At 70.5% G+C, this 47,250-nt stretch carries 47 protein-coding genes and 1 pseudogene; 37 read left to right on the top strand and 11 right to left on the bottom strand.

From position 1 onward, the window contains the following. Positions 1 to 250: 250 nt before the first annotated feature. Positions 251 to 1,105: an SGNH/GDSL hydrolase family protein gene (locus tag ACFXI3_RS36015; protein WP_378405701.1), complete on the top strand. Its 855-nt coding sequence runs from the start codon at positions 251 to 253 to the stop codon at positions 1,103 to 1,105. Here the strand turns inward: ACFXI3_RS36015 and ACFXI3_RS36010 are convergent. Beyond that, positions 1,071 to 1,826, bottom strand: coding sequence for a metallophosphoesterase family protein (locus tag ACFXI3_RS36010; protein ID WP_378405697.1), 756 nt, complete (start codon positions 1,824 to 1,826; stop codon positions 1,071 to 1,073). The genes ACFXI3_RS36015 and ACFXI3_RS36010 overlap by 35 nt on opposite strands. 78 nt (positions 1,827 to 1,904) lie before the next feature. On the opposite strand from ACFXI3_RS36010, the gene ACFXI3_RS36005 reads away from it, so the two are divergent. The 3 genes from ACFXI3_RS36005 (at position 1,905) to ACFXI3_RS35995 (ending at position 5,092) form a co-directional block, all read left to right on the top strand. Further along, positions 1,905 to 3,287, top strand: coding sequence for a replication-associated recombination protein A (locus tag ACFXI3_RS36005; RefSeq protein ID WP_344267394.1), 1,383 nt, complete (start codon positions 1,905 to 1,907; stop codon positions 3,285 to 3,287). A gap of 109 nt (positions 3,288 to 3,396) precedes the next feature. After that, complete coding sequence (locus ACFXI3_RS36000; protein ID WP_378405695.1) at positions 3,397 to 3,927, top strand: cupin; 531 nt, start codon at positions 3,397 to 3,399, stop codon at positions 3,925 to 3,927. Positions 3,928 to 4,234: 307 nt separating this feature from the next. Beyond that, a complete protein-coding gene (locus ACFXI3_RS35995) occupies positions 4,235 to 5,092 on the top strand; it encodes an NAD(P)-dependent oxidoreductase (protein WP_378405693.1) in 858 nt (285 codons plus the stop codon). Here ACFXI3_RS35995 and ACFXI3_RS35990 read toward each other — a convergent pair. Then, positions 5,076 to 5,981, bottom strand: a complete 906-nt coding sequence (locus tag ACFXI3_RS35990) for a hypothetical protein (RefSeq protein WP_378405691.1) — start codon at positions 5,979 to 5,981, stop codon at positions 5,076 to 5,078. The two genes, ACFXI3_RS35995 and ACFXI3_RS35990, sit on opposite strands and share 17 nt — an antisense overlap. A 238-nt stretch (positions 5,982 to 6,219) precedes the next feature. Between ACFXI3_RS35990 and ACFXI3_RS35985 the strand changes: the two genes are divergently transcribed. From ACFXI3_RS35985 to ACFXI3_RS35950, 8 genes and pseudogenes are all read left to right on the top strand, one after another. Continuing rightward, the gene (locus ACFXI3_RS35985; protein ID WP_344267386.1) at positions 6,220 to 6,615 is read left to right on the top strand and encodes a DUF948 domain-containing protein; all 396 of its coding nucleotides are present in this window, start codon (positions 6,220 to 6,222) and stop codon (positions 6,613 to 6,615) included. Next, on the top strand, positions 6,612 to 6,914 hold the full coding sequence (locus tag ACFXI3_RS35980) for a hypothetical protein (RefSeq protein WP_037362888.1): 303 nt from the start codon (positions 6,612 to 6,614) through the stop codon (positions 6,912 to 6,914). Before ACFXI3_RS35985 ends, ACFXI3_RS35980 begins: the two co-directional genes overlap by 4 nt. Before the next feature lie 79 nt (positions 6,915 to 6,993). Then, positions 6,994 to 9,657, top strand: coding sequence for an alanine--tRNA ligase (gene alaS / locus ACFXI3_RS35975; RefSeq protein WP_378405689.1), 2,664 nt, complete (start codon positions 6,994 to 6,996; stop codon positions 9,655 to 9,657). Further along, the gene (gene ruvX, locus ACFXI3_RS35970; protein WP_378405687.1) at positions 9,647 to 10,147 is read left to right on the top strand and encodes a Holliday junction resolvase RuvX; all 501 of its coding nucleotides are present in this window, start codon (positions 9,647 to 9,649) and stop codon (positions 10,145 to 10,147) included. Before alaS ends, ruvX begins: the two co-directional genes overlap by 11 nt. Further along, positions 10,144 to 12,543 (top strand): endolytic transglycosylase MltG, encoded by a 2,400-nt coding sequence (gene mltG, locus ACFXI3_RS35965; RefSeq protein ID WP_378405685.1) that lies wholly within the window; start codon positions 10,144 to 10,146, stop codon positions 12,541 to 12,543. Before ruvX ends, mltG begins: the two co-directional genes overlap by 4 nt. Beyond that, complete coding sequence (locus ACFXI3_RS35960; protein ID WP_378405683.1) at positions 12,527 to 13,393, top strand: shikimate dehydrogenase; 867 nt, start codon at positions 12,527 to 12,529, stop codon at positions 13,391 to 13,393. Before mltG ends, ACFXI3_RS35960 begins: the two co-directional genes overlap by 17 nt. A 41-nt stretch (positions 13,394 to 13,434) precedes the next feature. Next, a pseudogene (locus ACFXI3_RS35955) lies at positions 13,435 to 13,998 on the top strand (GrpB family protein); the annotation flags it as partial. Positions 13,999 to 14,023: 25 nt separating this feature from the next. Further along, on the top strand, positions 14,024 to 14,968 hold the full coding sequence (locus tag ACFXI3_RS35950) for a D-2-hydroxyacid dehydrogenase family protein (RefSeq protein ID WP_378405681.1): 945 nt from the start codon (positions 14,024 to 14,026) through the stop codon (positions 14,966 to 14,968). Here ACFXI3_RS35950 and ACFXI3_RS35945 read toward each other — a convergent pair. The 5 genes from ACFXI3_RS35945 to ACFXI3_RS35925 form a co-directional block, all read right to left on the bottom strand. Beyond that, complete coding sequence (locus ACFXI3_RS35945) at positions 14,965 to 16,461, bottom strand: alpha/beta hydrolase (RefSeq protein WP_378405679.1); 1,497 nt, start codon at positions 16,459 to 16,461, stop codon at positions 14,965 to 14,967. The two genes, ACFXI3_RS35950 and ACFXI3_RS35945, sit on opposite strands and share 4 nt — an antisense overlap. Next, complete coding sequence (locus ACFXI3_RS35940; RefSeq protein WP_344267371.1) at positions 16,458 to 17,273, bottom strand: serine hydrolase domain-containing protein; 816 nt, start codon at positions 17,271 to 17,273, stop codon at positions 16,458 to 16,460. Before ACFXI3_RS35940 ends, ACFXI3_RS35945 begins: the two co-directional genes overlap by 4 nt. A 124-nt stretch (positions 17,274 to 17,397) precedes the next feature. Beyond that, positions 17,398 to 17,667, bottom strand: a complete 270-nt coding sequence (locus tag ACFXI3_RS35935) for an HPr family phosphocarrier protein (RefSeq protein ID WP_033291653.1) — start codon at positions 17,665 to 17,667, stop codon at positions 17,398 to 17,400. Between the two features lie 28 nt (positions 17,668 to 17,695). Then, complete coding sequence (locus tag ACFXI3_RS35930) at positions 17,696 to 18,934, bottom strand: PTS transporter subunit EIIC (protein ID WP_378405676.1); 1,239 nt, start codon at positions 18,932 to 18,934, stop codon at positions 17,696 to 17,698. Further along, on the bottom strand, positions 18,931 to 19,728 hold the full coding sequence (locus tag ACFXI3_RS35925; protein ID WP_378405674.1) for a GntR family transcriptional regulator: 798 nt from the start codon (positions 19,726 to 19,728) through the stop codon (positions 18,931 to 18,933). Before ACFXI3_RS35925 ends, ACFXI3_RS35930 begins: the two co-directional genes overlap by 4 nt. 243 nt (positions 19,729 to 19,971) lie before the next feature. Here ACFXI3_RS35925 and ACFXI3_RS35920 point away from each other — a divergent pair, with 243 nt between their 5' ends. Continuing rightward, positions 19,972 to 20,208 carry a PTS glucose/sucrose transporter subunit IIB gene (locus ACFXI3_RS35920; RefSeq protein WP_344267364.1) on the top strand — a complete coding sequence of 79 codons (237 nt, stop codon included), beginning with the start codon at positions 19,972 to 19,974 and terminating at the stop codon, positions 20,206 to 20,208. Continuing rightward, the gene (locus ACFXI3_RS35915) at positions 20,205 to 20,660 is read left to right on the top strand and encodes a PTS glucose transporter subunit IIA (protein WP_378405672.1); all 456 of its coding nucleotides are present in this window, start codon (positions 20,205 to 20,207) and stop codon (positions 20,658 to 20,660) included. Before ACFXI3_RS35920 ends, ACFXI3_RS35915 begins: the two co-directional genes overlap by 4 nt. A 49-nt stretch (positions 20,661 to 20,709) precedes the next feature. On the opposite strand, the gene ACFXI3_RS35910 is transcribed toward ACFXI3_RS35915, so the two are convergent. Next, on the bottom strand, positions 20,710 to 21,135 hold the full coding sequence (locus ACFXI3_RS35910; protein WP_344267360.1) for a Rieske (2Fe-2S) protein: 426 nt from the start codon (positions 21,133 to 21,135) through the stop codon (positions 20,710 to 20,712). A 100-nt stretch (positions 21,136 to 21,235) separates the two neighbouring features. Here ACFXI3_RS35910 and ACFXI3_RS35905 point away from each other — a divergent pair, with 100 nt between their 5' ends. Then, on the top strand, positions 21,236 to 21,622 hold the full coding sequence (locus tag ACFXI3_RS35905) for a hypothetical protein (protein ID WP_344267358.1): 387 nt from the start codon (positions 21,236 to 21,238) through the stop codon (positions 21,620 to 21,622). Here the strand turns inward: ACFXI3_RS35905 and ACFXI3_RS35900 are convergent. Further along, positions 21,610 to 22,026: a pyridoxamine 5'-phosphate oxidase family protein gene (locus ACFXI3_RS35900; RefSeq protein ID WP_378405670.1), complete on the bottom strand. Its 417-nt coding sequence runs from the start codon at positions 22,024 to 22,026 to the stop codon at positions 21,610 to 21,612. The genes ACFXI3_RS35905 and ACFXI3_RS35900 overlap by 13 nt on opposite strands. Before the next feature lie 82 nt (positions 22,027 to 22,108). Between ACFXI3_RS35900 and ACFXI3_RS35895 the strand changes: the two genes are divergently transcribed. The 7 genes from ACFXI3_RS35895 to ACFXI3_RS35865 all read left to right on the top strand — a co-directional run bounded on the left by ACFXI3_RS35895 (position 22,109) and on the right by ACFXI3_RS35865 (position 29,813). Next, on the top strand, positions 22,109 to 23,056 hold the full coding sequence (locus ACFXI3_RS35895) for an AraC family transcriptional regulator (protein ID WP_378405668.1): 948 nt from the start codon (positions 22,109 to 22,111) through the stop codon (positions 23,054 to 23,056). Positions 23,057 to 23,211: 155 nt separating this feature from the next. Next, the gene (locus ACFXI3_RS35890) at positions 23,212 to 24,474 is read left to right on the top strand and encodes a prepilin peptidase (RefSeq protein WP_378405666.1); all 1,263 of its coding nucleotides are present in this window, start codon (positions 23,212 to 23,214) and stop codon (positions 24,472 to 24,474) included. 49 nt (positions 24,475 to 24,523) lie between these two features. Beyond that, on the top strand, positions 24,524 to 25,711 hold the full coding sequence (gene aroC / locus ACFXI3_RS35885) for a chorismate synthase (protein ID WP_344267350.1): 1,188 nt from the start codon (positions 24,524 to 24,526) through the stop codon (positions 25,709 to 25,711). Beyond that, positions 25,708 to 26,232, top strand: coding sequence for a shikimate kinase (locus ACFXI3_RS35880; RefSeq protein WP_344267347.1), 525 nt, complete (start codon positions 25,708 to 25,710; stop codon positions 26,230 to 26,232). The genes aroC and ACFXI3_RS35880 overlap by 4 nt, the downstream gene beginning before the upstream one ends. 133 nt (positions 26,233 to 26,365) lie before the next feature. Then, positions 26,366 to 27,481, top strand: a complete 1,116-nt coding sequence (gene aroB, locus ACFXI3_RS35875) for a 3-dehydroquinate synthase (RefSeq protein ID WP_344267345.1) — start codon at positions 26,366 to 26,368, stop codon at positions 27,479 to 27,481. Next, positions 27,478 to 27,909, top strand: coding sequence for a type II 3-dehydroquinate dehydratase (aroQ, locus tag ACFXI3_RS35870; protein WP_378405665.1), 432 nt, complete (start codon positions 27,478 to 27,480; stop codon positions 27,907 to 27,909). Before aroB ends, aroQ begins: the two co-directional genes overlap by 4 nt. Before the next feature lie 413 nt (positions 27,910 to 28,322). Continuing rightward, positions 28,323 to 29,813, top strand: a complete 1,491-nt coding sequence (locus ACFXI3_RS35865; protein WP_378405699.1) for a beta-xylosidase — start codon at positions 28,323 to 28,325, stop codon at positions 29,811 to 29,813. Here the strand turns inward: ACFXI3_RS35865 and ACFXI3_RS35860 are convergent. Continuing rightward, on the bottom strand, positions 29,737 to 30,339 hold the full coding sequence (locus tag ACFXI3_RS35860; RefSeq protein ID WP_378405663.1) for a B-4DMT family transporter: 603 nt from the start codon (positions 30,337 to 30,339) through the stop codon (positions 29,737 to 29,739). The genes ACFXI3_RS35865 and ACFXI3_RS35860 overlap by 77 nt on opposite strands. Before the next feature lie 95 nt (positions 30,340 to 30,434). Here ACFXI3_RS35860 and ACFXI3_RS35855 point away from each other — a divergent pair, with 95 nt between their 5' ends. The 3 genes from ACFXI3_RS35855 to nusB are packed head-to-tail and all read left to right on the top strand — an operon-like array spanning position 30,435 to position 32,597. Continuing rightward, entirely contained in the window at positions 30,435 to 31,532 is a 1,098-nt protein-coding gene (locus tag ACFXI3_RS35855) for an aminopeptidase P family protein (RefSeq protein WP_344267339.1), read from the top strand. Positions 31,533 to 31,575: 43 nt separating this feature from the next. After that, positions 31,576 to 32,139 carry an elongation factor P gene (efp, locus tag ACFXI3_RS35850; RefSeq protein ID WP_344267337.1) on the top strand — a complete coding sequence of 188 codons (564 nt, stop codon included), beginning with the start codon at positions 31,576 to 31,578 and terminating at the stop codon, positions 32,137 to 32,139. Continuing rightward, a complete protein-coding gene (gene nusB / locus ACFXI3_RS35845) occupies positions 32,139 to 32,597 on the top strand; it encodes a transcription antitermination factor NusB (RefSeq protein ID WP_344267335.1) in 459 nt (152 codons plus the stop codon). Before efp ends, nusB begins: the two co-directional genes overlap by 1 nt. 1,083 nt (positions 32,598 to 33,680) lie before the next feature. Here nusB and ACFXI3_RS35840 read toward each other — a convergent pair. Beyond that, the gene (locus tag ACFXI3_RS35840) at positions 33,681 to 34,169 is read right to left on the bottom strand and encodes a transcriptional regulator (protein WP_003096372.1); all 489 of its coding nucleotides are present in this window, start codon (positions 34,167 to 34,169) and stop codon (positions 33,681 to 33,683) included. A 260-nt stretch (positions 34,170 to 34,429) separates the two neighbouring features. Between ACFXI3_RS35840 and pyrR the strand changes: the two genes are divergently transcribed. The 12 genes from pyrR (at position 34,430) to metK (ending at position 46,898) form a co-directional block, all read left to right on the top strand. Beyond that, positions 34,430 to 35,026 (top strand): bifunctional pyr operon transcriptional regulator/uracil phosphoribosyltransferase PyrR, encoded by a 597-nt coding sequence (gene pyrR, locus ACFXI3_RS35835; protein ID WP_344267333.1) that lies wholly within the window; start codon positions 34,430 to 34,432, stop codon positions 35,024 to 35,026. Further along, positions 35,023 to 35,955 carry an aspartate carbamoyltransferase catalytic subunit gene (locus ACFXI3_RS35830; protein WP_116203801.1) on the top strand — a complete coding sequence of 311 codons (933 nt, stop codon included), beginning with the start codon at positions 35,023 to 35,025 and terminating at the stop codon, positions 35,953 to 35,955. The genes pyrR and ACFXI3_RS35830 overlap by 4 nt, the downstream gene beginning before the upstream one ends. Further along, positions 35,952 to 37,238 carry a dihydroorotase gene (locus ACFXI3_RS35825; RefSeq protein WP_378405660.1) on the top strand — a complete coding sequence of 429 codons (1,287 nt, stop codon included), beginning with the start codon at positions 35,952 to 35,954 and terminating at the stop codon, positions 37,236 to 37,238. Before ACFXI3_RS35830 ends, ACFXI3_RS35825 begins: the two co-directional genes overlap by 4 nt. Then, on the top strand, positions 37,238 to 37,741 hold the full coding sequence (locus tag ACFXI3_RS35820; protein WP_378405658.1) for a transporter: 504 nt from the start codon (positions 37,238 to 37,240) through the stop codon (positions 37,739 to 37,741). The genes ACFXI3_RS35825 and ACFXI3_RS35820 overlap by 1 nt, the downstream gene beginning before the upstream one ends. Then, positions 37,693 to 38,865 carry a glutamine-hydrolyzing carbamoyl-phosphate synthase small subunit gene (gene carA / locus ACFXI3_RS35815; protein ID WP_378405656.1) on the top strand — a complete coding sequence of 391 codons (1,173 nt, stop codon included), beginning with the start codon at positions 37,693 to 37,695 and terminating at the stop codon, positions 38,863 to 38,865. The genes ACFXI3_RS35820 and carA overlap by 49 nt, the downstream gene beginning before the upstream one ends. Continuing rightward, positions 38,865 to 42,182 (top strand): carbamoyl-phosphate synthase large subunit, encoded by a 3,318-nt coding sequence (carB, locus tag ACFXI3_RS35810; RefSeq protein ID WP_344267323.1) that lies wholly within the window; start codon positions 38,865 to 38,867, stop codon positions 42,180 to 42,182. The genes carA and carB overlap by 1 nt, the downstream gene beginning before the upstream one ends. Continuing rightward, positions 42,179 to 43,021 (top strand): orotidine-5'-phosphate decarboxylase, encoded by an 843-nt coding sequence (pyrF, locus tag ACFXI3_RS35805; RefSeq protein ID WP_378405654.1) that lies wholly within the window; start codon positions 42,179 to 42,181, stop codon positions 43,019 to 43,021. The genes carB and pyrF overlap by 4 nt, the downstream gene beginning before the upstream one ends. Positions 43,022 to 43,128: 107 nt before the next feature. Beyond that, positions 43,129 to 43,446, top strand: coding sequence for an integration host factor, actinobacterial type (mihF, locus tag ACFXI3_RS35800; protein ID WP_003096398.1), 318 nt, complete (start codon positions 43,129 to 43,131; stop codon positions 43,444 to 43,446). Next, positions 43,443 to 44,114, top strand: coding sequence for a guanylate kinase (gene gmk / locus ACFXI3_RS35795; protein ID WP_378405652.1), 672 nt, complete (start codon positions 43,443 to 43,445; stop codon positions 44,112 to 44,114). Before mihF ends, gmk begins: the two co-directional genes overlap by 4 nt. Then, positions 44,111 to 44,380, top strand: coding sequence for a DNA-directed RNA polymerase subunit omega (rpoZ, locus tag ACFXI3_RS35790; RefSeq protein ID WP_020658117.1), 270 nt, complete (start codon positions 44,111 to 44,113; stop codon positions 44,378 to 44,380). Before gmk ends, rpoZ begins: the two co-directional genes overlap by 4 nt. After that, entirely contained in the window at positions 44,373 to 45,605 is a 1,233-nt protein-coding gene (gene coaBC, locus ACFXI3_RS35785; protein ID WP_378405650.1) for a bifunctional phosphopantothenoylcysteine decarboxylase/phosphopantothenate--cysteine ligase CoaBC, read from the top strand. Before rpoZ ends, coaBC begins: the two co-directional genes overlap by 8 nt. A 90-nt stretch (positions 45,606 to 45,695) precedes the next feature. Further along, the gene (gene metK, locus ACFXI3_RS35780; RefSeq protein ID WP_037819197.1) at positions 45,696 to 46,898 is read left to right on the top strand and encodes a methionine adenosyltransferase; all 1,203 of its coding nucleotides are present in this window, start codon (positions 45,696 to 45,698) and stop codon (positions 46,896 to 46,898) included. Positions 46,899 to 47,250 lie beyond the last annotated feature (352 nt).

The following is a 47,250-nucleotide window of genomic DNA, read 5'->3' as shown; positions in this document are numbered from 1 at the left end:
TCTTGGGGGTATTTTTCCCTTTCATCCCACCCCCAGACCGCAGGGAGGCTTCGTATCGGGGTGCGGGGGAGGGGCTGGGTGCCTCGATCGTTGGGTGCACTGGTGCGGGTTGGCGGGGGGATTTTGCGGCTGCGCCGCGTTGTTTCTGAAAAGCCCCAAATCGGACCTTGGTTTTGCTGGGTACCGGAAGTTCCCGCCGCCGTCCATGTGGCGTTACCTTCCCATCACCGGTGGTGAGTCTCGGTGCCGGATGGTCTTGGGCGTGACCGTGATCAGCGTCGGAGTCACCCCAGCCGCAGTCCGAGAACCGGCCCCGGAATCAGCTCAACCTCAACCCCGCCAGGCTGAGCGCCTGGTGATCCTCGGCGACTCCACTGCCGTGGGGCTCGGCGATCCTCTTCCCGATCGCGGCGGCTGGCGCGGAGTAGGTCCGCTGGTCGCGCATGCCCTGGGCGTTGACGAAACCGGCTACCTGAACCCGTCCTTCACTGGTGCTCGGATGGCCTGTGTGCGTACTGACCAGCTTCCGCTGGCACTTGCTCACAAGCCGGACGTCGCGCTGGTCGTCGTGGGCATGAACGACACGCTTCGTCCGGACTTCGATCCGGACCAGATCGCTGCTGACCTCACTGCGATCGTTCGCGAGCTGACTGCGGTCGGAACTACCGTTCTGCCAGTGCGTTTCCATGACCACAGCAAGGTCTTTCGCCTCCCGCCTTCGCTGAAGCGCGCTCTGAGCGCCCGCGTCGCCGAGTTGAACGAGGCGATTGACCGCGTGGTGGAAACTGAAGGCATCGCCTGTCTGAACCTGGACACCCTGCCTGGTGCTTACGACCTCACCGTGTGGAGCGTCGATCGCTTGCATCCGTCCGAACTGGGGCACCGGCTGCTGGCGCAAGGGTTCGCCGACCTGGCCGCGGCAGCCGGTTACGCGATTCCGGAGCCGGTGAGCCTGACCTGCTCCGGCGGAGTGGAGCCAAGCGCGGCCGGACACTTCGGCTGGCTCGTGGCGAAGGGCGTTCCGTGGCTCTGGCGGCGCGGACGCGAGTTCCTGCCTTACGCCGCGGTCATCATGTGGCGCTCGTTCCGCGAGCGCGTGGGCTGAATACCCGCAACGCCTCCGCGTCTGACGCCGGATTCCGTACGAAATAGTCGTTCCAGTCCTGGATTCCGGGGTACTCCGACGTTTCCGTCAGCTCCTTGCACGCGGCCTCCACGTCATACGCGGTACGCCGCAGTTCGACGCCGGGACCGAGCCGCGCCCAGTGTGCGCCTGTTGTGCCGTAAGGCATTCCGACGCTGCCCGGGTTCACGATCCGGCAGCGGTCGGCCAGGCGGAGGAACGGCATGTGGGTATGGCCGCACACGACCGTTTCCGCCGTGACGCCGTCCAGGACTTCGGCCCAGCGCGACAGCGGGCTGTCCACTAGCGCGACCTCTTCGTCGTCGCGCGGGGTCGCGTGGCAGAACAGCACTTCGCCGAGTCCGTCGATTTCCAGCGTGACTGTCAACGGCAGTCCGTCGAGCAGCGCCACCTGGTCCGGCCGCAGTTGCGTCGCCGCCCAGGGGCCGATCGGGTCCGGGATCTTCGTGGAGCCGCCTGCTGCGAGGGTGACGAGTTCGCGATCGGCGTTGCCGCGCACCCACACCGCGTGATCGCCTAGCGAAACCAGCCGGTCGAGAGTCTGCCGGGGGAGCGGGCCCGCGGCCAGGTCGCCGCACAGGACCACCAGATCCGCGGCCAGCACGTCGGGTTCGGCGAGGACCGCGTCGAGCGCGGGCAGCACGCCGTGGATATCGGACAACACCGCGACCGAGGAGACCATCGCCCCAGTCTGCCCCTCCGGCGGCGCTGCGGGGCCGGGCGAGCGGGATTGTCGGGGTGGTCGGTTACCGTCGTCGGTGTGGCACAGGACGAACTCTTCACGGTGAACCCCGACGCGGGGCCGCCGCCGGAACCCACCGGAGCGAACCCGGTCGAACCGCAGGCCGACCCGGCGACGTCGCCGCTCGCGGTCCGGATGCGGCCGCGCACGCTCGACGAGGTGGTCGGCCAGCAGCACCTGCTGCGGGAAGGGGCTCCGCTGCGCCGGCTGGTCGAGGGGGCCGCCCCGGCGTCCGTGCTGCTCTACGGGCCGCCCGGCACCGGCAAGACCACGCTGGCGAACCTGGTGTCGATCGCCACCGGACGCCGGTTCGTCGCGATGTCCGCGCTGTCGGCGGGCGTCAAAGAGGTGCGCGGCGTCATCGAGGAGGCCCGGCGGCGCCGGCAGTACAACACCGAGAACACCGTCCTGTTCATCGACGAGGTGCACCGGTTCTCCAAGACCCAGCAGGACGCGCTGCTCGGCGCGGTCGAGGACCGGACTGTGCTGCTGGTGGCGGCGACCACGGAAAACCCGTCGTTCTCGGTGGTGTCGCCGCTGCTGTCGCGGTCCTTGGTGCTGCAGCTGCGGCCGCTCACGGATGACGACATCGTCGCGGTGCTGGAGCGTGCGTTGAGCGACGAGCGTGGGCTCGGCGGCGAACTCACGCTCACTGACGAAGCCCGGGCGCACCTCGTGCGGCTTGCTGGCGGGGATGCGCGTCGTGCGCTCACTGCGCTGGAGGCGGCTGCGGACGCGGCGTCCGCGACGGAGAACAAGACGATCGACCTGGCCGTGGTCGAGTCCACTGTGGACAAGGCGGCTGTTCGTTACGACCGTGACGGCGATCAGCACTACGACGTGATCAGCGCGTTCATCAAGTCGATTCGCGGGTCGGACGTCGATGCGGCGCTGCACTACCTGGCGCGGATGATCGAGGCGGGGGAGGACCCGCGGTTCCTGGCGCGGCGGTTGGTGGTGCACGCGAGCGAGGACGTCGGGCTCGCCGATCCGACCGCGTTGCAGGCGGCGGTCGCGGCGGCGCACGCGGTGCAGTTCATCGGGATGCCGGAGGGGCGGCTCGCGTTGGCGCAGGCGACGATCCATCTCGCCACCGCGCCCAAGTCGAACGCTGTGGTCACTGCGATCGATACCGCGTTGAGCGACGTTCGCAAGGGTGCGATCGGGACTGTGCCGCCGCATCTGCGGGATGGGCACTACGCGGGGGCCAAGCAGTTGGGCAATGCACAGGGGTATCGGTATCCGCACAACGTGCCGGAAGGGGTGCTGGCGCAGCAGTATCCGCCGGACGAGCTGGTGGGGCGGGATTATTACGAGCCGACGCAGCGGGGCGGGGAGCGGACGTTGGCGGAGCGGGTGCCTCGGCTGCGGCGGACTATTCGCGGGGAGCGGCAGGTCTGAACGGTCTTGCGGGCTGAGTGAAGGTCGCCACTTTCTTCGTGGTGGCGGCTTGGGCGGGAACATTCGGGTGTGTCGCCGGTTGGTCCTCTTCAAGGAGAGGGGAGCGGCGATGACGCTGTTGACCGTGTGGCCTGACGATCAGCCTGGGCATGTGCTTTTGCGGACTGAGGACACTGGGGCGATCGTCGCTGAACTGGGGCGGGTGGGGGCCGGGTTCGCCCGGTGGCCCGTCGTTGAAGGCGTCTCGGAGGGGGACGTGCTGGTTCGGTATCGGGGATTGGTCGAGTCTCGGGTCGGCGGGGCCGGGGATTTCTCGGTGGATGTTCCGGCTGGGGAGCTCCCGTTCGCGGAGCGGAGCGGGGGCGGGGCCGAGGATCGGTTTTTCGTGCGGGGGGCCGCGGTTTGGTATCTGCATGCCGGGCGTGAGGTGCATGCGGTGCTGTGCGAGGCCGGGGATGTGCTGACGGTTCCGGCCGGGGTTCGGCATTGGCATGACGGCGGGCCGGATTTCGTGACTGTTCGGGTTCGGCGTCCTGGTGGGGTTGAGGCCGGGGTGGTGCGGGGTGTGGTGCCTGGGGAGTTTCCCGGGTTTGGGGAGTTGGTCGCTGAGCGGGTGGGCGGGGCGGTGTTGAGCGGGTGACTGCTCGTCGCCTGGCGGCGACATTGCCGTTTGGGTGGGGGCCACCACCCCGAAGTTTTATTGTGCAGGGCGGCTTCGGATCGGGGTTGGGGGCGGGGTGGGTGGCTCCATGGGTGGGTGCGTTGGTGCGGTTTTAGGTCCGTGAGGGGAACCCTGAGGGACTCTGAGTCCGTCAGGGTTCCCCTCACGGACGGTGGGAGTGGGGTTGTGGGGCGGTTGGTCCGGTTCGCGGTGTGGGTACTGATCGCGGGCCAACTGGGGGAGCGCTGATCGTGCCGAGTCGCGTGGCTGGCGGCACGATGGCCGGATGACCACAGTCGCATTCCTCGGCACCGGAATCATGGGCCGTCCGATGGCCGTCAATCTTGCTCGCGCTGGGGTGAGCGTGCGGGCTTGGAACCGTACGCGCGCTAAGGCTGAGCCGCTTGCCGCGGAGGGCGTCACGGTTGTCGGGACTCCCGGCGAAGCGGTGAAGGGGGCCGATTTCCTGGTCACCATGCTCGCGGACGGGCCTGCGGTCGCTGAGGTGTTTCGCGGGCTTTCGCTGGAGCCGGGGACGATTTGGCTGCAGACCAGCACTGTCGGGGTCGAGTGGGCTGATCGGCTCGCGGAGGCGTCTGTCGCGGCGGGGGTTCCGTTCGTGGATTGTCCGGTGATGGGGACGAAGGGGCCCGCTGAGCAAGGGCAACTTCAGGTGCTCGCGGCCGGGCCGGACAACGTGCACGACGGGGCTGCGGAGGTGTTCGACGCGATCGGCTCGAAGACTCGCTGGCTTGGCACCGAACCTGGCACGGCGACGCGGCTCAAGCTGGTGATGAACGCTTGGATTCTCGCGCTCACCAACGGCACCGGCGAGAGCCTCGCCCTCGCGCGGGTGCTCGGGGTGGACCCGCAGTTGTTCTTCGACGTCATGAGCGGCACTGGGTTCGACGTTCCTTACGCGCGGGCGAAGGGGCCGATGATGCTGTCCGGGGAGTACCCGGCCAGCTTCCCGGCCTCGCTCGCGGCGAAGGACGCGCGGCTCGTGGTGGAGGCCGCGGGGCACGCGATCGACGTCGGCGGGGCGGCGGCTGCGTTGGCGCACCTCGAGTCCGCGGTCGAAGCGGGGCATGGCGAGGACGACATGGCGGCGGTGTACGAGGGGATCGTCAAGAAGGGGCAGTGAGCAGCGACGCGACCCGGTCCACGCCGATGCCGGAGACGAGCAGGCGTTCCTTCGCGTTTCCGAGCAATCGCGCGGTCCACGGCGTGAAGCCGCCGTCGCCTACTACGGCTGGTCCGGTGCCGAAGTCGGCGGTGACGGTGAAGCAGAGGCCGAAGTAGTAATCGCGGCCGATGGCGCGATCTGAGTCGTCGGAGACCTCGACGTCCGGCAGCGCGTCTTGCACCGAAGCGGCGAAATCGGCGAAGCGGTTGTCCAATGTGGTCACTTGGAAGCCTGCCGCGCGGGCGCCGGCGGCGCGTACTGCGTTGGTGAGTAATCGGGCGTGCTCCACCAGGTGTTCGCGTTCGAAGGCCAGGCTGCCGCGGTCGCGACCGGCGGTGACGGCGCCGAACAGGGAGAAGTGGGCGAAGAGTCCAGGGCCTGGAGGTTGGGCTCGGACGACGCGTTGCACAGTGGTGAGCCGTACCGGCGAGGAACCGGTGCGGCGGACTGCGGCTTCCAGCGCAAGACCGTTCGTCGGGTCCGCGGCGACCTCGGTGCCGCGGCCGGTCGGGACGACGCGGTGCTGGGCCAGTCCGGCCACTGTGGAGTGAGTGCCGAGCGGGGTCACCGGGGAGAGTGTGACCCGTTCGAATTCCGGCGGGGCAGCGGAAAGCAGGGCGTCTTCAACTCGCCTCAAGGTCTCGAACGGCAATGGCGCGGGTGTGGTGAAGCGGTCCTCGCGGTAGCGGCGCAGGACGTCCGGGCCACGCAGCTTCGCGGCGCGACGGCGGGCTACTTCCAGTTGCAGCGTGGTCAGGTCCGCGCCGGGAAGCTCGGCGAGCACGTCGGCGGCGGGGCCACCCGGTCCGGCGAGCACGCGGGGGAGCGGGCCGTTCGAAGAGTCCATCGCCCGAGCAGACCAGGCCCGACGACCTTCCGCGAACTGTTTTCCTCCCAGCCAGCCCAGCCGCTAGATCGCGTCGGCGTGTTAGCGAGCGGTGTGACCGCCCCCAGGCGGGCGCACCGCTCGCTAACACGCCGACTTCCAGGCGATCTCGCCGCGGCGGCGAAGCCGCCGCAATCAAACACAGCCGCAGGCGGTAACCTCACACCACCTAAGACCCCGCACCACCCGAGGAGGGCCCGTGTCGGCAGGGCAGATCGCCGCGCTGATCGCCGCAGGAGCTTTCGTACTGCTGGTCTTGCTGCTGGCGATCCCGCTGCTCAAGCTCGGCCGCACGCTGGACGAGGCGACGATCGCGATCCGCAAGGCGCACGAGAACAGCGACCCGATCCTGATCGGGGCCAACGAGACGATCACGCACGTCAACACCCAGCTCGAGCGCGTCGACGGGATCACCGCGAACGCGCAGGCGGTGAGCGGCAACGTGACCGCGCTGTCGTCGGTGTTCACCGCGACGCTCGGCGGCCCGCTGGTGAAGACCGCCGCGCTGTCGTACGGGATCAGCAAGGCGATCCGCGCGCGCCGGAAGAAGCAAGAGGCGAAGGCGCAGCGCCCGGCCCGCCGGGGGAAGAAGTGAAGCGGCTGTTCTGGCTCGGGGTCGGGGTCGTCGCGGGAGTCGCGCTGAGCCGCAAGGCGAGCGAAACGGCTCGTCAGGCCACGCCTGCCGGGTTAGCATCGAACTTGGGCGACGCCGTGCGGGAACTCGCGGGCGCCGTCGGTTCGTTCGGCGCCGAGGTGCGCGCCGGGATGAACGAACGGGAACAGGAGCTGCACGACATGGTCGAGGAGCGGACCGCCGCCGTCGCGCCGCCTTCGGGCGCGGGCAGGCACGCCGCACGTCGCCCCGCCCGGCGAGCTCGCCGGGCGGAGGGCTGATCTCCGCGCGCCTTCCGCCGCCTCCGACCCCCGTTTCCTTCCCCGGCCGAAGCCGGGTCTTCAGCACAAGGACGTACCCGTGGACACACACGAGATCACCGACCGTTTCCTGCGCCATTTCGAGAGCCGGGGCCACACGCGCGTGCCGAGCGCCCCGCTGATCCTCGACGACCCGAACCTGCTGTTCGTCAACGCGGGCATGGTCCAGTTCAAGCCGTACTTCCTCGGCGAGGCCCCGCCGCCGTACCCGCGCGCGACCTCGGTGCAGAAGTGCGTGCGCACGCCGGACATCGACGAGGTCGGCAAGACCACCCGGCACAACACGTTCTTCCAGATGGCGGGCAACTTCTCGTTCGGCGACTACTTCAAGGAAGGCGCGATCGAGAACGCCTGGGAGCTGATCACCAAGTCCCAGGACGACGGCGGCTTCGGCCTCGACCCGGACCGGATCTGGGCGACCGTCTACGAGAAGGACAGCGAGGCGGCCGGGCTGTGGCGCAAGCTCACCGGCCTGCCCAGCGAGCGCATCCAGGTCCGCGACGGCAAGGACAACTACTGGGACATGGGCGTGCCCGGTCCCGGCGGCCCGTGCTCGGAGATCTACTACGACCGCGGCCCCGCGTACGGACGTGAAGGCGGCCCGGTCGCCGACGAGGACCGCTACATCGAGATCTGGAACCTCGTCTTCATGCAGGACGTCCGCGGCGAGCAGAGCCCGAAGCTGGGCCACCCGCCGATCGGCGAGCTGCCGAAGAAGAACATCGACACCGGCATGGGCGTCGAGCGCGTCGCGACGATCCTGCAGGGCGTCGAGAACGTGTACGAGACCGACCTGGTGCGCCCGGTGATCGGCCGGGCCGAGGAGTTCTCCGGCCGCCGCTACGGCGCCAACCACGCCGACGACGTGCGCTTCCGCGTCATCGCCGACCACGCGCGCACCGGCGTGCTGCTGATCGGCGACGGCGTCACCCCCGGCAACGACGGCCGCGGCTACGTGTTGCGCCGGCTGCTGCGCCGCATCGTGCGCTCCACGCGCCTGCTGGGCGTGCAGGAGCCGGTGCTGCAGGAGTTCGCGAAGGTCGTCAGCAAGACCATGGGCCCGACCTACCCCGAGCTGGTCAGCGGGTTCGACCGGATCTCCGAGGTCGTGCGCGTCGAGGAGGAGGCGTTCCTCGCCACCCTCACCAGCGGTTCGCGGATCTTCGACCTGGCCGCGGCCGAGACGAAGAAGGGCGGCGGCGACGTCCTCGCCGGCGACAAGGCGTTCCAGCTGCACGACACCTACGGCTTCCCGATCGACCTGACCCTCGAGATGGCCGCCGAACAGGGTCTGACCGTGGACGAGGCCGGCTTCCGCACGCTCATGGAGGAGCAGCGCAAGCGCGCGAAGGCGGACGCGGCGTCGCGCAAGAGCGGCCACGGCGACCTGTCCGAGTACCGCAAGGTGCTGGAGCAGCACGGCGAAACCCAGTTCCTCGGCTACACCGAGCTGCAGGCGGACGCGAAGGTCGTCGGCCTGCTCGCGGACGGCCTGCCGGTGCGCAGCGTCGCCGCGGGCCGCAAGGCCGAGCTGGTGCTCGACCGCACCCCGTTCTACGCCGAGAGCGGCGGGCAGATCGCCGACACCGGCGTGCTGGTCGGCGACGGCGTCGAGCTGAAGGTGCTCGACGTGCAGAAGATCGTGCCGGGCCTGTTCGTGCACCGCGTCGAGGTCACCGAGGGCGAGGTCGGCATCGACACCCGGCTCACCGGATCGGTGGACGCGAACCGCCGCCTGTCGATCGAGCGCTCGCACTCGGCCACGCACCTCGTGCACGCGGCGGTCCGCGGCGCGTACGGCAAGCGCGCGGCGCAGGCCGGTTCGCTCAACGCGCCGGGCCGGATGCGCTTCGACTTCACCACCCCGGGCGCGGTGTCGGCGGACATCCTCACCGAGGTCGAGCAGGAAGTGAACGACTACCTGCAGACCGACGTCGAGGTGCAGAGCTACACCACGACCAAGGACAAGGCCCTCGAGCTGGGCGCGGTCGCGCTGTTCGGCGAGAAGTACGGCAACGACGTCCGCGTGGTCGACATGGGCGAGTACTCGCGCGAGCTGTGCGGCGGCACGCACGTCGGCCGGATCGGCCAGCTCGGCCTGGTCAAGCTGGTGTCGGACGCGTCGGTCGGCTCCGGCGTGCACCGCGTCGAGGCGCTGGTCGGGCCGGACGCGCTGAAGCACGTCCGCAAGGAGCAGCTGCTCGTGTCGCAGCTGGCGAACACGTTCAAGGTGCCGTCGGACGAACTGCCCGGCCGCATCGAGGACGTGCTGTCCCGGCTGAAGAACGCGGAGAAGGAGATCGAGCAGCTGCGCACGCAGCAGGTGCTCGGCTCGGCGGGCGCGCTGACGGACAAGGCGCAGGACGTCTCCGGCGTCTCGGTGGTCGCCGAGGTCGTGCCGGACGTCGACGGCAACGGCCTGCGCGCGCTCGCGTCCGACATCCGCGGCCGCCTCGGCGACCGCGCCGGTGTCGTCGCGCTGTTCGCGCCCTCGGGGGAGAAGGTGGCCTTCGTGGTCGCCACGACCTCGGCGGCGCGCGACAAGGGAATCGCGGCGGGCAAGCTCGTGCCGTCGTTCGCCGAGGCGATCGGCGGACGCGGCGGCGGCAAGCCGGACATGGCCCAAGGCGGCGGCAGCAACCCGGCCGGCGCGGAGCAGGCCGTCACGGCCCTGCGCGCGGCGGTCGCGAACCTTGGGCGCTGATCCCCGGAGAGGCCCGGATCGGCCCGGCGAGTCCGATCCGGGGCGGGGCAGGCGGCTCGCGGTCGATGTCGGGTCTGTCCGGGTGGGGGTCGCGCTGAGCGATCCCGCCCCCGTGCTCGCGAGCCCGCTCGTTACCCTCTCCCGTGATGCGAAGGACGACAGCGATCTGGACCGGCTTGCCGATCTCGTCACCGAACACGAGGTGGTCGAGGTGATCGTGGGCTTGCCGAGGACGCTGGCGAACCGGCAGGGCGCGGCCGCGGACATCGCGGTGGCGTATGCGGAGAAGCTCGCCGGGCGCGTGGGGGACGTGCCCGTGCGGCTGGCAGACGAGCGGTTGACGACGGTCACCGCGTCGCGAATGCTGTCCCAGCGGGGGGTCAAGGGACGCAAGCAGCGCGCCGTGGTCGACCAGGCAGCGGCAGTCGAGATCCTGCAAGCCTGGCTCGACGCCGCCGCCGCGCACCGCGCCCGGAAAGGCGACTCATGACCGACCCCGGCGACCCGGGCGGCCGCCGTCGGCTGCGCAACCCCGACACCCCGGATTTCCCGGACCCCGCAACGGGTTCCGGCGCTCCGGGCGGGCGGCGCAGGCGGCGCGAGCCTGAAGACGAACCACCTCCTCGCCGCGCGCGCGGCGAGGCGCCGGACGGCATGCCGCCGTCTGGAGAACGACGACGTCCGCGCGGCGAAGTTCCTCCGCGTCCTCCCTCCGCGGAGGGACGCCGTCGTGCGCCCGAGGGCGCGCCTCGTCCGGCCGGCGAAGCGACCCGTCGCGTCGCACCGGACGCGATGCCTCCGGCCGAGCCGCCTCGTCGCCCGGCCGCCGACGCGCCGCCGACCCGGCGTCGCCGTCCGGCCCCGCCGCCTGCGGAGCGCCCGAAGCGGTCGACGGAGAACTGGGACCTGCCGCCGCACGCGGCCGACGACCTTCCGCGCGCCCGTCCGCGCCGGATAGCTCCGGGCGATGCACCGGTGACCGGGAACGAAGTTCCGCCCGCGGAGGTCGAGCGGCCAGCCGGTCGACGCCGTCGCCGTGACGACGTTCCGCCGGTGGACGCCGAGCCTCCGGCAGGCCGTCGCCGCCTCGAGGACGCGCCGCCGGCCGAGCCTCCCGCTGGGCGTCGCCGTCGCCGCGAGGACGTTCCGCCGCCGGTGGATGTCGAACCGCCGTCCGGCCGCCGTCGCCGTGACGACGTCGACGTGCCGGCGGAAGCCGTCGCGCCTGCCCGTCGCCGGGCGCCGGACATGCCACCGCCGCCTCCGGCCCGGCGCGCGCCCGCTCCGCCGCCGGACGGCTCCATGCCGCCGGATCCCCGGTTCGCCGACGCTTCGATGCCGCGCGATCCGAGGTTCGCCGACACGTCGATGCCGCCGGACCCGCGCTTCGCCGAGGCGTCCATGCCGCGCGATCCGAGGTTCGCCGACGCCTCGATGTCGCCGGATCCCCGATTCGCCGAGGCCTCCATGCCGCGCGACCCGCGTTTCGCGGACGCGTCGATGCCGCGCGATCCGCGCAACCAGCCGCCGCGCCGGCAGCCGGTCGAGCAGCCCACCGAAGTGATCCCCACCGTGCCCGCCGCGCACGAGCCGGAGCACCCGGACGAGCAGCAGCCGATCGACGGACTCTTCGAGGACGAGTACGACGAATACGGCGAATACGAGGACTACGACGAGGAATACGACGGCTACGACGAGGACGGCTACCCCGAAGACGCGGCCGAGCCGCCGGTCGAGGAACCGCCCGCGAAGAAGCCGCGCAAGAGGAAGCGCAAGCGCGCGATCGGCTGGATCGCCGCGGTGCTCGTGCTCGTCCTGCTCAGCGGCGGCGCCTATTTCGGATACCAGAAGATCTTCGGCTACGCGGACTTCGACGGTTCCGGCGAAGGCGACGCGCTCGTGCAGGTCGAACAGGGCGACACGACGTCCGCGATCGGCGCGAAGCTCACCGACGCGGGCGTGGTCGCGAGTTCCCGGGCGTTCGTGAAGGCGGGCGCGGAGAACACCGCGCTCAGCAAGATCCAGCAGGGCTACTACCTGCTGCGCCAGCACATGTCGGGCGAGGAAGCGGTCGACCTCATCACCTCGCCGGCCGCGCGCGTCGGGCGGCTGGAAATCCGGCCGTACACGCAGTTCGACGACATCACGCAGCCCGACGGCAAGGTGACGCCGGGCGTGTACAGCCTGATGTCGAAGGCCTCGTGCGCGACTTTGAACGGCAAGAGCACCTGCATTCCGGTGGACCAGCTGCGCAAGACGGTCGCCGACGCCGACCTCAAGGCTCTGGGCGCGCCCGAGTGGGCAGTGGCCGACGCGGGCAAGGCGCTGAGCAAGGACAAACGGCTGGAAGGCCTGATCGCGGCCGGCGTCTACGACGTGAAGCCCGGCTGGAGCGCGACCGAGCTGATCACCGACCTGGTGAAGCAGTCGGCCGACACGATCCAGGCGTCCGGCCTCACCGCGCAGAACACCGGGCCGGGGAAATCGCCGTACGAGACGCTGATCATCGCGTCGCTCATCGAACGCGAGGCGATCAAGCCGGACTTCGGCAAGATTTCGCGAGTGATCTACAACCGGCTCTCGCAGAAGATCAGGCTGCAGCTGGACTCCACGGTCAACTACGTGCTGGACCGCCCGACGCTGCTCACCAAACCCGAGGACCGGGCGAAGGCGGGACCGTACAACACCTACGCCAACTACGGTCTCCCGCCGACGCCGATCGCGGTGCCCAGCATCGACGCGATCAAGGCCGCCGTCAGCCCGACTCCCGGCGACTGGGCGTACTTCGTGAAGTGCGAGAAGGACGGGCATTCCTGCTTCGCGGTCACGAACGACCAGCACAACGCGAACAGGCAGCTCGCGGAGCAGCGTGGCGTCCTCAAATGACCGGCCGCGCCGCGCGGCGGTGCTGGGCAAGCCGGTGGCGCATTCGCTGTCGCCGGTGCTGCACCGCGCGGCGTTCGCGGCGCTGGGCCTGGACGGCTGGACCTACGACCGGGTCGAGACCGACGCCGCCGAGCTGCCCGGTTTCGTCGACGGTCTCGGCCCGGAATGGGTCGGCCTTTCGGTCACCATGCCGGGAAAGCGGGCCGCGCTCGACCACGCCGCCGAGGTCACCCCGCGCGCGGCGGCAGTCGGCGCGGCGAACACGCTCGTGCGCCGTCCGGACGGCTGGCTCGCGGACTGCACCGATGTCGACGGGGTGACCGGAGCCCTGCGATACGCCGGCGGCTATTCGCCTTCCGCGAGCGACCAGGCCGTGGTGCTCGGCGCGGGCGGGACGGCTGCGGCCGCCGTGGTCGCGTTGGCCGCACTGGGTGTCACGACGGTGCGTCTGGTGGTGCGAGAACCGGCACGGGCTGCGGAAACCGTGGACGCGGCGAAGCACGCGGGCTTGACCGTGGACGTGCAGCGATGGTCCGAAGCGGACTTCGCGGAGCTGGCGGACGCTGCGGCGGTGCTGGTCAACACAGTCCCGCCGGACGCGGTCGCGCCGCACGTCGCGGAGCTGGCCCGGGTCGGCAGCGTGCTCGACGTGATCTACCACCCGTGGCCGACGCCGCTGGCCGAAGCGGTCGAGCGGCGCGGCGGACGGCTCGCGACCGGGCTGGACATGTTGCTGCACCAAGCATTCGGACAAGCGGAGCATTTCACCGGGCGACCGGCGCCGCGCGAGGAAATGCGGGCGGCGCTGCGCGAGGCGAGCGGAAACATCCTGCCGTTGCCGATTTCCTGATATCCTGTCGGGCTGCTTTCCAGTCGACAGGGGGAATCACTGTGTCCAGTCAGCAAAACGACGAGGCGTCGGTCCAAGCGGCATGGGTCGGCACCGCGCCGAAGCACGGCAAGACCATCACGCTCGCCGAGTACGACCCGGAATGGCCGGTGCTCTACGAACGCGAGGCCGCGCGGATCCGTTCCGTGCTCGGGGAACGCGTGCTGGTGCTCGAACATGTCGGGTCCACGTCGGTGCCCGGCCTCGCCGCGAAACCCATCATCGACATCCTGCTCGAAGTGCCCGATTCGGACGACGAAGCTGCGTATGTGCCGGACCTCGAAGCGGCGGGCTACCGGCTGGTGATCCGTGAGCCGGACTGGGAGAAACACCGCTTGTTCAAGGGTCCGGACACCAACATCAACCTGCACGTCCATTCGCCGGGCAACGGCGAGACCGAGCGGTACCGGCTGTTCCGCGGCAGGCTGCGCAGCCACCCGGAGGAACTGGAGCTGTACCTGGCGAAGAAACGCGAACTCGCCGCGCAGACGTGGGAGTACGTCCAGTTCTACGCGGACGCGAAAAGCAAGGTGATCAACGAGATCATCGAGCGGGCGCGCAACGCCTGACCCTCGGGTTACGGTGGGCGGCATGAAGATCGCGATCCTCGACGACTATCAGAACGTGGCTCTCCAGTGCGCCGATTGGGAGCCGCTCGGGGCGGAGATCGAGGTGTTCAGCGAGCCGTTCGCCGGGCCGGACGAGGCGGTGACGCGGCTGGCCGGGTTCGACGTCGTGGTCGCGATGCGCGAGCGCACGCCGTTCCCGGCCGCGGTGTTCGACCGGCTGCCCGAGCTGAAACTGCTGGTCAGCACCGGCCGGCGGAACGCGGCGATCGACCTGGACGCGGCGAAGCGGTGCGGCGTGGTGGTGTCCGCGACCGGAGCGCTGGCCGCGCCGACGGTGGAACACGCGTGGGCGCTCATTCTGGCCGGTGCGCGCAACCTGCCTCTGGAGTTCCGGTCGATGCGCGAGGGCGGCTGGCAGGTCGGGCTCGGGATGGCGTTGCGGGACAAGACGCTCGGCCTGCTCGGGCTCGGCAGGCTGGGTGCCGAGGTCGCCCGGATCGGGCAGGCGTTCGGGATGAAACCGATTGCGTGGAGCCAGAATCTGACCCCGGAGCGGGCGGCGGAGCACGGCGTGACGGCGGTGTCCAAAGAGGATTTGTTCGCTCAGTCCGATGTGCTGTCGGTCCACTTGGTTCTGTCCGAGCGGACTCGCGGCCTGGTCGGTGCTGCCGAATTCGCCGCGATGAAGCCGTCCGCGCTGCTGGTGAACACCTCGCGCGGTCCGATCGTCGACGAGTCGGCCTTGGTGGATGCGTTGCGCGGCAAGAAGATCGCCGCGGCGGCGCTGGATGTCTACGACGTCGAGCCGCTGCCCGCGGGCCATCCGCTGCGGACGCTGGACAACGCGATCCTGACGCCGCACATCGGTTACGTGAGCCGGGAGACGTACGAGATTTTCTACGGCGGCGCGGTGGAGGACATCGCCGCGTTCCAAGCGGGCGAGCCGATCAACGTGCTGAACGGCTAGGGGAACGGCCGGACTTCCGGCGGGTAAACAGTCCCTTCCGGAGGCACGGTCAGATCCACGAAATACCGTGCCATCGCCGCGGAAGCCGCCGTGCTGGGCACGTCGAGCGTCGTGTGCCCGGCACCGTCCACCATCGCCACGTGGCCGTCGCCGAGTTCCTTCGCGGTGGCCTGGGCGTTGGCGAGCGGGGTGACCGGGTCGTTCCGGTTGGCCAGGATCAGGATCGGATGCTGCCGCGGCCGGTTCCACGGCCCGAGGTACCGGTCCTCGTCCCGCGCGGGCCAGCCGACGCACTGCGCCATCGAAAACACCGGCGCGACCCCGAAGTACGGCTGCCGTTTCGCTTCCGCGGCAGCGAGTTCGGCGTACCCGGCAGTGTCTTGCGGGAGTTCGCTGTCCAGGCATTGCACGGCGAGGAATCCGGGGGAATGCGTCGGCACGCGCGGGTCGAGCACTGGCGCGGGGGAGACTGGCGACGGCGGCACCAGCCCGGCGAGCGTCTTCGCCAGCCGCGGCCACCGGGACGATTGATACAGCGCCCGGTCGATGGTCTCCATCAGCGACGACACCGTCATTCCGCCGACCGGACCGTGCGTCAGCCGGGCGAAGACCGCGGCGAATTTCTGTTTCAGGTCGCCGCCCGCGAACGCGCATTTTCCCGGCCCGGCTGCGTCGCAGGCGGCGAAGAACGCTTCGAGTTCCTGCTGCTGAGCCGTCGCGACGTCGGCGCGCACGTCGACCGGTTTGTGCTGCTGGCCAGGCTGTCCGGTGGCGTTCGCTACCAGGTCGAGCGTTCCGTCGAGGACCATCGCGCGCAGCTTGTCGGGGAACAGATTCGCGTAGGTGCCGCCGAGATACGTGCCGTACGAGTAGCCGTAGAAATTTAGCTGCTGCTCGCCGAGCGACTGCCGGAGCAAATCCATGTCCCGTGCGACATTCGCCGTCGACAGATGCGACAGCTCGGCACCTGTGCCCGCCGCGCACGCCTTGCCGACGGCCGCGCTCGCGGTCCAGAACGCCGCGCTGTCCCGCAACGGAGAACCGGCCGCGGGCGGCGTTCCCGGGCACTGCACCGGGGCACTGCCGCCGATCCCGCGCGGATCGAAGCTCACCAGGTCGAACTTGGCCCGCAGCTCGTCCGGGTACCGCGGGCCGAACCGCATCAGCTCGCCGACCCCGTCGGTGCCCGGGCCGCCGAAGTTGATCACCAACGACCCGGCGCGGTGCGCGGGATCGGTGGCAGGCATGCGAATCACCGAGAGGTTCAGCTTCGCGCCGCCAGGTTCGCGGTAGCTCAACGGAACCGGCGCGGTCGCGCACTGGAACCCGCCGTGGCACGGCGTCCAATCGAGCTTGGGCACAGCGGCACCGTTGGTGCCCAACGGAAGCGGAGCGTCCGGGGCGGGCAATGCTTGCGGCGCTTGGGTTTGCGCGGCCGGTGCGGAACAGCTCGCGACGAGCAGCAGCGCAGCGAGCGCTGGCCAGAGTCTCACGCGGAGAGTTCCGCCAGCACGGCGTCGGTGAACGGCGGCCAGACTTGCGCGGCCCATGGCCCGAACGACCGGTCGGCGAGCCCGACGCACGCGTGGCCCGCCTCCGGGTCCACCCACAGGAAAGTCCCCGACTGCCCGAAGTGGCCGAACGTGCGCGGCGAGCTGTTCGCGCCCGTCCAATGCGGACTCTTGTGGTCGCGAATCTCGAAGCCGAGACCCCAGTCGTTCGGCTTCTGGTGCCCGAAGCCGGGCAGGACGCCGTTCAGTCCGGGGAACGCGATTTCGGTGGCGGCGGCGAGGGTTTCCGGCGCGAGCAGCTTGGGCGACTGCAGCTCCGCGGCGAACCGCAGCAGATCGTCCAATGTGGACACCGCGCCCGCGGCGGGCGAGCCGTCCAGCCGGGTCGACGTCATGCCGAGCGGTTCGAACAGCCCTTCGCGCTGGTACTCGGCGAACTCGATGCCGGAATGCTCCGCCAGCGCGTCGGCGAGTTCCTCGAAACCGGCGTTGGAGTACAGCCGGCGCGTGCCGGGCTCGGCCATCGCCTTGTGCGCGTCGAAGGCGAGCCCGGAGGTGTGCGCGAGCAGATGCGCGACGGTGGAGCCCTCCGGCCCGGCGGGCGTGTCCAGCTCGACAACGCCCTCTTCGATCGCGATGTGCGCGGTGTAGGCGGTGAGCAGCTTCGTGACCGACGCGAGCCGGAACGGCCGGGCGGGGTCGCCGTGGCGTCCGCGCACCTCGCCGGAAGCGGAGACCACCCCGGCCGCGGCGTTGTCCACTGGCCATTCGTCGATCAGGCGCAGACTCTCCATGCCCGCCAGCGTAATAGGGCCCGCCCAACCGCTGTTTCGCAGTGCCCTGACGCGACGAACCGTGCGGGGCTCCGGAAGTTCCGGCGCCCCGCACGGTTCGTGTTTTCCCCGTGGAGCGGTATCGCTACTGAGCGTCGAGGTCGGTGGCGACCAGCTCGGCGACGGCCTCGACCGCCGCCTCGGCACCGTCGCCCTCGGCGCTGATGACGACCTCGTCGCCGTACGCGGCGGCGAGGGTCATCAGGTTGAGGACGCTGCCGGCGGCCACCGGTTCGCCGCCGTCCTTGGCGATCTGCACCGCCACGGGCTGGGCCGCGGCCGCCTTGGCGACCAGTGCGGCCGGGCGGGCGTGCAGCCCCACCTTGCTGGCCACGGTGACGCGTTTCTCCGGCATGGTGTACCTCTCTTGCTTTTCTCGGGTGTTACTTCGCGGCCGTGCGCTCGAGGTCGCCCTCGATCGAGTCGTCCTCGCGGCCCGGCGTGCGCAGGTTGAACTTGGTGATCACGACGCGGAACACGACGTAGTAGATCACGGCGAGAACGAGGCCGATCGGGATGATCAGCCACGCCTTGTGCGCCGTGTCCAGCGAGGAATTCAGCGCGAAGTCGATCGCGCCGCCGGAGAACGAGAAGCCCAGCCGGATGCCCAGCCAGCTGCAGACGGCGAGCGAGATGCCGGTCATCACCGCGTGGAAGATGTACAGCGGCCACGCGACGAACATGAACGCGAACTCGATCGGCTCGGTGACACCGGTGATGAACGCGGTCAGCGCGGCCGAGATCATGATGGAGGCGACCAGCTTGCGCTGCGCGGGGCGCGCGGTGTGCACGATGGCGAACGCCGCGGCGGGCAGCGCGAACATCATGATCGGGAAGAAGCCGGTCATGAACGCGCCCGAGCCGTCCACGTGGTGGAAGAAGTTGTTCAGGTCGCCGCCGCCGAAGATGAACCACACCGGGACGTTCAGCAGCTGGTGCAGGCCGACCGGGATGAGCAGGCGGTTCAGCAGGCCGTAGACGCCGCTGCCGACCACCGGCGAGCCCATGACTGCCTGGCCCGCCGAGGTGATGCCCTGGTCGACGTACTTGAACAGCAGGCCGAAGATGACGCCGAGGATGATCATCGCGAGCGAGGTGATGATCGGCACGAACCGGCGGCCGCCGAAGAAGGCCAGCCAGGACGGCAGCTTGATCCGGTGGTAGCGCTGCCAGAGCAATGCCGCCACGATGCCGGTCACGATGCCGGTCAGCACGCTGTAGGGCCAGTGGATCGGCGCGAGGTCCCAGCCCTTCTTGTAGCCCTGCTGGTCGCTGATCGGGGCGATTGCCTGGATCACCTTGTTGAACACGACCCAGCCGATGACGGCCGCGACGGCGGTCGACCCGTCGCCCTTGCGGGCGAAGCCGACCGCGATGCCGATCGCGAAGATCAGCGGCAGCCAGTCGAAGATGCCACCGCCCGCCGCGCCGATCACGTCGGCCGCCTTGCCCCAGTTCAGGCCGTCCTTGCCGAGGACGTCGTCCTGGCCCAGCCGGTTCAGGATGCCTGCCGCGGGCAGGGTCGCGATCGGCAGCATGAGGCTGCGGCCGAAGCGCTGCAGCCCGGCGAGGCCGCTGCCCTTCTTCTTTCCGCTAGCCCCAGCCGCGGTGGTGGCGCTCATCGGATACCTCCATTGTGGGGTTGGTCGCCGGAACTCGGGGAGTTCCGGTCCAGCTGCATGGTCACCTGGTAGTGGTCGCCCCGGTACCAGGACGTCATGTCCTCGACCGGTTCGCCGCCCGAGCTGGAAACCCGGCGGAACACCAGGAGCGGACTGCCGGTGCGCATGCCGAGCAAGCGCGCCGTTTCGCGGTCCGCGGATTCGGCCCACACCGTCTGGTACGCCTGGTCCGGGCGGCGCGAGAACGCGTCGGCCAGCTGGGCGTACAGCGAACGGGTCAGGTCGAGGTCGAGCAGGCCGGGGGTCCGGCCCGCGTGGTACCAGCCGCGTTCCACGGCCAGCGGAACGCCGTCGGCGCGCCGCAGCCGCACGAGCCGGTGCGCGGCGACGCCCTCGGACAGGCCGAGCGCGTGCGCCGAAGTCACCGGCGGGACCTCGGTCGAGGTCGAGATCACTTCGGTGGTCGGGGTGAGCCCGCGCCGGCGCATGTCGTCGGTGAACGACATCAGGTACACCTGCAGTTCCATCCGCCGGGCGGCGGTGAAGGTGCCCTTGCCCCTGACCCGGGCCAGCAGTCCTTCCTCGACGAGCTTCCCGATCGCCGAGCGGACGGTGAGCCTCGAGACGCCGTAGTGCTGCGCGAGCTCTCGCTCGGACGGGATCGGCGAGCCCGGCGGGAGCTCGCGCTCCACCAGGCGGCGCAGGATCTCCCGCAGCTGGGCGTGCTTCGGGGTCGGCCCGTTCACCACGCGCTCGGCGGGGTCGGACGGCGGAATGTGCGCGGCCGCACTCATCTCGGTGTCACCCTCCCTCGCTTCGCGCACCGGGGCCGGTGCTCGCGTCCGCGCCGGAAGATTGGTACGTTCCGGTCTAGACCAATGATCTGATGGGGCAGGATGCTCCGCAGCGAGAGCGGGTGTCAACCACCGTTATCCGTTCGTGGCCGGGCTCGCTCGGCAAGGCGGCAAACGGCGTAGTAATGGTGGCGGAGCGCACCTGTTCCGAGTGGAAAACCAACGGGATACGAGGAGGCCGCGATGGCGGATGACAGGCCGGAAAAGATTCTCGCGGCGCTCGGCGGCGCGGACAACGTCATCGAGATCGAGGGCTGCATCACGCGGCTGCGGTGCGAGCTCGAGGACATGTCCCTCGTGGACGAACCCGCGCTGAAGTCGGCCGGCGCGATGGGCGTCGTGAAGATGGGCTCGGCGGTCCAGGTCATCGTCGGGCCGGAGGCGGACACCATCGCCAGCGACATCGAGGACCTGATGTGAGCCTGCCGATCCTGAGCCCGGTCGCGGGCGAGGTCGTCGCGATCACCGAGGTGCCCGACCCGGTGTTCGCCGAGGCGATGGTGGGCCCCGGCATCGCGGTGAAGCCGTCCGGCGGTCGCGCCGACGCGGTCGCTCCGGTGGACGGGACCGTGGTGACGCTGCATCCGCACGCGTACGTCGTGGCCACTGAGGACGGCCGCGGGGTGCTCGTGCACCTCGGCATCGACACGGTCAAGGAAAAGGGCGACGGGTTCACCCTGCACGTCGTCAAGGGCGAGAAGGTGCGGGCGGGCCAGCCGATCGTGGGCTGGGACCCCGAGGCGGTCGCCGCCAAGGGCTACTCGCCGATCGTCCCGGTCGTCGGCCTCGACGCGTCCGCGGACGTGCTCGCCGGCCTCGAAGGCGGGCGCACGGTCGCCGCCGGCGACGAGCTTTTCACCTGGAACGATTGACCACCGGAGCCCTTTGTGGACAGTGAAGGTCCACAAAGGGCGATCCCGGTCACGCCGTGACGATCTCGCCGTTCTCGATCTTCACGGCCACTTTGGACAGCGGCTGGCTCGCCGGCCCCTGCTTCACCGCGCCGGTCAGCGCGTCGAACACCGAACCGTGGCACGGACAGCTCGCCTGGCCGTTCTGCGGCGGGTTCACCGTGCAGCCCTGGTGCGTGCAGACGGCGCTGAAGCAGGCGACCGTCCCCGCTGACGGCTGTGCCACGAGCACTTCCTGCCCGTCCGGGGTTTTCGCGGATTTCGCTTGGCCCACCGGCACTTCCGCCAGCGCGATCACCTTCCCGCCCGCCTTCGGCGCGGCCTGTCCGGACCCGCTGTCGCCGCTCCCGCAGGCAGTGAGAGCTAGGGCGGCGGTCCCCGCGACGGCCGCCCCGGAGGCGAGTACGGAGCGGCGGGAGTGAAGTTCGGCAGTCATGCCTTGTGCAACGAACCGGGACCGCTCCGGGTGCCGGTGAACCGTCGCGGTCGCCCGTGCGTGTAGTCCGTATCCGGCATTCCGCACGGAAGGAGACGGCATGTTGACCACCTGGATGCGAGTGCTGGGCGCGGCGGGCCTGGCCGGCTCGGCGGCGATCCACTTCTACCTGTACTGGGGCAGCGGCTACGCGGACATCCCGGTGGTCGGGCCGCTCTTCCTGGTGAACGGCATCGCCGGCTTGGTGATCGCTGTCGCCCTGCTCGCCTGGCGGCACTGGCTGCCGGCGTTCTTCACGCTGGGCTTCGGCGGCGTGACGCTGCTGGCCTACCTGCTGTCGGTGACGGTGGGCTTCTACGGCGTGCACGACCAGTTCAACAGCCAGTACGAATACTGGGGCGTGATCACCGAAGCGGTCTGCGTGATCTGCGGCCTGGTGCTGCTGGTGCAGGCGATCCGCGCGCGGCGGACGGCTCAGAACGCGTAGCGGTGCACCTTCTCCGGGTGGATGACGACCCGGACCTGGGGGAGGTCCTGCAGGATTTTCGCTCCGGCCTGGCCTTCCGGGGTGCTGAGGTCCCAGTACCTTCCGGCGAGCCTGCGAGCGAGCTCGTGCCCGCCGTCGGCCTCGATCGTGACGCGCCCGGCGACGGACACCCAGCGCTCCGGTTCCCCGACCGGCGCCGCGACGACGATCGACGCGCGCGGGTCCTCGCCGAGCTGGCGGATCTTGGCCGAGTCCGGGGCGGTGAACAGCTGGATCGTGCCCTCGTCGGTGGCCTCGAACCACACGGGCCGAGGCTGCGGCGGCCGCGGCCCGGCGGCGACGGTCAGGAAGCCGTGCAGGGGGCGGCGGAGGAATTCGAGATCGTGGTCGGTGAGGGTGCTCATGGCTGGGATTTAACCGGGCCTGCTTGGACGATCCCATAGGTGAAAAGCCGGATCGCCTGTCCATTCGTCTAACCTCGGGTGAGTGGACGCTTTCAGCGATTTGATCCGCGGGGTTCGGGCGCACGGCTCGTTGTTCGGCTGCACGGCCCTGTCGGCGCCGTGGTCGCTGCGCTTCGTGGACAGTGCCCCGCTGACCCTGTGCACGCTGCTGAGCGGCGAAGGCTGGGTCGTGCCGGAAGACCATCCGCCGGAGCTGCTGCGCGCCCGCGAGACCATCCTGGTGCGCGGCCCGTTCTCCTTCGTCGACAGCCTGGACACTCCCGCCGTCCCCGTCGAATGCGGCGAGTTCTGCGCCACTCCCGACCAGGGCGGCACCCAGCACCACCTGGGCTGGAACGACCCGTTCCACGGCGAAACCAACCTGATCGTCGGCGCGTACCCGGTCCGGAGCCGCAGCCGGATGTCCGCTTTGCTGGACGCGCTTCCGGTAGTGGTCCGGCCGCCTTCCTCGGCCGAGGAAGACCCCGTGCTGCACCATCTGGCCGCCGAACTGGCCGTCGACGCGCCGGGGCAGCAGGTCGTCCTGGACCGTTTGCTGGATTGGATGCTGGTCTGCATCCTGCGCGACTGGTTCGACCGTCCGGGCGGCTCGCCGCCGCGGTGGTGGGCCGCGCAACGGGACCCGGTGGTGGGCGCTTGCCTGCGGTTGCTCCACGCGGATCCGGCGGCCCCGTGGACGGTGGTCACGCTGGCCGCCCGGGCCGGGGTTTCGCGGTCCACCTTGGCCAAACGCTTCGCGGATCTGGTGGGGGAGCCGCCGATGACGTACCTGACCCGCTGGCGGATGACCCTCGCCGCGGACCTCCTGGCGGAACAGCCGTCGATGCCGATCGCGGAGGTGGCCCGGGCGGTGGGGTACTCGGACGCGTTCGGGTTCAGTTCGGCTTTCAAGCGGGTGCGCGGGGTCAATCCGACTGAGCATCGCCGGGCTTTTCTTGCTGAGGACGGGGTTCTGGCTTCTTCCCGCTGAATTTCGCAGCCCGCCAGCCGAAGCGTTGCTGACGACCCGAGCACCGCGCCGTTTTTGTCCCCGTCGAGTGAACCTTCCGGCGTGTCGCGCACGAGGGGTCCCCTCGCACCCCGATCTGTTTGCCCTGGTCGAAGCGCCGGCGGCAGGCTGGTCGCATGGTCCTGACAGCAGTGCTCGCAGCCGGGGCGGTGGTCCCCGTGCTGCTGGTGATGATGAAGAAAGTCGACGCTCCCGTGTCGGCTGTGCTCGGCTTGACGGTTGCTGTCGCGGCAGCCGCAGTGGCCGCCGTGCGTGCCGAGACAGGTGCACTCCCAGCTTGGTGGCTGCCGGTCGCATGGCTGGTTTCGGTGCTCGGCGTCCCCCTCGCGTTGGCCGACGCCCGACACCGCCGCCTGCCGGACATCCTCACCCTGCCCGCCTATCCCGCTGTTGCCCTGACACTCACCCTCGCCGCCCTCAGCGGCGGAGGATGGCGACTGGCCGCCGGAGCTGCCCTGGGCTGCCTCCTGTTCGGCGGCACGCACCTGATCGTGCACCGCTTGTCGGCAGGCGGTCTCGGCCCCGGGGACGTCAAACTGGCCGGATCATTCGGTGCTGTCCTGGGCGCGGTCGGCGGACTGGCCCCAGCCGTGGCAGCAGTCCTCGCGGCAATGGTGAGCTTGGCGGCCCTGTTGCCGATGTGGCTGTTGCGCCGCCTCCGCGAGTCGCGGGCCTCCGTCCGCTGGCGATCCTCTCGACCCGGCCCGAGTGCGCCCGCCTCCGTCCTATTCGCGGGGGAACTCCACGAGCCCACTCCGAACCAACCCGACTCCACGCCTCAGACGACCGCTCTTGCTCAGCCGTCCACGTCGACGGCCGCAGCCTCGGTGCCGACTGGTGTCGCGGTCGTTGGCTCCGAGCCAACCGCTCCCGCTCAGCCGTCCACGCCGACAGCCGCTGCTTCTGTGCCTACTGGTGTCGCGTTCTTGCGGACTGTCCGGTCTCCTGCTCCGACGGTTGTTGCCTCCGCGCCAACTGCTCCCGCCGAGCCGTCCACGTCGACAGCCGCTGCCTCCGTGCCGATCAACGTCACTTTCTTGCGGACTGTCCGGTCCCCCGCTCCGACGGTCGTTGGCTCCGAGTCAACCGCTCCCGGCCAGCCGTCCACGTCGACGGCTGCAGCCTCCGTGCCGACCGACGCCACCCAATTGCCGACTGTCCGATCTCCCGCTCCGACGGCCGCCGCCCCCATGCCAACCGCGCCCGCCTCGCCACCAGACCCGACTCCCGCATCGAAAGCCGAAGCCCCCTCACCACCGCCAGCCCCCGCCCGCCCCCGGATCCGAGCCGGCCCCCTCCGCGTCCCCTACGGTCCCGGCCTGGTTCTGGCCACCTGGGCGTGCGCGGTCTTCCCAGCCGCTGGAACGGGCATCGCCTGAGGCCAGGGGCTCTGCCAGGCCTCCGGACCGGCCGTGACAGGATTGTCCGGTGCTGCGCTGGATCACCGCTGGAGAATCGCACGGACCCGCCCTCGCCGCTGTGCTCGAGGGGCTGCCTGCCGGGGTGGAGGTGACGACCTCGGACCTCTCCGCGCAGCTCGCGCGGCGCCGGCTCGGGTTCGGCCGCAGCCCGCGGATGGGCTTCGAGACCGACCAGGTCCAGTTCCTCGGCGGGGTCCGGCACGGGGTCAGCCAGGGCGGCCCGATCGCCGTCCAGATCGAGAACGCCGAGTGGCCCAAGTGGGAGAAGGTCATGGCGGCCGATCCGGTCGACGAGGCCGAGCTCGCCGGGCTCGCCCGCAACGAGCCGCTGACCCGGCCCCGTCCGGGGCACGCCGACCTGCCCGGCATGCAGAAGTACGGCTTCGACGAGGCCCGTCCCGTCCTGGAGCGCGCCAGCGCCCGCGAGACGGCTTCGCGGACCGCGCTCGGCACCGTCGCGCGGAACTTCCTGCGGCAGCTGCTCGGGGCCGAGGTGCTGAGCCACGTCGTCTCGATCGGCGGCGCCGACGCGCCCGATGGCCCGCTTCCGCAGCCGGGCGACCTCGCGGCGATCGACGAGAGCCCGGTGCGGGCGTTCTCGGCCGAGGGGACCGAGGCGATGATCGCCGAGGTCGACGCGGTGCGGAAGGCCGGCGACACGGTCGGCGGCGTGATCGAGGTGATCGTCTACGGCCTGCCGCCGGGCCTCGGCTCGCACGTGCACTGGGACCGGCGTCTCGACGCGCGGCTCGCCGGCGCGCTGATGGGCGTCCAGGCGATGAAGGGCGTCGAGGTCGGCGACGGCTTCACCACCGCCCGCCGCTGGGGCAGCCAGGCGCACGACGAGATCGACCGCGGCACCGGGCCGGTCGGCGTCACGCGCCGGTCGAACCGCGCGGGCGGGCTCGAAGGCGGCATCACCAACGGCGAACCGCTGCGGGTGCGCGTCGCGATGAAGCCGATCTCGACCGTGCCCAAGGCACTGTCCACAGTGGACGTCCGGACCGGCGAGCCCGCCGTGGCGATCCACCAGCGGTCCGATGTGTGCGCGGTTCCCCGCGCCGGCGTGGTGCTGGAGTCGGTCGTGGCGCTCGTCGTCGCGGACGCGGCGCTGGAGAAGTTCGGCGGCGACTCGCTGGCCGAGACCCGGCGCAACGCGCAGGCGTACTTGAAGGCGCTCGAGGAGCGCTGGTGAGCCCGCGCGCGGTCGTCGTCGGACCGCCGGGCTCCGGCAAGAGCACGGTCGGCCCGCTGCTGGCCGCCGCGCTCGGCGTGACCTTCCGCGACACCGACGACGACATCGTCGCCCGCGCCGGACGCGCCATCTCGGACATCTTCGCCGACGACGGCGAACCCGCGTTCCGAGCGATCGAGGCGGAAGCAGTCGCCACGGCACTCGCCGAACACGACGGCGTGCTCTCCCTCGGCGGCGGCGCCCCGCTCACCCCGGGAACCCGGGAACGGCTTCAGGACCACACGGTGATCTTCCTGAACGTCGGGCTGGCCGCCGGCGTCCAGCGCACCGGGATGTCCAGCGCGCGCCCGCTGCTGGCCGGCATCAACCCGCGCGCGACCTTCAAAGCCCTCCTCGACCAGCGGCTGCCGGTGTACCGCGAGGTGGCGACCGTCGAGATCGAAACCGACAAGCGAACGCCCGAAGAGGTCGTCGCGGCCGCCGTCGCCGCCCTCGAACCCGACCGGGTCCGCGAACCGTGACCAGCTACCGGCCGCCCGCGCCCGCTCAAGTCCGTGAGGGGAACCCTGAGGGACTCTGAGTTCCTCGGGGTTCCCCTCACGGACCGCAAACCCCGCTCCAGGACCACCGGGTCCGGGAGCAGTGAGGAGAACCGTGTCCGCCACCCAGCCCGTCCGGATCCGGGTCGCCACCGCGCAGCCGTACGACGTGCTCGTGGGCCGCGGCCTGCTCGGCGAACTCACCGAGCAGCTCGCCGACGCGTCGAAGGTCGCGCTGATCCACCCGCCGACGCTCACCGCCACCGCCGAGGCCGTCCGCGACGAGCTGGCCGCGGCCGGCCTCGACGCGCACCGTGTCGAGATTCCCGACGCGGAGGACGGCAAAGCGTTCTCCGTCGCCAGTTTCTGCTGGGAGGTCCTCGGCCGGATCGGCCTGGACCGGCGCGGCGTGGTCGTCGCGCTCGGCGGCGGGGCGGTCACCGACCTCGCCGGGTTCGTCGCGGGCACCTGGATGCGCGGCGTCCGGCTGGTGAACGTGCCGACGACGCTGCTCGGCATGGTCGACGCGGCGGTCGGCGGGAAGACCGGGATCAACACCGAAGCCGGCAAGAACCTCGTCGGCGTCTTCCACGAGCCCTCCGCCGTCCTGGTCGACCTCGCGACGCTGGAATCCTTGCCGCGCAACGAACTCGTCGCCGGAATGGCCGAGATCGTCAAGACCGGCTTCATCGCCGACCCGCGGATCCTCGAACTGATCGAGGCCGACCCGGCACAGGCGCTCGACCCGGCCGGCGACGTGCTCGCCGAACTGGTCCGCCGCTCGATCCAGGTGAAGGCCGACGTCGTCGCGGCCGACCTGCGCGAGTCGGATCTGCGCGAAATCCTCAACTACGGCCACACCCTCGGCCACGCCATCGAACGCCGCGAGCGCTACCGCTGGCGCCACGGTGCGGCGGTCAGCGTCGGTCTGGTGTTCGCCGCGGAACTGGCCCGCCTCGCCGGACGCCTCGACGACGCCACCGCCGACCGGCACGCCTCCGTGCTCAAACTGATCGGCCTGCCCACCGCGTACGACGCGGACGCGCTGCCCCAGCTGCTGGAAAGCATGAAGGGCGACAAGAAAACCCGCTCCGGCGTACTGCGGTTCGTCGTCCTCGACGGACTCGGCAAACCCGGCAGGCTGGAAGGCCCAGACCCGTCCCTGCTCGCCGCCGCGTACTCGGCGATCGCGGCCGAGGCCCCGGAAAACGGCGGAAGCGTGCTGCTGTGAAAACCTTCGTGTTCAACGGTCCCAACCTCGGCCGCCTTGGCAAACGCGAACCGTCCGTCTACGGCTCCACGACCCACGACGACCTCGCGCGACTGTGCGTCGCGACCGGCCAGGAACTGGGCCTCGACGTCGAGGTGCGCCAGACCGACCACGAGGGCGAAATGGTCGGCTGGCTGCACGAGGCCGCCGACGCGGGCGCGCCGGTCGTGCTGAACGCCGGAGCGTGGACGCACTACTCGATCGCCGTCCGCGACGCCGCCGCCCAGCTCACAGCGCCGCTGATCGAACTGCACATCAGCAACGTGCACAAGCGCGAGGAATTCCGGCACCACAGCGTGCTTTCGGACATCGCGACCGGGGTGATGGTCGGTCTTGGGGTGGATGGTTACGCGCTCGCGTTGCGGTGGATCGCCGCTCACTCGTCCTGACGGCTGGAAAGCGAAGTCCGCCGCGAGAGCCCTGCTGCGGCAGGGCGATTTCGGCACCACAGCGTGGTTTCCGACGGCGCGACCAGGCGATCGTCGGTCTCGGGCGGGTGGTTACGCGCTAGCGCTGCGTTAAGTCGCTACGCATTCATCGCGACTCGGCGGCCGGGAAGCGAAGCCCGGCTCAGCTGGGCGATTTCGGCACCACAGCGCGTTTTCCGCCCTCCCGACCAGTGTGATCGCTAGGCGCGAGGCGTAGACGCCCCGCCGCGGCAGACAGCGCGAAAGCAAGCCCCCGGTAAACCCGCCGCCCGACCAGCCGATGCGCGACGTGGTTCACCCATCCGGTGCCGCTGTCGCTACACTCGGCGATCATGCACCCGTTTCGTCGTGGGGGTCGGCGACCCGTGCGTCAGCTGCTCTCGCTGCTGATCGCCGGATCCCTCGTTTCCGGGTGCAGCCAGACGACGGCCCAGCCGCAGGCCGAGGGCACCGACCACGGCGGCATCGCGGGCGGGGCGCCGCAGGCGCCGAAAGATCCGCCTCGTGCGGCGGATGTCGCGCTCGCCGCCGGTGCCAGTCGCGCGAGCGGGGGCGTGGTCGCCGCCGGGGCCGCGGACGCGTCCTACAACTACGGCCCCACCGTGATGGTCGAGAACGGCCGCACCCGGATGTGGTGGTGCAGCCAGTACAGCAGCGCCCCGCCGCCGGGCGACGACATCCTTTACGCCGAGGGTCCCTCGGCCGACGGACCCTTCACCGGACCGGGTGGCGGTGCGCCGCCCGCGGTGTTGTCCGGCGCGCCCGGGAACTTCGACGGCATGCACACCTGCGACCCGTCGGTGTTGCGCGTCGGCGGCACCTACTTCCTGTACTACACCGGCGCGGCCGGCGATCACGCGCTCGGCAACGCGATCGGCATGGCCACCAGCCCGGACGGCATCCACTGGACCCGTTCGAACGGCGGCAAACCGATCCTCGGCGCGTCCCACGACGTCCACCGCGCCAACGTCTACGGCGCGGGCCAGCCCTCGGTGGTCTTCCTCGACGGCTGGTACTACCTGATGTTCACCGACACCACCGGCCGCGCGGCGGGGTGGAACGGGGCGGGCCAGTTCGTGATCCGGGCGCACGACCCGGCGTTCCGCGAGGGGGTGGAAGCGTTGGGGGAGAAGGGATTCGAGCCCACCGCGACGACCGCCGCGCCGCGGACCCGGTCCGTCGTCGACGCGTTCAGCGTGGACCTGGAGTGGGTCGGCGCGCTCGACGTCTTCGCCATCGCGCACGAGACCGCCGACGGAACCACGATCACCTTCTGGGACCGCGATTTCACGATGCAGCCGTACAAACCGGTCGTGATCCCGGGCGCGTGGAAGGAAGGCCCCGGCCTCGTGCGCCGTCCCGACGGGCACGCGCCGACCTCGGTCAGCGATCCGTGCGACCTGGTCTCGCTGGACGTCGTGCGCGCCACGGAGATCGGCCCGGCGGGCGCTCCGACCGGGCTGAAGCATTTCGGGCTCGACGTGAAGGGAGCGGGCGGCTGCTCGACCCCGACGCGCAGCACCGCGACCTTCGACGGCGTCGCGATGCCGTCACCGGACCGCATGATCGACCTTTACCGGCGCGGCGAGCGCATCCGGATCGACCGTCGCTCAGTCGCCTCGGTGCTCGCCGGGGAGCTGGTCGACCGGCCGCTGCCGCAGGTGCCGGAGGTGCCGGTGAAGACGCGTCTGCGCTCCGGCGCGACCGTCGTGCACTCGTACGGCCGCGGCTACGGCATGGTGCTCGACGGGCAGCTTTACGGCCTGCCGGACACGACGATCGTGGCGCTCAACGGTTCCGGGGTGCAGGAGATCGACCCGCAACAGTGGGACGGCGCCGCCCGCGGTTTGCCGCTGGGCGGCTGACCGGCGAAGGCTTCGGAGCGGCCCTCGGGGTCGGGCTCGGCGGCAGTTCGAGTTCGCCGGAGCGGCTGCCGGTGCCGTCCTCGTCGTCCGGCTCCGGGCCGGAAGAGCCCGAGGAGTCTTCGTCGTCCGCCGCGGGCCGCCGGATCCGGCCGCCGACGAACAGCCCCAGTCCGGCGGGCACGAGCACGAGCAGCGCGGAGAACGCCGCCCCGCCGGTGAGCGCGGCTCCCAGCTCGGAAACCCCGGTCTGGTCGACGAAAATCGCCCGCCCGATCACGTACAGGATGCCCGAGCACACGCCCGCGACCAGCGACGCGATGAACCACGCGCGCCCTCTGTCGCGCAGGCCGCGCCAGCCGTCGATCGCGCTCCACAGCGCCGCCAGGCCGACCAGTACGGCGATGGTGAGCGACGTGAACAGCGTCTGGCCGGTCGGGTGGAACACGGACCACTTGGCGAGCAGCGTCATCGCGGCGGCGTGCACGACCGCCATGACCAGCCCGCGCGTCAACCAGGCACCCAGCATGGACGGAGTGTAGGCGCGCCGAAGTTAACCGCCAGTAGGCCGTCCTCGAACCGTTGCCGGAAGACGGCCCGGAAGCCGCTGGTTAAGCTGGTCGCGTGCCGGAAATCCACGCTCACCGCCGCGCCGCGCTCGCCGCCCTGCTCCACGAGAACGGGGTCGACGCGCTGCTGGTCACCGATCTGCTCAACATCCGCTACCTGACCGGGTTCACCGGGTCGAACGCCGCGCTGCTGCTGCACGCCGGCGGCGACGCGAAGACCCTGTTCTGCACCGACGGGCGCTACACGACCCAGTCGGCGTCGGAGGTGCCCGACCTGGAACGCGTGCTCGACCGTGCCAGCGCCCGCGCGCTCGCGGCACACGCGGGGAGCCGGCTCGCGGACTACGGCCGGACCGGGTTCGAGAGCCAGCACGTGAGCGTCGAGGAGCACGAGAACCTCAAGGTGCCCTTCGACCGGGTCGAGCTGATCCGCACGCCGGGGCTGACCGAGCAGCTGCGGGTGGTCAAGGACGAGGTCGAGATCGCCGCCCTGCGCGCCGCGTGCGCGGCCGCCGACCGCGCGCTGGCCGGTCTGATCGAGGCCGGGGGAGTGCGGCCGGGCCGGACCGAGCTGGAAGTGGCCCGCGATCTGGAGAACCGGATGCTGGAGCACGGGTCGTCCGGGATCTCGTTCGAATCCATCGTCGCCGCCGGGCCGAACTCGGCGATCCCGCACCACCGGCCGACCGGGGCCGAGCTGAGCCGCGGCGACTTCGTGAAGTTCGACTTCGGCGCCACCGTCGACGGCTACCACTCGGACATGACCCGCATGGTCGTCATCGGCGAGCCCGCGGACTGGCAGCGCGAGATCTACGACCTGGTGCACCGCGCGCAGGCGGCGGGCTGCGAGGCGGTCCTCCCCGGCGCTGTGGTGTCCGAAGTGGACGCCGCGGCCCGGTCGGTGATCGCCGACGCGGGGTACGGCGAGCAGTTCGCGCACGGTCTCGGCCACGGCGTCGGGCTGGAAGTGCATGAGGCACCGAGTCTCGCCGCGGCGGGCGTCGGTACACTGTCCGCCGGTATGGCGGTCACCGTCGAGCCCGGCGTGTACCTCGCGGGGCGCGGTGGCGTGCGCATCGAGGACACGCTCGTCGTGCGGGACTCCGGACCCGAACTCCTCACCCTGAGCACCAAGGACCTCGTGGCCGTCTGACGGCCGCGGCCGAAGAGATCGAACACAGGAGACCTGAAGACTCGTGGCCACCACCAACGACCTGAAGAACGGACTCGTCCTCAACCTGGACGGCCAGCTGTGGAGCGTCACCGCGTTCCAGCACGTCAAGCCGGGCAAGGGCGGCGCGTTCGTGCGCACCACCCTCAAGCACGTGCTGACCGGCAAGGTCGTCGACAAGACCTTCAACGCGGGCACGAAGGTCGAGACGGCCACGGTGGACCGCCGGAACATGACGTACCTGTACAAGGACGGCGCGGACTTCGTCTTCATGGACGGCGACACCTACGACCAGATCACCGTGCCCGCCGAGACCGTCGGCGACAACGCGAACTACATGCTCGAGAACACCGAGGTCCAGGTCGCGGTGCACGAGAACGAGCCGCTGTACGTCGAGCTGCCGACCTCGGTCGAGATCCTCATCCAGCACACCGACCCGGGCCTGCAGGGCGACCGCTCCACCGGCGGCACCAAGCCGGCGACGCTCGAGACCGGCGCGGAGATCCAGGTCCCGCTGTTCCTCTCGACCGGCGAGAAGATCAAGGTCGACACCCGCGACGGCCGTTACCTCGGCCGCGTCTCCAGCTGATGGCGGACAAGCTTCCCCCGCACCCGAACCGCGGCGGCGCGATCAGCAGGCGACAGGCCCGCAGGCGCGCGGTCGAGATGCTGTACGAGGCCGCCCAGCGGTCCGCCGACGCGGTCACGCTGCTGGCCGACCGCGTCGGCGCGGTCGAGGTCGACCCGGTCGCGGACTACACGATCACCGTCGTGGAGGGCGTCACGGCCCACCGCGAGCGGATCGACGAACTCCTGGCGGAGCACTCGCAGGGCTGGACCCTGGAGCGGATGCCGCCGGTCGACTTGGCCGTGCTGCGCGTCGGCGTCTACGAGATGCTGTGGTCGGCCGACGTCCCCGACGCGGTCGCGATCGACGAAGCGGTCGGCCTCGCGAAGGAACTTTCGACGGACGACTCGCCGCGGTTCATCAACGGCGTCCTCGGCCGCATCGGCACGATCGCCGACCGCCTGCGCGCGGTGCTGTAACCCGGCGGTCCGGTAGTCAGAGGTAACCCGGCTGGGGGAAAGCGCCACCTGAATGGCCGCTGCCTGATCGGGTCACCGCCGGGCCGCGGCGGCCGGCGCGAGGGGCGCTCGGGAGAAAATTGATCACCGAGCGGAATCAGAACCGGTCGGCGGGCGCCATTCGCGGCGGCCCGGCCCGGCCGGTTTTCGCCGTGATCCGGCGAGTTCCGGGCGGTCGTCTTCGGAATCCGCTGCGGTGAGTGAGCAGTGGCACGGACGGCGGACCGGCGGCTGGCCGGGAAATCCGTGCCGTGCGACGGGAATCGCGGCGGGAAATCGCGGAAACTGCGGAAACTGCGGTGTGGCACCGATTTTCCGCGCCGCGCGAGGCAGGCGGTCGCGGGGAGGGTCGGCGCTCGAAGCCGAGCTGCAAGCCACGTCAGTGAATTCGCCCGGAAATTAGGAATCCGGAGCGGGGGAGTGGCTGGAGTGAGGAAACGGTCCCCGGTGGTATGGCCCGGAGCGGGGGAGCGGCCTGGCGAGGAAACGGTTCCCGGCTGCGCGGCCCGGAGCGGGCAAGTGGCTGGGGCGAGGAAATGGTCCCCGGCGGCGTGGCCCGGAGCGGGGGAGTGGCCGGGGTGAGGAAACAGTCCCCGGCGACGCCGCCCGGAGCGGGGGAGTGGCCGGGGCGAGGAAACGGTTCCCGATGGCACAGCCCGGAGCGGAAAACGCGCCGGAATCCGGGCGGATCCGGTTCCCGGCGGGAAAAACGGGGGAAATTCAAGCGGGTCCGCCGCACGGCGAGCGGGGCGCGTCAATGGGACCGCGTTCGGGATCGACTCGGATCACCCGAGGTCAACCCGGTCGAGCGTGGCAGCGGAAGAATCGGCATTTCGGCAGTTCCAGAACCGGAACGTCGATGGCTCCGGAAACCGGAACTCGGGCAACTCGAGAAAACTCGGGCAACTCGAGAACCAGCACTTCGGCAGCTCCGGAACCAGGACATCGGCGGCTCCGGCCTCACCCGAAGCGCGGCGGGCGTTCCCGGTTCCCCGGGTGCGGGAAGCCCGCCGCGTCGTGCACGGCCGCTGCCGCCATCAGTGCTCAGTCCTCTTTGGACGGCCGGGCTTCCGGCGGGAGGACGCCCCAGTCGATGAGCTGCTCGGTGAGCTCGCCGGGGGTCATGTCGTAGATGATGGCGAGCGAGCGCAGGTCCTCGGTGCGGATGGAGAGCACCTTGCCGTTGTAGTCGCCGCGCTGGCTCTGGATGGTGGCCGCGTACCGGGCGAGCGGGCCGACCTTCTCCGCGGGCAGCTGCTGGAGCCGCTCCAGGTTGATCACGATCTTCGTGGCGGGCTCGGCCCCGGACGGGACGCGGCCCTCCGGCAGCAGTTCGACCACCGGGACGCCGTAGAAGTCCGCCAGCTCGGCCAGCTTCTGGACGGTGACCGCCCGGTCGCCGCGCTCGTACGAGCCGACCACGACGGCCTTCCAGCGGCCGCCGGACTTCTGCTCGACCCCGTGCAGGGACAGGCCTTGCTGCTGGCGGATCCCGCGGAGCTTGGCCCCGAGCGCCTTGGCGTAATCGCCCATCTGGTGGTTCTCCGTTTCCTCACCCCGCGCCGGCCGGGAGGACCGGGCCGGGGACTCCTCGAGTCGAATACTCAGAGTAATGGTTACGCATAGTTGTCACCAGGTCAAGCAGAAGGTCGGTCCGCGCAGGTGGCGGCCGTGCGCGTACCACCCGGAAGACTGATTGACCGGTCCTGCTACTGTCGGTGCGGTTTCCGGCAGCAGCCGGTTGCCGACGTCCTTTAAGGACCCGTCCAGAGAGGCGGGGAAGGAGGTCCGCCTTGTCGTCACGTCCGCGTGGCGCGGCGGAGCCGGCGGGAGAGCGCGAGCTGCTGTCCGCCGGTGATGTCGCGCGCACGATCGCGAGGATGGCCCACCAGGTCATCGAGAAGACCGCTCTCGGAGCCGGTCCGCCGGAGCAGTACCCGGTGCTGCTCGGCATTCCCACGCGCGGCACTCCGCTGGCCGCGCGCCTCGCCGAGAAGATCGGCGAGTTCGCCGGGGTCGCGCCGCCGCACGGCGCCCTCGACATCACCCTTTACCGCGACGATCTCCGCCGACGCCCGCCGCGCGCTCTCGAGCAGACGCAGCTGCCGCCGGGCGGGATCGACAACCGGGTCGTCATCCTCGTCGACGACGTCCTGTTCTCCGGCCGCACCATCCGCGCCGCCCTCGACGCCTTGCGCGACCACGGCCGCCCGCGTGCCGTCCAGCTCGCCGTGCTCGTCGACCGCGGCCACCGCGAGCTGCCGATCCGCGCCGACTACGTCGGCAAGAACGTGCCCACCGCGCGCGCCGAGGGCGTCTCCGTGCTGTTGTCCGAAACCGACGGCCGGGACGCGGTGCTGCTGCGCGCGCCGGAAGGAGAAACCCGGTGAAGCACCTGCTCGCCACCGACGGGCTCGACGCGGACACCGCGACCGCCGTGCTCGACACCGCCGACGAGCTGAAGCACACGCTGCTCGGCCGCGAGGTCAAGAAGCTGCCGACGCTGCGCGGCCGCACCGTGATCACGCTGTTCTACGAAAACTCCACGCGCACCCGGGTGTCGTTCGAGATCGCCGGGAAGTGGATGAGCGCGGACGTGATCAACGTCTCGGCGTCCAGCTCCTCGGTGAACAAGGGCGAATCGCTGCGGGACACCGCGCTCACCCTGGCCGCCGCAGGCGCCGACTGCGTGATCATCCGGCACCCCGCTTCGGGCGCCGCGCACCGGCTGTCCGGCTGGCTCGCCGGGCCGGGCACCGCGGTGGTCAACGCGGGCGACGGCACGCACGAGCACCCGACGCAGGCGTTGCTGGACGCGGCGACGTTGCGCGAACGCCTCGGTTCGTTGAAGGACCGGCGGATCGCGATCGTCGGCGACGTCCTGCACAGCCGGGTCGCGCGGTCGAACATCCACCTGCTCAGCACTCTCGGCGCGGAGGTCGTGCTCGTCGCGCCGCCGACGCTGCTGCCGGTCGGTGTCGAGAAGCTGCCGGTCACGGTGTCGCACGATCTCGATGCCGAGCTGCCCGCAGTCGACGCCGTGATGATGCTGCGCGTCCAAGCCGAGCGGATGCACGGCGGGTTCTTCCCGTCCGCGCGCGAATATTCGATCTCCTACGGGCTCTCCGAGCGCCGCCAGTCGCTGCTGCCGGACCACGCGGTCGTGCTGCACCCCGGCCCGATGCTGCGCGGCATGGAGATCTCCTCCGCGGTCGCGGATTCCCCCTCCTCAGCCATTACCGAACAGGTCCGCAACGGCGTCCACGTGCGCATGGCGGTCCTCTACCACCTCCTGGCCAGTGAAGGAGCTGCCGCGTGAGCATCGTGATCAAGGGTGCCCGCCCGTACGGCGAGGGCGAGCCGGTGGACGTCCTGATCGAGGACGGCGTAATCGCCGCGATCGGCGCGGTGAACGTTCCCGAGGGCGCCGAAGTGCTCGACGCCAAGGGCCAGATCCTGCTGCCCGGTTTCGTCGATCTGCACACGCACTTGCGCGAGCCGGGCCGCGAAGACACCGAGACCGTCGACACCGGTTCCGCTGCCGCCGCGCTGGGCGGCTATACCGCTGTGTTCGCCATGGCCAACACCGATCCGGTCGCCGACAACTCGCTCGTCACCGACCATGTGTGGCGGCGCGGGCAGGAAGTCGGCCTGGTCGACGTCCACCCGGTCGGTGCGGTCACCGTCGGGCTGAAGGGCGAGAAGCTCGCCGAGCTGGGCACGATGGCCAAGGGCACCGCGGCGGTGCGCGTCTTCTCCGACGACGGTGTCTGCGTCGCGGATCCGCTGCTGATGCGCCGCGCGCTGGAGTACTCGACCGCGCTCGACGCCGTGATCGCTCAGCACGCCGAGGAACCGCGGCTCACTGTCGGCGCTCAGGCGCACGAGGGCGAGCAGGCGTCGCGCCTCGGCTACCCGGGCTGGCCGGCTTCGGCCGAGGAGTCGATCGTCGCGCGCGACTGCCTGCTGGCGCTGCACGCGAACGCGCGGCTGCACGTCTGCCACGTCTCCACCGCGGGCACGGTCGACGTCCTGCGCTGGGCGAAGGAACGCGGCACGAAGGTGTCGGCCGAGGTCACGCCGCACCACCTGCTGCTGACCGACGACCGGCTGGAGACCTACGACCCGGTCAACAAGGTCAACCCGCCGCTGCGCACCGGCGGCGACGCGGAGAAGCTGCGCGCCGCGCTGGCCGAGGGCGTGGTGGACTGCGTCGCGACCGACCACGCGCCGCACGCCCCGCAGGACAAGGACACCGAATGGGCCGCGGCCCGGCCGGGCATGCTCGGCCTGCAGACCGCGCTGTCGGTGGTCGTGGAGACGATGGTCAAGACCGGCCTGCTCGACTGGCGCGGCGTCGCCCGCGTGATGAGCGAGCGGCCCGCGGAGGTCGGGAACCTGGCCGGGCACGGCCGTCCGATCGAAGCGGGCGAACCGGCGAACCTGACGCTGGTCGACCCGGACGCCGAATGGACCGTGCGCGGGGCCGAACTGGCCAGCATCGCCGCCAACACCCCGTACGAGGGAATGCGGTTGCCCGGCGTGGTGACGGCGACCCTGCTGCGCGGGCGCATCACCGCGCGCGAGGGGAAGATCTGCTGATGGAGCGGCTGCTGCTGACGCTGGGGATCGTCGTCTTCTTCCTGCTGTGCCTGTGGGGCATGTGGATGGGCTGGCGGCGCAAGGCGCGTTCGCAGAGCGCGCGGATCGCGCCGTTCCCGGAGATCCCGGCCGAGCCCGGCGAGTTCCAGCTGGAATCCGTCGGCGTGTGCGTGGGCACCACGACCGCGGGCAACTGGCAGGACCGTGTCGTCACGCGAGGCGCGGGCCCCCGGTCCGGCGCGGTCTGGCGGCTGCACCCGGACGGGGTGGCCGTGGAACGCGGCGGGCTGCCGGACTTCTGGATCCCGCGCGCTTCGATCACCGGGATCCGCAGGGACTCGCGGCTCGCCGGGAAGGTCACCGGCACCGACGTGCTGCTGGTGATCACCTGGCGGCTCGGCGACGTCGAGCTGGACACCGGATTCCGCGGCGACGACTTGGACGACTATCCACAATGGATCAACGAACTTTCCGATCACGACATCAAGGGAGGTGCCCAGTGAGCACCGGCACTCGCGGCCCCGCCGCCCTGGTTCTCGAAGACGGCCGGGTGTTCCGCGGCGCGGCGTACGGCGCGCGCGGGCGGACGCTCGGCGAGGCGGTGTTCTGCACCGGCATGACGGGGTACCAGGAAACGCTGACCGATCCGTCGTACCACCGGCAGATCGTGGTGCAGACCGCGCCGCAGATCGGCAACACGGGCTGGAACGACGAGGACGACGAATCGGCCCGGATCTGGGTTTCCGGTTACGTCGTGCGGGATCCGGCGCGCACGCCGTCGAGCTGGCGGGCGAAGCGCACGCTGGACGACGAACTGGTCCGCCAGGGCGTGGTCGGGATTTCCGAAGTGGACACCCGGACGCTGACCCGGCATCTGCGCGAGCAGGGCGCGATGCGCGCGGGCGTGTTCTCCGGCGACGCGCTGGGCAGCGACGAGCAGATGGTCGCGGAGGTGCTGGCGAGCCCGCCGATGAAGGGCGCGGATCTGGCCGGCGAGGTCTCCACGGACAAGCCGTATGTCGTTGCGGCGCATGGCGAAACGCGGTTCCGGGTCGCGGCGCTGGACCTGGGGATCAAGTCGAACACGCCGCGGCTGATGACGCAGCGGGGCATCGAGGTGCACGTGCTGCCTTCGAGCACGAGCGCGGAGGAACTGCTCGCGCTGGAGCCGGACGGGGTGTTCCTGTCCAACGGCCCGGGCGACCCGGCGACGACCGCGCACGCGACGGCGTTGACGAAAACCGTTCTGGAGCAGCGGATTCCGCTGTTCGGGATTTGTTTCGGCAACCAGATCCTCGGCCGCGCCTTGGGTTTGGGCACGTACAAGATGCGCTACGGACACCGGGGCATCAACATCCCGGTGATCGACGTGGCGACCGGCCGGGTCGCGATCACCGCGCAAAACCACGGTTTCGCCCTCGAAGGCGAGCCGGGCCAGCGGTTCGATTCCCCTTACGGGGCCGCGCAGATCAGCCACTACTGCCCGAACGACGACACCGTCGAAGGCGTGCGCGCGTTCGACGTGCCCGCGTTTTCCGTGCAGTACCACCCCGAAGCGGCCGCGGGTCCGCACGACGCCGCGCCCTTGTTCGATGAATTCGTTGACTTGATGGAGAAGAAGGCCTGATGCCGAAGAGGACGGACATCCAGCACGTGCTGGTGATCGGCTCCGGGCCGATCGTGATCGGGCAGGCGGCCGAGTTCGACTACTCGGGCACGCAGGCCTGCCGGGTGCTGCGCAGCGAGGGGCTGCGCGTGTCTCTGGTGAACTCGAACCCGGCGACGATCATGACGGACCCGGAGTTCGCGGACGCGACCTACATCGAGCCGGTGACGCCGGACTTCGTGGAGAAGGTCATCGCGGCGGAGCGCCCGGACGCGATCCTGGCGACGCTGGGCGGGCAGACCGCGCTGAACTGCGCGGTGGCGCTGCACGAGCGCGGCGTGCTGGAGAAGTACGGCGTGGAGCTGATCGGCGCGGACATCGACGCCATCCAGCGCGGCGAGGACCGGCAGAAGTTCAAGGACATCGTGCGCACCATCGGCGCGGAGGTCCCGCGCAGCCGGGTGTGCCACGACATGGACGAGGTTCGGTCCACGGTCGAGGAACTGGGCCTGCCGGTGGTCATCCGGCCGTCGTTCACGATGGGCGGCCTCGGCTCGGGCATGGCGCACACGCCCGAGGACCTGGAGCGGCTGGCCTCGACCGGGCTCACCGAGTCCCCGGTGACCGAGGTGCTGATCGAGGAGAGCGTGCTCGGCTGGAAGGAGTACGAGCTCGAGCTGATGCGCGACAAGCACGACAACGTCGTGGTCGTGTGCTCGATCGAGAACGTGGACGCGATGGGCGTGCACACCGGCGACTCGGTCACCGTCGCCCCGACGATGACGCTGACCGACCGCGAGTTCCAGGTGATGCGCGACGTCGGCATCGCGGTGCTGCGCGAGGTCGGCGTGGACACCGGCGGCTGCAACATCCAGTTCGCGTTCAACCCGGCCGACGGCCGGATGGTCGTGATCGAGATGAACCCGCGCGTGTCGCGAAGCAGTGCGCTGGCGTCGAAGGCGACCGGTTTCCCGATCGCGAAGATCGCGGCGAAGCTGGCGATCGGCTACACCCTCGACGAGATCCGCAACGACATCACCGGCGAGACCCCGGCGGCGTTCGAGCCGACGCTGGACTACGTGGTGGTGAAGGTGCCGCGGTTCGCGTTCGAGAAGTTCCCCGGCGCGGACCCCACGCTGACCACGACGATGAAGAGCGTCGGCGAGGCGATGTCGTTCGGCCGCAGTTTCCCGGAGGCGCTCGGGAAGGCGATGCGGTCGATCGAGACGAAGGCGACCGGGTTCTGGACGCTGCCCGACCCCGAGGGCGCGACGGTCGAGTCCACTTTGGACTCTCTGCGCACGCCGCACGAAGGCCGCCTCTACGAGGTGGAACTCGCGCTGCGACTCGGCGCGACGGTCGAGCAGGTGCACGAGGCGTCCGGGATCGACCCGTGGTTCATCGACCAGATCGCGCTGATCGGCGAGGTCGGCGCCGAGGTCCGCGACGCTCCGGTGCTCGACGGCGACCTGCTGCGGCGGGCGAAGCGCACCGGCCTGTCGGACCGCCAGATCGCCGCGCTGCGCCCCGAACTCGCGGGCGAGGACGGCGTGCGCGCGCTGCGGCACCGGCTGGGCGTGCGGCCGGTGTTCAAGACGGTCGACACCTGCGCGGCGGAGTTCGCGGCGAAGACGCCGTACCACTACTCGGCCTACGAGACCGACCCCGCGGCCGTCTCCGAGGTCGCCGCACAGGGCGACAAGCCGAAGGTGCTGATCCTCGGCTCCGGGCCGAACCGGATCGGGCAGGGCATCGAGTTCGACTACTCCTGCGTGCACGCGGCGATCGCGTTGCGCGAGGCCGGGTTCGAGGCCGTGATGGTCAACTGCAACCCGGAAACCGTGTCCACCGACTACGACACGAGCGACCGGCTGTACTTCGAGCCGCTGTCGTTCGAGGACGTGCTGGAGGTCGTGCACGCCGAGCAGCAGTCCGGCACCGTCGCCGGGGTGATCGTGCAGCTGGGCGGGCAGACCCCGCTCGGGCTCGCGCAGCGGCTGGCCGACGCCGGGGTCCCGGTCGTCGGGACGCCGCCGGAGGCGATCGACCTGGCCGAGGACCGCGGCGCGTTCGGCGAGGTGCTGACCGAGGCCGGGCTGCCCGCGCCGAAGTACGGCACGGCGACCTCGTTCGAGGGCGCGAAGCGGATCGCCGACGAGATCGGCTACCCGGTGCTGGTCCGCCCCTCCTACGTGCTGGGCGGGCGCGGCATGGAGATCGTCTACGACGAGGAATCCCTCGCCGGCTACATCCGCCGCGCCACCGAGGTCACGCCCGAGCACCCGGTGCTGGTGGACCGGTTCCTGGACGACGCCATCGAGATCGACGTCGACGCGCTGTTCGACGGCGAGGACCTCTACCTCGGCGGCGTCATGGAGCACATCGAGGAGGCCGGCATCCACTCCGGCGACTCCTCCTGCGCCCTGCCGCCGATCACCCTCGGCGCGCAGGACCTCGACGCGGTCCGCCGCTCCACCGAGGCCATCGCGCGCGGCGTCGGCGTCCGCGGCTTGCTCAACGTGCAGTACGCGCTCAAGGACGACGTGCTCTACGTCCTGGAAGCCAACCCGCGCGCCTCGCGCACCGTCCCGTTCGTCTCCAAGGCCACCGCCGTCCCGCTGGCGAAGGCCGCGGCGCTGGTGATGACCGGCTCGACGATCAAGGACCTGCGCGCCTCCGGCGTGCTGCCCGCCGAGGGCGACGGCGGCCGGATGCCCGCCGATTCGCCGGTCGCGGTCAAGGAAGCCGTGCTGCCCTTCCACCGGTTCCGCACGCCGGAAGGACACGGCGTCGACTCGCTGCTCGGCCCGGAAATGAAATCCACCGGCGAGGTCATGGGCGTCGACACCTCATTCGGGAAAGCATTCGCGAAATCGCAGAGCGGCGCCTACGGATCCCTTCCCACCTCGGGCCGGGTTTTCGTCTCCGTCGCCAACCGCGACAAGCGTTCGCTCGTCTTCCCGGTGAAGCGGCTGGCGGACCTCGGCTTCGAAATCCTCGCCACCTCCGGCACCGCGGAAGTGTTGCGGCGCAACGGAGTTGCCTGTTCGGTCGTGCGCAAGCACTCCGAGCCGGACCCGGGCACCGGCGAGCCGAACATCGTCGACGTGATCCTCGCCGGCGAGGTCAACATGGTGATCAACACGCCGTACGGAAACAGCGGGCCGCGCGTGGACGGTTACGAAATCCGGACCGCCGCGGTGTCGCGCGATATTCCGTGCGTCACCACGGTTCAGGGCGCGGCTGCGGCCGTGCACGGCATCGAAGCGCTTATCCGCGGCGACATCGGCGTGCGCAGCCTGCAGGACCTCCAGGCGGCCTTGAAGGCGACGTCGTGACCGCGCGCTTCGGGGCCCGGCTGGCCGAAGCGGTGGCCGCGCGCGGGCCGCTGTGCGCCGGGATCGACCCGCATCCGGGCCTGATCGAGTCGTGGGGCCTGCCGCTCGACGCGAGCGGGCTCGAACGCTTCGCGCTCAGCGCCGCGGAGGCGCTGGGCGAGGTGGCGGCGATCGTGAAGCCGCAGTCGGCGTTCTTCGAGGCGTTCGGGTCCGCCGGCGTGGCGGTGCTCGAACGCGTCGTGGACGTCGCCCACGACGCCGGAGCGCTCGTCCTGCTGGACGTGAAGCGCGGCGACATCGGTTCCACCATGGCGGCCTATACGGCGGCGTACGTGGCCGAGAAGGCGGCTTTCACCGCCGACGCGGCCACGGTGTCGCCGTACCTCGGCTTCGGTGCGCTCGACGCGGCTGTCGCGGCGGCGCGCGAAGCGGGCAACGGGCTCTTCGTTCTCGCGCGCACGTCCAACCCGGAAGCGAACGCGTTGCAGCGCGCGCGGCTCGAAGACGGCCGTACGGTCGCTCAGAGCGTCGTAGACGCTGCTGCGGACCACAATGCGGGTGCTGAGCCGTACGGCGACGTCGGCGTGGTTGTAGGGGCCACTGTGGCTCCTGGGGAAGTCGATCTCAGCCGGCTCAACGGACCGGTGCTCGCGCCCGGTTTCGGGGCGCAGGGGGCAACTGAGGCGGATTTGCGGGCAGTTTTCGGGGAAGGCCTTCCGGGCCTGCTCCCGGCGTCCTCGCGCGACCTGCTGCGCCACGGCCCGGACACCGGCGCGTTACGCCGTGCGGCCCAAGAGGTGAACGGCCGGTTGGCGGGACTGCGCGGAAAAGGCCAATAGCAGGCCCCGGAATCGCGCTCCACCAGCCACCCCCGCATTGTGGCCCCTGCTCAGGGGTGGGTACCGTCGCGTCACCCACCCAGATGTGAGAACTACCGGAGGAAAACGTGGCACTTCCCCAGCTGACAGAGGAACAGCGTGCTGCGGCGCTGGAGAAGGCCGCCGCCGCCCGCCGCATCCGTGCTGAGCTGAAGGAGCGGCTGAAGCGGGGCGGTACCACTCTGGTCGACGTGCTGAAGCAGGCCGAGGAGAACGAAGTCCTCGGCAAGATGAAGGTTTCGGCCTTGCTCGAGGCGCTCCCCGGCGTCGGCAAGGTGCGCGCCCAGCAGACGATGGAACGACTGGAGATCGCCCCCAGCCGCAGGCTCCGCGGGCTCGGCGACCGGCAGCGCAAGGCGCTGCTGGCCGAGTTCAGCGGCGAGTGAGCGGCGTCGGTCAGGACTACCCGGTGACCCGGGGCGCCGACCGCGGCGGTGAGCCGGTGGCAGGAGACTTCTCCCGCCCCCGGCTCACCGTCGTCTCCGGCCCTTCCGGAGTCGGGAAGTCGAGTGTGGTGGGACAGCTGCGCCTGCTGGAGCCGAACCTGTACTTCAGCGTTTCGGTGACGACGCGGGCGCCGCGGCCGGGCGAGGTCGACGGAAACCATTACCACTTCGTGGATTCCGCCGAATTCGACCGGATGGTGGCCGGGAGCCGGCTGCTGGAATGGGCCGAGTTCGCGGGCAACCGGTACGGCACGCCGCGCGAGCCGGTGGAGAAGGCCTTGGCCGACGGCCGTCCGGCGGTGCTGGAGATCGAACTGCAGGGCGCCCGGCAGGTCCGGGCCGCGATGCCGGAGGCGCGGCTGGTCATGCTGATGCCGCCGTCCTGGGAAGAACTGGTCGGCAGGCTCACCGGCCGCGGCACCGAGACCGAGGCCGCGGTGGCCGCCCGGCTGGCCGAGGCGGAACGCGAACTGGCCGCGGCGGGGGAGTTCGACGAACGGGTCGTGAACGCCGACGTCGAGGTCGCCGCGCGGCGGTTGCTAGACTTGATTACCGGCGGTGGCGATTCTGCCGCCGCTCGATGTGACGATACGGAGCACCACGAGTGACTGTGCAACAGGCGACGCTGGAAGAGCTCGAAGGCATCACCAACCCGCCGATCGACGACCTGCTCGAAAAGGTCTCCTCGAAGTACGCGCTGGTGATCTACTCGGCCAAGCGGGCCCGGCAGATCAACGACTACTACGCGCAGCTGGGCGAGGGCCTGCTGGAGTACGTCGGCCCGCTGGTCGAGCCCGGCCCCCGCGAGAAGCCGCTGTCGATCGCGCTGCGCGAGATCCACGGCGGGCTGCTCGAGCACACCGAGGGTGAATGACGCCAAGCCCAGGGTCGTCCTGGGCGTGGGCGGCGGCATCGCCGCCTACAAGGCGTGCGAGGTCCTGCGGGGCCTCACCGAATCCGGGCACGACGTCCGCGTCGTGCCCACCGAGGCCGCGCTGAACTTCGTCGGCGCGGCGACCTTCGAGGCGCTGTCCGGGAACCCGGTGCACACCGGGGTTTTCACCGAGGTGCCCGAGGTGCAGCACGTCCGGGTCGGCAAAGAGGCCGACCTCGTGCTGGTCGTCCCGGCGACCGCGAACCTGCTGGCCAAGGCCGCGCACGGGCTCGCCGACGACCTCCTGACGAACACCCTGCTCACCGCCCGGTGCCCGGTCGCCTTCTTCCCGGCGATGCACACCGAGATGTGGGAGCACCCGGCCACCCGCGACAACGTGGCGCTGCTGCGTTCGCGCGGCATGGTCGTCACCGAACCCGCGGCGGGCCGGTTGACGGGCGTCGACACCGGCAAGGGACGGCTCGCCGACCCGGCCGAGATCGTCGACCTGGCCCGCTTGCTGCTCGCCGAACCGCGCGCGCTGCCGCGAGACCTCGAAGGCCTCCGCGTGGTGATCTCCGCGGGCGGCACCCGCGAACCGCTCGACCCGGTCCGGTTTCTCGGCAACCGCTCGTCCGGCAAACAGGGCTTCGCCCTCGCCCGGGTCGCCGCGCAGCGCGGAGCCGAGGTGACGCTGGTCGCCGGGCACACCGACGAACTCCCCGCCCCGGCGGGCGCGACGCTGCACCGCGTGTCCACCGCGGAAGAAATGCGCAAAGCGGTGCATTCCGCCGCGGCCGACGCGGATGTCGTCGTGATGGCCGCCGCGGTCGCGGATTTCCGGCCCGCCACGCGCGCCGACCACAAGATCAAGAAGTCCGACGACAGCCCGGACCCGGTCATCACGCTCGACCGCAACGCCGACATCCTCGCCGAAGTGGTGCGAGGACGGCGTTCCGGGCAGATCGTGGTGGGTTTCGCGGCGGAAACCGGTGACGAGAACGGCAGTGTGCTCGACCACGCCCGCGCGAAACTTCGCCGCAAGGGCGCGGATCTGCTCGTGGTCAACGCGGTCGGCGACGGCAAGGCTTTCGGCACCGAGGACAACGCGGGCTGGCTGCTCGCCTCGGACGGCGCCGAGCAGGTCATCGCACAGGGAGCCAAAGCCCGCCTGGCGGCCACATTGTGGGATGCCGTAACAGCGTTGATCCAGCGTCGACTCTAGCTACAGGCCCGCTGGGTAGGGTGGGCTGTGCCAGGAGCGCCTGAAATACCGGTGGGGCGCCATCGCTTGACCGAGGGAAGTGACGAGGTCGTGTCTGCGTCCACGAAAAGGCTGTTCACGTCGGAATCCGTGACTGAGGGCCACCCCGACAAGATCTGTGACGCCATCAGCGACTCGATCCTCGACGGCCTGCTGACCAAGGACCCGCGCAGCCGGGTCGCCGTCGAGACCCTGATCACGACGGGCCAGGTGCACGTCGCGGGCGAGGTGACGACCGAGGCGTACGCGGACATCCCCACCATCGTGCGGGACGTCATCCTGCGCATCGGCTACGACTCGTCGGCCAAAGGCTTCGACGGCAACTCCTGCGGCGTGAACGTGGCGATCGGGTCGCAGTCGCCCGACATCGCCCAGGGCGTCGACACGGCGTACGAGTCGCGCGTGGAATCGGACGAGGACGAGATCAACCGCCAGGGCGCGGGCGACCAGGGCCTGATGTTCGGCTACGCCTGCTCGGACACGCCCGAGCTGATGCCGCTCCCGATCGCGCTCGCGCACCGCCTCTCGCGCCGGCTGACCGCGGTCCGCAAGGACGGCGTGCTGCCGTACCTGCGCCCGGATGGCAAGACCCAGGTCACCATCGAGTACGCGGGCGAACAGCCGGTGCGGCTCGACACCGTCGTGGTCTCCACCCAGCACGCGGACGGGATCGACCTGGAGCAGATGCTCGGCGTCGACGTGCGCAAGCACGTCGTGGAGCCGGAGCTGGCCGAGCTGGGCCTCGACACCGACAGCACCCGCCTCCTGGTGAACCCCACCGGCCGCTTCGTGATCGGCGGCCCGATGGGCGACGCGGGCCTCACCGGCCGCAAAATCATCGTCGACACCTACGGCGGCATGGCCCGCCACGGCGGCGGCGCGTTCTCCGGCAAGGACCCGTCCAAGGTGGACCGCTCCGCCGCGTACGCGATGCGCTGGGTGGCCAAGAACGTGGTCGCGGCCGGGCTTGCCGGACGGGTCGAGGTGCAGGTGGCGTACGCGATCGGCAAGGCCGCTCCCGTGGGCCTGTTCGTCGAGACCTTCGGCACCGAAACGGTCGACCCGACCAAGATCCAGTCGGCCATCAGCGAGGTCTTCGACCTGCGCCCCGCCGCGATCATCCGCGACCTGGACCTGCTGCGCCCGATCTACGCCCCGACCGCGGCCTACGGCCACTTCGGCCGCCCGGACCTGAACCTCCCCTGGGAAAGCACCGCCCGCGCAGACGCCCTGCGCTCCCTGGCCGGCGCCTGAGCCTTTTTCGGTCTGTGAAGGGCTCCTTGAGGGAATCTAATTCCCTCAAGGAGCCCTTCACAGCTTTGTGGGGCGGCCGAAGTCCGTGAGGGGAACCCTCACAGACTCAGAGTCCCTCAGGGTTCCCCTCACGGACGCCCCCGCAGCCGACGCACCCACCGAGCCAGACAACCAGCTCTATACCGCCGCCGACGCACCCAACCATCGAGGCAGTCAGCTCTATACCGCCGCCGATGCACCCAACGATCGAGGCACCCAGCCCTGCCCCAACCCCGATACGAAGCCTCCCTGCGGTTCGGGGGGGGGTTTGAAAGCATCATTAACCCCATGAAAAACACACCCCCAACCACCA

This window comes from Amycolatopsis sp. NPDC059235 (assembly GCF_042754125.1).
Taxonomy (GTDB): Bacteria; Actinomycetota; Actinomycetes; order Mycobacteriales; family Pseudonocardiaceae; genus Amycolatopsis; species Amycolatopsis albidoflava.
The sequence above is the reverse complement of the archived record's forward strand: the minus strand, read 5'-3'. Positions and strand labels throughout refer to the sequence as shown.

Excerpts from the sequence above, each read along its gene's own strand:
- ACFXI3_RS36015 (WP_378405701.1), top strand. The coding sequence starts at position 251 with ATGGTCTTGGGCGTGACCGTGATCAGCGTCGGAGTCACCCCAGCCGCA.
- ACFXI3_RS36010 (WP_378405697.1), bottom strand. The coding sequence starts at position 1,826 with ATGGTCTCCTCGGTCGCGGTGTTGTCCGATATCCACGGCGTGCTGCCC.
- ACFXI3_RS36000 (WP_378405695.1), top strand. The coding sequence starts at position 3,397 with ATGACGCTGTTGACCGTGTGGCCTGACGATCAGCCTGGGCATGTGCTT.
- ACFXI3_RS35995 (WP_378405693.1), top strand. The coding sequence starts at position 4,235 with ATGACCACAGTCGCATTCCTCGGCACCGGAATCATGGGCCGTCCGATG.
- ACFXI3_RS35990 (WP_378405691.1), bottom strand. The coding sequence starts at position 5,981 with ATGGACTCTTCGAACGGCCCGCTCCCCCGCGTGCTCGCCGGACCGGGT.
- mltG (WP_378405685.1), top strand. The coding sequence starts at position 10,144 with ATGACCGACCCCGGCGACCCGGGCGGCCGCCGTCGGCTGCGCAACCCC.
- ACFXI3_RS35950 (WP_378405681.1), top strand. The coding sequence starts at position 14,024 with ATGAAGATCGCGATCCTCGACGACTATCAGAACGTGGCTCTCCAGTGC.
- ACFXI3_RS35940 (WP_344267371.1), bottom strand. The coding sequence starts at position 17,273 with ATGGAGAGTCTGCGCCTGATCGACGAATGGCCAGTGGACAACGCCGCG.
- ACFXI3_RS35935 (WP_033291653.1), bottom strand. The coding sequence starts at position 17,667 with ATGCCGGAGAAACGCGTCACCGTGGCCAGCAAGGTGGGGCTGCACGCC.
- ACFXI3_RS35930 (WP_378405676.1), bottom strand. The coding sequence starts at position 18,934 with ATGAGCGCCACCACCGCGGCTGGGGCTAGCGGAAAGAAGAAGGGCAGC.
- ACFXI3_RS35925 (WP_378405674.1), bottom strand. The coding sequence starts at position 19,728 with ATGAGTGCGGCCGCGCACATTCCGCCGTCCGACCCCGCCGAGCGCGTG.
- ACFXI3_RS35920 (WP_344267364.1), top strand. The coding sequence starts at position 19,972 with ATGGCGGATGACAGGCCGGAAAAGATTCTCGCGGCGCTCGGCGGCGCG.
- ACFXI3_RS35910 (WP_344267360.1), bottom strand. The coding sequence starts at position 21,135 with ATGACTGCCGAACTTCACTCCCGCCGCTCCGTACTCGCCTCCGGGGCG.
- ACFXI3_RS35905 (WP_344267358.1), top strand. The coding sequence starts at position 21,236 with ATGTTGACCACCTGGATGCGAGTGCTGGGCGCGGCGGGCCTGGCCGGC.
- ACFXI3_RS35900 (WP_378405670.1), bottom strand. The coding sequence starts at position 22,026 with ATGAGCACCCTCACCGACCACGATCTCGAATTCCTCCGCCGCCCCCTG.
- ACFXI3_RS35890 (WP_378405666.1), top strand. The coding sequence starts at position 23,212 with ATGGTCCTGACAGCAGTGCTCGCAGCCGGGGCGGTGGTCCCCGTGCTG.
- ACFXI3_RS35860 (WP_378405663.1), bottom strand. The coding sequence starts at position 30,339 with ATGCTGGGTGCCTGGTTGACGCGCGGGCTGGTCATGGCGGTCGTGCAC.
- nusB (WP_344267335.1), top strand. The coding sequence starts at position 32,139 with ATGGCGGACAAGCTTCCCCCGCACCCGAACCGCGGCGGCGCGATCAGC.
- ACFXI3_RS35840 (WP_003096372.1), bottom strand. The coding sequence starts at position 34,169 with ATGGGCGATTACGCCAAGGCGCTCGGGGCCAAGCTCCGCGGGATCCGC.
- ACFXI3_RS35820 (WP_378405658.1), top strand. The coding sequence starts at position 37,238 with ATGGAGCGGCTGCTGCTGACGCTGGGGATCGTCGTCTTCTTCCTGCTG.
- carA (WP_378405656.1), top strand. The coding sequence starts at position 37,693 with ATGGATCAACGAACTTTCCGATCACGACATCAAGGGAGGTGCCCAGTG.
- carB (WP_344267323.1), top strand. The coding sequence starts at position 38,865 with ATGCCGAAGAGGACGGACATCCAGCACGTGCTGGTGATCGGCTCCGGG.